General features: G+C 70.6%; 49 protein-coding genes (1 of these 49 cut by a window edge). 21 read left to right on the forward strand and 28 right to left on the reverse strand.

What is annotated here, in order from left to right; all coding sequences use genetic code 11:
* The first annotated feature begins 298 nt into the window (after positions 1–298).
* Positions 299–1,339: an AI-2E family transporter gene (locus tag AB0J64_RS30225; protein WP_364034070.1), complete on the forward strand. Its 1,041-nt coding sequence runs from the start codon at positions 299–301 to the stop codon at positions 1,337–1,339.
* Here AB0J64_RS30225 and AB0J64_RS30230 read toward each other — a convergent pair.
* Together AB0J64_RS30230 and AB0J64_RS30235 are read right to left on the reverse strand one after the other, a co-directional pair.
* Complete coding sequence (locus tag AB0J64_RS30230; protein WP_364034073.1) at positions 1,325–2,011, reverse strand: helix-turn-helix transcriptional regulator; 687 nt, start codon at positions 2,009–2,011, stop codon at positions 1,325–1,327. The two genes, AB0J64_RS30225 and AB0J64_RS30230, sit on opposite strands and share 15 nt — an antisense overlap.
* A gap of 19 nt (positions 2,012–2,030) precedes the next feature.
* Positions 2,031–2,894, reverse strand: coding sequence for a hypothetical protein (locus tag AB0J64_RS30235; RefSeq protein ID WP_364034076.1), 864 nt, complete (start codon positions 2,892–2,894; stop codon positions 2,031–2,033).
* A 52-nt stretch (positions 2,895–2,946) separates the two neighbouring features.
* Here AB0J64_RS30235 and AB0J64_RS30240 point away from each other — a divergent pair, with 52 nt between their 5' ends.
* On the forward strand, positions 2,947–3,369 hold the full coding sequence (locus AB0J64_RS30240) for a hypothetical protein (RefSeq protein ID WP_364034079.1): 423 nt from the start codon (positions 2,947–2,949) through the stop codon (positions 3,367–3,369).
* Position 3,370: 1 nt separating this feature from the next.
* Here the strand turns inward: AB0J64_RS30240 and AB0J64_RS30245 are convergent, their stop codons facing one another.
* Together AB0J64_RS30245 and AB0J64_RS30250 are read right to left on the reverse strand one after the other, a co-directional pair.
* Positions 3,371–5,146 carry a hypothetical protein gene (locus tag AB0J64_RS30245; RefSeq protein ID WP_364034082.1) on the reverse strand — a complete coding sequence of 592 codons (1,776 nt, stop codon included), beginning with the start codon at positions 5,144–5,146 and terminating at the stop codon, positions 3,371–3,373.
* A complete protein-coding gene (locus AB0J64_RS30250) occupies positions 5,143–6,204 on the reverse strand; it encodes a MoxR family ATPase (protein ID WP_364034085.1) in 1,062 nt (353 codons plus the stop codon). Before AB0J64_RS30250 ends, AB0J64_RS30245 begins: the two co-directional genes overlap by 4 nt.
* Before the next feature lie 253 nt (positions 6,205–6,457).
* Here AB0J64_RS30250 and erm point away from each other — a divergent pair, with 253 nt between their 5' ends.
* Positions 6,458–7,279 carry an ErmE/ErmH/ErmO/ErmR family 23S rRNA (adenine(2058)-N(6))-methyltransferase gene (erm, locus tag AB0J64_RS30255; RefSeq protein ID WP_364034088.1) on the forward strand — a complete coding sequence of 274 codons (822 nt, stop codon included), beginning with the start codon at positions 6,458–6,460 and terminating at the stop codon, positions 7,277–7,279.
* Here the strand turns inward: erm and AB0J64_RS30260 are convergent.
* Positions 7,268–8,662, reverse strand: coding sequence for a hypothetical protein (locus AB0J64_RS30260; RefSeq protein ID WP_364034091.1), 1,395 nt, complete (start codon positions 8,660–8,662; stop codon positions 7,268–7,270). The two genes, erm and AB0J64_RS30260, sit on opposite strands and share 12 nt — an antisense overlap.
* 118 nt (positions 8,663–8,780) lie before the next feature.
* On the opposite strand from AB0J64_RS30260, the gene AB0J64_RS30265 reads away from it, so the two are divergent.
* Entirely contained in the window at positions 8,781–10,352 is a 1,572-nt protein-coding gene (locus AB0J64_RS30265; RefSeq protein WP_364034094.1) for a molybdopterin-dependent oxidoreductase, read from the forward strand.
* A gap of 42 nt (positions 10,353–10,394) precedes the next feature.
* Here AB0J64_RS30265 and AB0J64_RS30270 read toward each other — a convergent pair whose 3' ends face one another.
* The 3 genes from AB0J64_RS30270 to AB0J64_RS30280 form a co-directional block, all read right to left on the reverse strand.
* The gene (locus AB0J64_RS30270) at positions 10,395–11,810 is read right to left on the reverse strand and encodes a carbohydrate-binding protein (RefSeq protein ID WP_364034097.1); all 1,416 of its coding nucleotides are present in this window, start codon (positions 11,808–11,810) and stop codon (positions 10,395–10,397) included.
* Positions 11,807–13,369: a cellulose binding domain-containing protein gene (locus AB0J64_RS30275; RefSeq protein ID WP_364034100.1), complete on the reverse strand. Its 1,563-nt coding sequence runs from the start codon at positions 13,367–13,369 to the stop codon at positions 11,807–11,809. Before AB0J64_RS30275 ends, AB0J64_RS30270 begins: the two co-directional genes overlap by 4 nt.
* 149 nt (positions 13,370–13,518) lie before the next feature.
* Positions 13,519–15,348, reverse strand: coding sequence for a M14 family zinc carboxypeptidase (locus AB0J64_RS30280; RefSeq protein ID WP_364034103.1), 1,830 nt, complete (start codon positions 15,346–15,348; stop codon positions 13,519–13,521).
* A 161-nt stretch (positions 15,349–15,509) separates the two neighbouring features.
* Between AB0J64_RS30280 and AB0J64_RS30285 the strand changes: the two genes are divergently transcribed.
* Genes AB0J64_RS30285 through AB0J64_RS30295 form a run of 3 tightly spaced genes read left to right on the forward strand, consistent with a single transcriptional unit; the run spans position 15,510 to position 18,762 of the window.
* Complete coding sequence (locus AB0J64_RS30285) at positions 15,510–16,421, forward strand: ATP-binding cassette domain-containing protein (protein ID WP_364034106.1); 912 nt, start codon at positions 15,510–15,512, stop codon at positions 16,419–16,421.
* Complete coding sequence (locus tag AB0J64_RS30290; protein ID WP_364034109.1) at positions 16,418–17,179, forward strand: ABC transporter permease; 762 nt, start codon at positions 16,418–16,420, stop codon at positions 17,177–17,179. Before AB0J64_RS30285 ends, AB0J64_RS30290 begins: the two co-directional genes overlap by 4 nt.
* Complete coding sequence (locus AB0J64_RS30295; protein ID WP_364034112.1) at positions 17,176–18,762, forward strand: CocE/NonD family hydrolase; 1,587 nt, start codon at positions 17,176–17,178, stop codon at positions 18,760–18,762. The genes AB0J64_RS30290 and AB0J64_RS30295 overlap by 4 nt, the downstream gene beginning before the upstream one ends.
* On the opposite strand, the gene AB0J64_RS30300 is transcribed toward AB0J64_RS30295, so the two are convergent.
* On the reverse strand, positions 18,735–21,803 hold the full coding sequence (locus AB0J64_RS30300) for a BTAD domain-containing putative transcriptional regulator (RefSeq protein WP_364034115.1): 3,069 nt from the start codon (positions 21,801–21,803) through the stop codon (positions 18,735–18,737). The genes AB0J64_RS30295 and AB0J64_RS30300 overlap by 28 nt on opposite strands.
* A 239-nt stretch (positions 21,804–22,042) precedes the next feature.
* On the opposite strand from AB0J64_RS30300, the gene leuE reads away from it, so the two are divergent.
* Together leuE and AB0J64_RS30310 are read left to right on the forward strand one after the other, a co-directional pair.
* Positions 22,043–22,687, forward strand: a complete 645-nt coding sequence (leuE, locus tag AB0J64_RS30305) for a leucine efflux protein LeuE (protein ID WP_364034118.1) — start codon at positions 22,043–22,045, stop codon at positions 22,685–22,687.
* 215 nt (positions 22,688–22,902) lie between these two features.
* On the forward strand, positions 22,903–23,544 hold the full coding sequence (locus AB0J64_RS30310) for a VC0807 family protein (RefSeq protein ID WP_364034121.1): 642 nt from the start codon (positions 22,903–22,905) through the stop codon (positions 23,542–23,544).
* Here AB0J64_RS30310 and AB0J64_RS30315 read toward each other — a convergent pair.
* Positions 23,452–24,390: a hypothetical protein gene (locus AB0J64_RS30315; RefSeq protein WP_364034123.1), complete on the reverse strand. Its 939-nt coding sequence runs from the start codon at positions 24,388–24,390 to the stop codon at positions 23,452–23,454. The genes AB0J64_RS30310 and AB0J64_RS30315 overlap by 93 nt on opposite strands.
* Positions 24,387–25,583: a histidine kinase gene (locus AB0J64_RS30320; protein WP_364034126.1), complete on the reverse strand. Its 1,197-nt coding sequence runs from the start codon at positions 25,581–25,583 to the stop codon at positions 24,387–24,389. Before AB0J64_RS30320 ends, AB0J64_RS30315 begins: the two co-directional genes overlap by 4 nt.
* Positions 25,584–25,975: 392 nt before the next feature.
* On the opposite strand from AB0J64_RS30320, the gene AB0J64_RS30325 reads away from it, so the two are divergent.
* Genes AB0J64_RS30325 through AB0J64_RS30360 form a run of 8 tightly spaced genes read left to right on the forward strand, consistent with a single transcriptional unit; the run spans position 25,976 to position 35,278 of the window.
* A complete protein-coding gene (locus AB0J64_RS30325) occupies positions 25,976–26,593 on the forward strand; it encodes a DedA family protein (RefSeq protein ID WP_364034129.1) in 618 nt (205 codons plus the stop codon).
* A 36-nt stretch (positions 26,594–26,629) separates the two neighbouring features.
* The gene (locus AB0J64_RS30330; protein WP_364034132.1) at positions 26,630–27,451 is read left to right on the forward strand and encodes a DMT family transporter; all 822 of its coding nucleotides are present in this window, start codon (positions 26,630–26,632) and stop codon (positions 27,449–27,451) included.
* 17 nt (positions 27,452–27,468) lie between these two features.
* Positions 27,469–28,689, forward strand: coding sequence for a glycosyltransferase (locus AB0J64_RS30335; RefSeq protein ID WP_364034135.1), 1,221 nt, complete (start codon positions 27,469–27,471; stop codon positions 28,687–28,689).
* Positions 28,686–29,351 (forward strand): DUF998 domain-containing protein, encoded by a 666-nt coding sequence (locus AB0J64_RS30340; RefSeq protein ID WP_364034138.1) that lies wholly within the window; start codon positions 28,686–28,688, stop codon positions 29,349–29,351. Before AB0J64_RS30335 ends, AB0J64_RS30340 begins: the two co-directional genes overlap by 4 nt.
* 51 nt (positions 29,352–29,402) lie before the next feature.
* Complete coding sequence (locus AB0J64_RS30345) at positions 29,403–30,116, forward strand: hypothetical protein (RefSeq protein ID WP_364034141.1); 714 nt, start codon at positions 29,403–29,405, stop codon at positions 30,114–30,116.
* A 6-nt stretch (positions 30,117–30,122) separates the two neighbouring features.
* Entirely contained in the window at positions 30,123–30,896 is a 774-nt protein-coding gene (locus AB0J64_RS30350; RefSeq protein WP_364034144.1) for an isocitrate lyase/phosphoenolpyruvate mutase family protein, read from the forward strand.
* Between the two features lie 7 nt (positions 30,897–30,903).
* The gene (locus AB0J64_RS30355) at positions 30,904–33,735 is read left to right on the forward strand and encodes a BTAD domain-containing putative transcriptional regulator (protein WP_364034147.1); all 2,832 of its coding nucleotides are present in this window, start codon (positions 30,904–30,906) and stop codon (positions 33,733–33,735) included.
* A 34-nt stretch (positions 33,736–33,769) separates the two neighbouring features.
* Positions 33,770–35,278: a DHA2 family efflux MFS transporter permease subunit gene (locus AB0J64_RS30360; protein ID WP_364034150.1), complete on the forward strand. Its 1,509-nt coding sequence runs from the start codon at positions 33,770–33,772 to the stop codon at positions 35,276–35,278.
* Between the two features lie 315 nt (positions 35,279–35,593).
* Here the strand turns inward: AB0J64_RS30360 and AB0J64_RS30365 are convergent, their stop codons facing one another.
* On the reverse strand, positions 35,594–36,031 hold the full coding sequence (locus tag AB0J64_RS30365; RefSeq protein ID WP_364034153.1) for a nuclear transport factor 2 family protein: 438 nt from the start codon (positions 36,029–36,031) through the stop codon (positions 35,594–35,596).
* 47 nt (positions 36,032–36,078) lie between these two features.
* On the reverse strand, positions 36,079–36,999 hold the full coding sequence (locus tag AB0J64_RS30370; RefSeq protein WP_364034156.1) for a zinc-binding dehydrogenase: 921 nt from the start codon (positions 36,997–36,999) through the stop codon (positions 36,079–36,081).
* A gap of 113 nt (positions 37,000–37,112) precedes the next feature.
* On the opposite strand from AB0J64_RS30370, the gene AB0J64_RS30375 reads away from it, so the two are divergent.
* Entirely contained in the window at positions 37,113–38,072 is a 960-nt protein-coding gene (locus AB0J64_RS30375; RefSeq protein ID WP_364034158.1) for a LysR family transcriptional regulator, read from the forward strand.
* 260 nt (positions 38,073–38,332) lie between these two features.
* Positions 38,333–39,559, forward strand: a complete 1,227-nt coding sequence (locus tag AB0J64_RS30380; protein WP_364034161.1) for an MFS transporter — start codon at positions 38,333–38,335, stop codon at positions 39,557–39,559.
* Between the two features lie 9 nt (positions 39,560–39,568).
* On the opposite strand, the gene AB0J64_RS30385 is transcribed toward AB0J64_RS30380, so the two are convergent.
* The 9 genes from AB0J64_RS30385 to AB0J64_RS30425 all read right to left on the reverse strand — a co-directional run bounded on the left by AB0J64_RS30385 (position 39,569) and on the right by AB0J64_RS30425 (position 49,106).
* Positions 39,569–40,303 (reverse strand): polysaccharide deacetylase family protein, encoded by a 735-nt coding sequence (locus AB0J64_RS30385; protein ID WP_364034164.1) that lies wholly within the window; start codon positions 40,301–40,303, stop codon positions 39,569–39,571.
* Positions 40,304–40,342: 39 nt separating this feature from the next.
* Positions 40,343–41,284: a serine hydrolase gene (locus AB0J64_RS30390; RefSeq protein WP_364034167.1), complete on the reverse strand. Its 942-nt coding sequence runs from the start codon at positions 41,282–41,284 to the stop codon at positions 40,343–40,345.
* 131 nt (positions 41,285–41,415) lie between these two features.
* On the reverse strand, positions 41,416–42,291 hold the full coding sequence (locus AB0J64_RS30395) for an alpha/beta hydrolase (RefSeq protein WP_364034170.1): 876 nt from the start codon (positions 42,289–42,291) through the stop codon (positions 41,416–41,418).
* Complete coding sequence (locus AB0J64_RS30400; RefSeq protein WP_364034173.1) at positions 42,288–43,682, reverse strand: FAD-dependent oxidoreductase; 1,395 nt, start codon at positions 43,680–43,682, stop codon at positions 42,288–42,290. The genes AB0J64_RS30395 and AB0J64_RS30400 overlap by 4 nt, the downstream gene beginning before the upstream one ends.
* A gap of 38 nt (positions 43,683–43,720) precedes the next feature.
* Entirely contained in the window at positions 43,721–44,506 is a 786-nt protein-coding gene (locus AB0J64_RS30405; protein ID WP_364034176.1) for an ABC transporter permease, read from the reverse strand.
* Entirely contained in the window at positions 44,503–45,354 is an 852-nt protein-coding gene (locus AB0J64_RS30410; protein WP_364034179.1) for an ABC transporter permease, read from the reverse strand. Before AB0J64_RS30410 ends, AB0J64_RS30405 begins: the two co-directional genes overlap by 4 nt.
* Positions 45,355–45,357: 3 nt before the next feature.
* Positions 45,358–46,548, reverse strand: coding sequence for a spermidine/putrescine ABC transporter substrate-binding protein (locus AB0J64_RS30415; protein WP_364034182.1), 1,191 nt, complete (start codon positions 46,546–46,548; stop codon positions 45,358–45,360).
* 42 nt (positions 46,549–46,590) lie between these two features.
* A complete protein-coding gene (locus tag AB0J64_RS30420; RefSeq protein WP_364034185.1) occupies positions 46,591–47,658 on the reverse strand; it encodes an ABC transporter ATP-binding protein in 1,068 nt (355 codons plus the stop codon).
* 14 nt (positions 47,659–47,672) lie between these two features.
* Positions 47,673–49,106, reverse strand: coding sequence for a gamma-aminobutyraldehyde dehydrogenase (locus tag AB0J64_RS30425; protein ID WP_364034187.1), 1,434 nt, complete (start codon positions 49,104–49,106; stop codon positions 47,673–47,675).
* Positions 49,107–49,300: 194 nt separating this feature from the next.
* Here AB0J64_RS30425 and AB0J64_RS30430 point away from each other — a divergent pair, with 194 nt between their 5' ends.
* A complete protein-coding gene (locus tag AB0J64_RS30430) occupies positions 49,301–49,792 on the forward strand; it encodes an Lrp/AsnC family transcriptional regulator (protein ID WP_344986783.1) in 492 nt (163 codons plus the stop codon).
* Here AB0J64_RS30430 and AB0J64_RS30435 read toward each other — a convergent pair.
* The 3 genes from AB0J64_RS30435 to speB are packed head-to-tail and all read right to left on the reverse strand — an operon-like array spanning position 49,789 to position 52,870.
* The gene (locus AB0J64_RS30435) at positions 49,789–50,427 is read right to left on the reverse strand and encodes a cyclase family protein (protein WP_364034191.1); all 639 of its coding nucleotides are present in this window, start codon (positions 50,425–50,427) and stop codon (positions 49,789–49,791) included. The genes AB0J64_RS30430 and AB0J64_RS30435 overlap by 4 nt on opposite strands.
* Complete coding sequence (locus tag AB0J64_RS30440; protein WP_364034194.1) at positions 50,427–51,938, reverse strand: cytosine permease; 1,512 nt, start codon at positions 51,936–51,938, stop codon at positions 50,427–50,429. The genes AB0J64_RS30435 and AB0J64_RS30440 overlap by 1 nt, the downstream gene beginning before the upstream one ends.
* Complete coding sequence (gene speB, locus AB0J64_RS30445; RefSeq protein ID WP_364034197.1) at positions 51,935–52,870, reverse strand: agmatinase; 936 nt, start codon at positions 52,868–52,870, stop codon at positions 51,935–51,937. The genes AB0J64_RS30440 and speB overlap by 4 nt, the downstream gene beginning before the upstream one ends.
* Positions 52,871–52,940: 70 nt before the next feature.
* Between speB and AB0J64_RS30450 the strand changes: the two genes are divergently transcribed.
* Positions 52,941–54,410 (forward strand): PucR family transcriptional regulator ligand-binding domain-containing protein, encoded by a 1,470-nt coding sequence (locus tag AB0J64_RS30450; RefSeq protein ID WP_364034200.1) that lies wholly within the window; start codon positions 52,941–52,943, stop codon positions 54,408–54,410.
* Here AB0J64_RS30450 and AB0J64_RS30455 read toward each other — a convergent pair.
* The 3 genes in view from AB0J64_RS30455 to AB0J64_RS30465 are tightly spaced (at most 34 nt apart) and all read right to left on the reverse strand, a layout consistent with a single transcriptional unit that may run on beyond the window.
* Positions 54,330–54,686, reverse strand: coding sequence for a hypothetical protein (locus AB0J64_RS30455; protein WP_364034202.1), 357 nt, complete (start codon positions 54,684–54,686; stop codon positions 54,330–54,332). The genes AB0J64_RS30450 and AB0J64_RS30455 overlap by 81 nt on opposite strands.
* Positions 54,679–55,545: a hypothetical protein gene (locus tag AB0J64_RS30460; protein ID WP_364034205.1), complete on the reverse strand. Its 867-nt coding sequence runs from the start codon at positions 55,543–55,545 to the stop codon at positions 54,679–54,681. Before AB0J64_RS30460 ends, AB0J64_RS30455 begins: the two co-directional genes overlap by 8 nt.
* Before the next feature lie 34 nt (positions 55,546–55,579).
* Positions 55,580–57,310: the 3' portion of a glycoside hydrolase family 38 C-terminal domain-containing protein gene (locus AB0J64_RS30465; RefSeq protein ID WP_364034208.1), read on the reverse strand. 1,002 nt of this gene lie beyond the right edge of the window; the window shows 1,731 of its 2,733 coding nt (coding positions 1,003–2,733); its start codon lies off the right edge, out of view — the gene reads right to left on this strand; the stop codon is at positions 55,580–55,582.

The following is a 57,310-nucleotide window of genomic DNA, read 5'->3' on the forward strand; positions in this document are numbered from 1 at the left end:
CTCGGAGGCGTTCATTTCGTTGTGTCTTAATTCTTTCAGCCGTTCAAGTCCCTGTCAAATTGACCCGACTTGCTCGACTTGCTGGAATTAATCCGCGCCCCGCTTCCGGGACAACCCCTCTAACTTACCAGCCCATCCGGAGTGATACGAACATCCACCGGAGTCGGAAGTGTCGGGAGGTTGTCCGCGAGTGAGATCGGCGATCATCGCCGTCCTCGCGGGACTGGTGAACTCTATGTACGCCTCCGGGAACCGTCAAATCGATGGTTCGCCCGCGAAGCGGGGGTACGTACCGGAGGTGCGAGATCAACCCGCGCCCAGGGCGCTCATCATCCTGGTGGGCATCGCCGCCGCGATGGTCGTCCTCTATGGAATCCGTGAGGTGGCGTCGATCGCCGGCCCCGTCGTGCTGGCTCTGGTGCTGGTCATCGCCGTCTCCCCGGTACGCGGGTGGCTCGCCGCGAGGCGCGCGCCCATCTGGCTGCAGGTCGCCGTGCCGTTCCTCATCGTCGTGCTCGTGCTCCTCGGCATGGTCGGCATCGTGACCATCTCGGCCACCCAGCTCGCCTTGCTGCTGCCCACGTACGCCACCCAGTTCGACCGCCTCGTCACCGACGCGCAGCACTGGGCCACCACGCACGGCCTCAGCAACGACATGATCTACAGGGGGCTGCGGGCGTTCGACCCGGGAAAGATCGTGGAATTGGCGCAGAGTCTGCTCGGCAGTTTGATCGGCATTCTCTCCGCGATGTTCCTCATTGTCGTGCTGTTGCTGGCGATGTGTCTCGACGCGCCGGTGACCGCGAAAATCCTCACCTCCGGCGTGGGCAGAAGGCCGCGACTGGTGACGGCCCTGGGCATCTTCACGCACAAAACGCGGCGCTATCTGATTGTCTCGACCGTGTTCGGGCTGATTTACGCGGTGCTCGACGTGATCGCCCTGTCGCTGCTGGACGTGCCGCTCCCGCTGCTGTGGGGCGTGCTCGCGCTGATCGCCAACTACATCCCCAACATCGGCTTCCTCGTCGGCCTGCTGCCGCCCGCCATGCTCGCCCTGCTGGACGGCGGCGTGCAGAAAATGCTGCTCGTCATCGCCGCGTACACGATCACGAATGTCGTCACCCAGTCGTTCATTCTTCCGAAATTCCTGGGGGACGCCGTGGGGCTCTCCACGACCATGACGTTCATCTCGCTGATCGTGTGGACTTTCGTCCTGGGGCCGCTGGGCGCGGTTCTCGCCATTCCGCTCAGCCTGCTGGCGCGGGCGCTGTTCATCGACAGCGATCCGAGCGCCGGGTGGGCGCAGGCGCTGGTGTCGGGGAAGCTACCCGGAGGGTGAGACGAGGTGGCGCATGGACACCCCGCTCAGCCTCTTGACGTCGTGCGACAGGTGCGCCTGGTCGGCGTAGCCGGCCGCGATCGCCACCTCCGCCAGCGGGACGCCCGCGCGGGCCAGGGCCAGTGCGCGCTGGAAGCGGACGATGCGCTGGAGGGTCTTGGGCGCGTAGCCGAACGAGGTCAGGCTGCGGCGATGCAGCTGGCGCTCGCTGAAGCCCAGGTCCCACGCCACCTCCGCGACCGTGCGGCCGTTCCGGAGCGCGCCGGCGATGGCGGAGCTCGCGGGGTCGACAGCTGTCCCCTGGGCCAGGCGAGCTCTGACCGCGACCCGCAGCGCGTCGAGCCGCCGCGAAGGACCGGCGTCCGGGACGTGCGGAGACGGGAGGTCGGACAGCCGGACGCGCTGGTCGCGGAGCTCCTGGAGCGGGAGGCCGAAGAAGTCGCCCGCCGCACCCGGCTTGAACCGGATGCCCACGAACGTGTCCCCGCGAACCATGCGTGCCGGCATGGGGCCCGTGTCAGGACCGGCCACGAACAGGCCCTCCGGCGCCCAGATCAGGTCGACGCACGCGTCGGGCACCACGAGCTTCGTGGTGTCCGCCTCGCTGACCAGGCTCCACTCGCAGGCGACACGATCGGCGACGTCGGCGCCGGGGGGCCGTTCGACGTACATGCCCCCAACGTACGCGACCTCACCGACAGAAGCCGGGCAGCCTCCCGTACGCGCGCAGCGTCTTGAGCCTCTGCACGGTGACGTACCCGCCCCATTCGTGCTCCACCAGCGGCGTCCACATCAGCCAGTTCCCGCTCCATCCTCCGTCGTCGGACTGCGCGGCGATCAGCGCGTCGAGGTGGGTGTCCAGGACGTCCTGGGTGAACAGCGGCAGCCGCAGCGGCTCGGACGCGAAATCCGTCGGGAAGTGGGCGTGCCCGGGCGCGCCGGGGTCGAGGGCGACGGTCGCGAGGACGGCCTCGCGCAGTCGCGCGAACTCCGCCTCCGCACGGGCGCGGTCCGGCACCAGGTCCAGGAACGTCACCACGGCCCTGGCCTCGTACTCGCTGGTCTCATTGATCGAGGCGATCCGCGACCAGCAGAAGTCGGTGGCGGCGGCCAGCCAGGGATGCGTGCTGCCGTGCTTGTGCAGCAGCCCCGCGATCGACGCGGTGGGGACGAGGCTCCCGGGCGGCGAGTCGGGGGTCTCCCACCAGGGCGCGTGCGGAGTGTCGCGGACGGACGGCAGGACGAACGGCACGCCACCGTCGGCCGCGCTGACCTCGGCCAGGTAGTCGCAGGCGGCGGAGACCATCGGCGAGTCGAACGCGTCGAGTTCGTCCAGGATCCAGAACGCCACCTCGACGGGCTCCGGCTGGCTGCCCGCCCCGCGCAGGTCGGGCTCGAGCGCGTTGCCGAAGCCGCCGTCGGCGTTCTGGTAGCAGCGCAGCACGTCGAGCACCCGCTCGCGCGGCCCGTCCTTGAAGAGCGCCTCGAAACGCAACCTGTCGAGCAGGCGCCCATGGAGCTGCAGATAGTTCTCCGCGCGGTCGATCACGTCCATGCGGGCGAACCTATCCCTTGCCCCTGGCCGTTCTCTTGTCAGAATCGGACGTGTGGAGCGACAGCGGCGGTGGGACGGGGACGAGCGGTTCGTCGGCGTGAGCGACGCGGCGGCGATGCTGCCGGCCGTACGGCGGCTCGACGAGATGATGCGCACCGAGGGATGGGTCACCGAGGAGCCGGAGGCACATCTCCTTCCCCACCTGCGGCGCGTGCCCGGCTGGGAGGTGCTGGGCGAGCGGCTGCTCGACGACGGCTTCTACGAGGTGCGGGCCCGCCCGGAGGAGCGGCTGGAGGGCATCGACGTGCAGCGGGCCGTGATCAGGCTGCTGTCGATGATCGCCGAGCCCTCCTTCCTGGTACATCAGACGGGCGGCAACGTGTACGAGTGCGTGACCGGCGTGCTGCCCGGCGACCCTCCGGAGATCTTCAAATCGCACGGGCACCTCGTCCGGGTCATCGTGACTGAGGAGTAGCTCACTTCACGAAGAACACCGGCCCGCGCGGCCGGAACGGCAGGGAGGCGCCCTGCGGCACCAGGAACGCGTGCTCCCTGCGGATGTGCAGCACGTCGCACGCGCCGTCGGTGATCACCAGGATGGGGCCGTCGGGCGGGAAGTCGTCGGCCTGCTCGAGCAGCCTGACGCCCGGCTGGAGCACCGTGCCGCCGCGGCCGCGCACCCTGACCTTGCCCGCGATCTCCTCGACCGGCAGGTATCCGGCGTCGTAGGCGGCGGCGTCGCAGAAGACCACGCGGGCGCGCGGGACGTCGCGGGCCGCGGCGTAGGAGGCGATCGCGCCGAGCGCCTTGCCGAGCAGCGTCACGTCCATGGACCCCGAGGTGTCCAGCACGACACCGAACGTGGCCTTGCGCACGACCTCCTCGGGCCGCACCCAGCCGGGCCGCGGGATGCCTGGGCTCGACGCCTGCCTGCGCGAGGCGCGGGCGTAGGAGCGCCGCTTCTCCTCGGGCTGGAAGTGCTCGTCGAACCAGCGGGCGAGCCGGGCGTCCCAGGGCAGCGGCGGCTGGTCGAGCGCGCGGATCTCCTGCTCGAGCCCGGCGGGCAGCAGGCCGCGGCCGCTGCTCTGGTGGTAGGCCAGGCCGGTGCAGAGCGCGTTGCGGTAGTAGTCGTCGAGGTCGACGTATCCGCCGATGCGGCGGGGCGGCTGGTCGAGCACGTCGCCGAGCCCGCGCCCGCGCAGGGTGGCGAGCTTGCGGAGGCGGCGCAGGTCGGTGGCGATGCGGTCGTAGACCGCCTCCGCGGACATGCCGCCGAGCGACTGGTCGAACAGCAGCCCTTCCGGCATCTCGCCGACGCCCATCTCGATCAGCCAGCCGTTGATCACGTAGTCACAGGCGACGTTCCACAGGTACGGCTCCCTCATGCCGCACCGTTCGCCGTGGCGCAACGCGGCGTGCAGCATCTCGTGGGCCAGCACGAAGCGCCATTCGGGTTCGGAGAGCCGGGCGAGCGGATTGATGTAGATCTCCCCCGCCTCGGCGCTGACCGCGGCGATCGAGATGGCCCAGCCCCTGGCCAGCTCGGCGTCGGAGACGATCTTCATGCCCGCGGCCAGCGCGCCGAGCAGCGGGTACGACGACGTGAACCAGCGCAGCGCCAGGTCCCAGGGGCCCTTGACGTGCCCTTCGACAGGGGTGCGGGGCTCGCCGGCCCGGTCGAGCGCGCTGGTGGCCGCCTCGGCGATGCCGATCGCGAACGTGCGCTGGAAGTCGAGGTCCTCCGCCAGCTTCGCCGAGCCGATGCGGAAGTCGGGCTCGCCCGATGGCTTGACCGGGGGCGGCACGCCGAGCCTGCGCCAGCGTTCTGACAGCGCGACCTCGTCCTGTTCGGGCAGCTCGTCGGGGAGCGGCCAGGGGCAGCGCCCGATCTTGAGTGTGCGCAGGAACCGCTCCACGGCCAGGCAGCAGGCAGCGTGGTAGGCGGGGTCCGGGCGGTCGCCGTCGATGTCCTTCGGCGCGCAGGCGCGCGGGTCGGCATGGCCGAAGCCGAGGTGGAGCAGCAGGTGGGCGAAGACCCACGTCCATTCCTCGGCGGGGGCGCGGCGCTTGGGGTGGAAGCGCACGTCGCCGTCGTCGGTGACGACGGCCCAGGTGTCGTTCCCCAGCTCGTCCTGCTCGGCCTCCAGCAGGTAGCTGTGGAAGACGCGGAAGAGCGGCTGCCGGAGGACGGCGTTCCAGCCGTTGTGGATCTCCGCCCGCCACGGATCGACCTTGGCCTTGGCGCGTCTCATGACCGGGCCGCCATCAGCCTCGGCACGTCCCTCCCGACCTCCACCAGGAACCAGGTGGGCAGAGCGGGCGCTCCGTCGGCGTTGTTGGCGATGACCAGCTGGGCGCATTCGAGGGAGATCTCGGCCAGCTCCACCAGCAGCGTCTTCGCCCGGAAGCCCAGGTCGCGACCGCGGGCGGAGGATCCGCGCTTGTCCGTGGGCAGCTCCTTGATCAGGCGGGCGCGGAACGCCTCGGCCAGGAAGTAGAGCAGGTCGCGTTCCTCGGGCCTGCGGGGCCAGGGGGCCTCGCCCTTCAGCACGGCCTCCAGGTCGTACGCGTGCCGCACGGTCTTGACGTAGGCGCGGAAGGCGGAGGCGTGCGTGGCGGTCAGCGTGCCGAACGCCAGCATGGCGATCGTCTCGTCGGGCACGTCGTCGCCGTACGACAGCAGCACGTCGGACAGCATGTGCCAGGCCCGTGGCGAGGAGAACGGCTCCTCGGTCTTCGGTGGCGGGCTCCACAGGTGGTCGGGCCGCTGGACCAGGTAGTCGACGATCCACGGGTGGATGCCGTTGGCGGCGGCCCACTTCAGCCAGTCGTCCGCCGAGGCCCGAAGGTGCACGTGGACCAGCCGGTTGATCAGGGCGGACGCCATCGGGCGGGCGAGGGCGTTGTCGGTGGCGCGGTTGCCCGCGCCGATCACCACCGAGCCGGCGGGCAGCTCGTACGTGCCGATCCTGCGGTCGAGGATCAGCGAGTAGAACGCCTTCTGCACCTCGGGCGCGGAGGCGTTGAGCTCGTCGAGGAACAGGCAGTACGGCTCCGCGCGCGCGATCGACTCGGGCGGCGCGAACCGGCTGCGCCCGTCGACCAGTTCCGGCACGCCGATCAGGTCTTCGGGGGCGAGCTGGGTGCCGAGCAGCGTCACGCACTCCAGTCCGAGTGAGTCGGCGAACTCGCGTACGAGCGAGCTCTTGCCGATGCCGGGGGCGCCCCAGAGGAACACGGGCCGGACCACGGCGACGTGCAGCAGCAGCTCGGGGAGCTGCGCCGGGGTGACCGTGACCGTCGCCTGCACGCCTTCCAGGGTGGCGAACCAGGCCCCGCCCGCGCATCACATTTAATTGCGTTGCCCGGATGAACGGCCGCTGCCTACTGTGACCGGCATGACATGCATGTTCACCTGCCAGGTTTTCATCCGCATCCGCCACGGCCGGGCTCTGGCCCGCTAGCGGACGCGACCATCTGATCCAAGCCTGATCGCGCGTCCGCACGCGTGCCCAGGGCCCTTCGAGACCTGTCAATCTCGAGGACCCGAAAGGGCAAGTGCTGTGGCGCAGAATTTCGCGCACGGAAACTATTCACATACTCAGCGCAATGCCAGGAACAGCGGCGGCCGCACGCCCAGAGACCGGGCGCGGCGCACACTCTCGCAGAATTTCCTGGCCGACCGGCATGCCGTCGATCTGATGGTGAAAGCCGCCGCTCCCGAAGGGCTCGTGCTGGAGCCGGGCGCGGGCGAGGGTGTGCTCACCTTCGCGCTGGCCGAGGCGGGTGCGAAGGTCGTCGCCTACGAGATCGACCCGAGGCTCGCCGTACGGCTGGCCGCCCGCACGAACGGCGATCCCAGGATCGACGTGGTCAGGGGCGACTTCACGACCGCGCGGGCGCCGCGGGAGCCGTTCGCGGTCGTGGGCAACATCCCGTACTCGGTCACGTCGAAGATCGTGGACTGGTGCCTGCGGGCGCCTGCGCTGACCTCGGCGACGCTGCTCACCCAGCGGGAGTACGCCCGCAAGCGCACCGGCGACTACGGCCGCTGGAGCCTGGTCACGGTCGAGTCGTGGCCGTGGTTCAGCTGGCGGCTCGGCGACACGATCGGCAGGGAGGGCTTCCGGCCCGTCCCGTCCGTCGACTCGGCGATCCTGCGCATCCAGCGCAGGCAGGAGCCGCTCGTCCATGCGCGGCGCTCCTACCTGGAGCTGGTCGAGCTGGGCTTCGGCGGCGTCGGGGGCTCGGTGCGCGCCTCGCTGAAGAGGCGCTACCAGGGGGTGGACGCCGCGCTGGAGGCGGCGGGCGTCGCCCGTGACACCGTCGTGGGCCACGTCCACCCCGACCAGTGGATCACCTTGTGGGGGCGCCTATGCCGGTGACTTGATCCGGGCCGGCTCCGAACGGCCGGCGAGGGGAGCCAGTCCTGGGGCCCCGGTCGCGATGCGGCGGCCCCAGGGCATGGCCAGCAAGAGGACGGGCAGCAGCACGATCGACGCCCGCGACCAGTCCTGGTGCAGGTACCACCAGGTGTTGACGTCGAACTGGGTCATGTAGAGATAGCCGTATCCGGCCCAGATCGACACGCCCACGATGGCCGGCCAGGCGAACCTGGTGGGCCTGGCGATCAGGAACGGCATGAACCACAGCAGGTACTGGGCGCCCAGCCGCGGCGTCACCACCATGAAGATCAGCAGGATGGCGGTGGTCATGTCGATCGGGTCGGCTCGCCGCCAGACGAGGATCACCGCGATGACGCAGGCGTAGATGAGGTTCGTGCCGAGGGAGGCCAGCGCCGGTATCAGCGCCCAGTCGCCGCCGGTGAACCACGGCGTCCAGCCCCACTCGCCGATGATCGGCCGGATGTCCCGGATCGTGTTGATGACCGCGGGGATCTGGTCCAGGGACGTGCCCGCGAAGATCGGCAGCGTGACCAGGAAGAACACCGGCAGGAGCCCGGTGGTGAACAGCGCGGCGACCCGGGAGCGCAGGTTGGGCAGGAGCAGCAGCATGCCGGGGATCAGCCAGATCGGCCAGCTCTTCGCGCACAGCGCGAGGCCCATGAGGACCCCGGCAAGGGCGCCCCGCTTGAGGTCGGCCCGGTCGTCAGGCCCCGGCAGCAGGGCGCGGTGCAGCATGCCGCCCCGGCCGATCACGCGCGGGATCGAGGAGCGCACTCCGTGCGCGGCCACGCCCGCCCGCACCTTGGCGACCACGTCCGTCACGATGCCGGGACGCTCCAGCGGGCCGGAGCCGCGGGCGACCACGAACGCGGCCACGCCGAACACGAGCGCGACCGGCTCCACCTGGCCATGGATGCAGGCGATCATCAGGGCGAGCGGGTTGAGCGCGTACTGCAGGGCCCGCAGCGACGCCTTGGGACCGCCGGCCAGCTTGGCCACCAGCGGGATGAGCACGATGTCGGCGACCACGGTGACCAGGCGCCCGGCGAACTCCCACGGGATGCCGAGCCAGAGGAGGATGCCGTACACGTACGGGATGGTCGGCAGGAAGTGCCAGCCGCCCTCGCTGGCCAGCACGGGGTCCTGGCCGCGCAGCACGGCCTCGCCCGCGGGCTTGAAGCTCTCCATGAAGTCGACCGGCTGCCACGAGTCGATCGCCGACGTGTACATGATCAGCAGGCGGACGGCCACGCCCACGAGGACGGCGACAATGAGCGGTGGTCGCCAATCGCGCCATTGCGCGACGAGAGCGAGCACGACACCGGCGACGAGGACTATCCCCGTGAGAACTGCGTAATCCATGGCGGCCTCTAGCCTGCCGTAACAGTGGCAGTGCTTGCCACCAGGGCTTCCAATTCTTATCCCCGACATGCCGATACGTATGGCGATAGAGGCTCACTGTCTGTGTTGAACTTTTTCCATGGGGGGATCGCAGGTCAACCAGGCACTGGTCAGGCTCTATTTCGAGGTGAGGGATGCGACGAGGGACCCGGTCGCCACCTGGGCGAAACTCACAGCGAATTCACAGCAATATCGCGCGGCGCGGGGCGAGCGGCGGGTGCCGCTCGACGACGCCACGGTGGCCGAACTGGTGGCCGCGGCGATGATGCACACCGCCGCCCATCACGGGGCGGACCGGGTGGCGGCGCTGGCCACCTCGCCGCTGGCGCGGCTGGTCGGCGGGCTCGGCGGCGCGGTGCTGACCGAGCATCCGTGCGCGCCCGAGCAGGTGCTGGGGCCGCGGTTCGCCGGCCCGGGCGCCGACGACTGGGCGCGGGCAGCTTATGTGCTGCAGTGGGGAGAGAACAACCGGCTGGTACGCACGCCGGACACGCCCTGGGTGATCGCCGGACGGTACAAGGGGCAGAAGGTGGTCGCGGTGGGCACGCATCCCACGCGGCTGTCCGACGAGACGCTGGTCGTGCGCCCCGGCACGGACGGGGCGCTGGCGATGGCCATGGGGCACGTGCTGCTCAAGGAGTTCTACCTGGACAGGACGCCGTTCGCCGAGCACGCCATGGAGCGCACCGACCTGCCGTTCCTGGTGCGGCTGCGGGAGCGCGAGGAGGCGTACGTGCCGGACGGGCTGCTGGGGCGCGGCTGTGACCGGCTGAGCGTGTACGGCGGCGAGGCGGTGGAGGTGCTGCTGCCGCGCTTCGACGACGGGCCCGGCGTGCTGCGCCGCGGCGTGCCGGTGCTGCGGGAGGGCGAGGAGCTGGTGACGACCGTGTTCGACCTGCTGCTGGCCGTCTACGGAGTGTCGCGCCCCGGGCTGCCCGGCGTGTGGCCGTCCGGGTACGCCGACCGGGCCGAGCCGTACACGCCGGCCTGGCAGGAGGCGTGCACCGGGGTGGCCGCGTCGCGGACGCTGAAGATCGCGCGCGAGCTGGGCGTGACGGCGGAGAAGACGGGAGGGCGCTGCCTGATCGTGCCGGGGCGGCTGGAGACGCCGCACGCCGACACCGCCTACCGGGCGATGGTGGCGCTGCTAGTGCTCACCGGGTGCGGCGGCGGGTGGGCGCAGAAGAGCGGGGCGGGGATCCCGCTGGTGCCGTACCTGTGTCTGCACGCGTGCGGCGAGGACCTGTCGGACGTGGGCGCGCTGAGCTGGGCGCTGGCCGAGGGGCTGTTCGCGCGCCGGACGTCGCGCTCGGTGCTGCTGGAGGCGGTGCGCGACGGCTGGCCGATGGCGCCGCCGCCGCGCGTGCTGGCCCTGCCGCGGCCGATCTACCCGCTGCCGCCCGACGTGGACCTGCTCATCGGGCCCGACGACCACTGCGACCTGTCGGCGCCGGAGGCGGAGATGGTGGCGGACGCGGTCGAGAAGCTCTCCGGGCGCAGGCCTGCCGCCGAGACCGTCAGCGGTCCCGGCGGGGGGCGGATGCGGCTGCTGGTGGACCACGCCTGGATGCACGAGTACGGCGAGGCGCTGCCGACCTACCGGCCGCCGGGCCTCGGCGTCCCGCTCAAGCCCACGCAGCTCGTCAGGTGACCTGCGGCCCGCCCCCGGTGCGGAGACGGGCCGCCGAGCGGGTCAGAATCCGGCGGTGATCCTGGTGAACTCCCAGTCGGCCTGGGAGATGCCGCTGCAGTTGGAGACCACGCCGCCGCCGGGGCAGGGGCGGTCACGGTTGACGGCCCAGTAGGCGAGCCTGGTCAGGCCGTGCGACTTGGCCCAGTCGCGGATCTGCGTCCAGGTGGACGGGGAGGTCAGCTCCTGCTGGTCGGACAGGCCGTTCATGCCCGAGATGCCCATGTGCGCGTACGCCTGGGCGTCGCTCCACCCGAAGGCGCTCTTCAGCGCGTTCTTCAGGCCCTCGGAGGCGTTGACCGTGTCCTGGTACATGTTCGAGCCGCCGAAGTCGAACGGCATGATCGTGTAGTTGTCGATCGGCACGCCGAGCGCCTTGGACTGGTTGATGAGCCGCACGCCGGGCGCGGTGGGGCCGGTCTTGGAGGTGCCGAAGGTGACGACGGCCTTGACGTTCGGGTTGTTCTGCTTGATGATCTTGATTCCGTTCAGGATGCGGTCCTGGACGGTGTAGTTCTCGAACTCGTCGGTGTTCTCGATGTCGAAGTCCACGACGGCCGGGCCCACGGCGTTGATGACCTGCTGCACCGCGCCCGCGAACGCCTGCGGCGTCGAGCAGTTGGGGCCGAGCTTGTTACCCGACCAGCCGCCGAAGGAGATCTGGACGCTGCCGCCCTTCGACTTGATCGTGTTGATCGCCTGCTGGTCGGCGCCGCCGGTCAGCGGGCGGCTGCCGTCCCAGGCCGGGCTGCAGCCGCCGCCGGACAGGATGAACGCCATCGTGAACGACTTGACGCCGGTCGCGTCCATGACGGTGCCCGGGTTGGGCGGGTTGCCCCAGCCCATGTAGAGGTACGGGGCGCCGGCCATCTTGCCCCCTCCGCCGCTGGAGCAGCCGCTGGTGGTCGCGGTGGCGTCGCGGCCGGTCGACTCACCCGCCGAGTTGTACGCCTTCACCGTGTACGTGTGCGTCGTGCACGTGCCCAGCCCCGAGATGGTCGCGCTGGTGCCGGTGACCTGGGCCCGCTGCGTCGAGCCCTCGTACACGCGGTAGCCGGTCACGGTGCCGGACGAGGCGCCCCAGCTCAGCGAGATGCTCGAGTTGGTCACGGACGTGCTGACCGTGCCGGGCTGTCCGGGCGCGCCGGGGTTGCCGCCGCCGCCCGAGCCGGGCTTCCAGAGGGCCGGCACGTTGGGCGGCTCCCAGCCGGGCTGCGAGGTGTGGGCCTGGATGCACACGTAGCTGACGCCGTTGTAGGTGACGACGTCGCCGATGGCGTACGCGGTCCACGGGGCCCAGGCGGCGGCCAGCTGCTGCACGGCTCCGTACGCGGCGGGCGCGGCGGCCGTGAATCCGGCGCCGGTCAGCGCGAGGGCCAGCCCGGCGAGTAATGCGAGGAATTTGCTGCGAAATTTCATGGCATTCCCTGGAGGTGGGGCTTGACGGTCTTGGAGAAGGACCAGTTGTTGCTCGCGTCCCAGTTGATGGACCAGGTCATCGCGCCCCTGATGTCCGGGTAGGCGCGCGGTGGCACGAAGGTCCCGCAGCCGGTGCGCTTGGCCAGGCAGTCGAGCGCCTGGTTGACGAGGGAGGGCGAGACGACGCCGCCGCCCGCGGCGCCCGGCCCGGCCGGCAGGCCCAGCGCCACCTGGTCGGGGCGCAGGCCGTTCTCGAGCTGGATGCAGGCGAGGGCGGTCATGAAGTTCACCGAGCCCTGGGTGTACGCCTGTGCCTGGTCGCAGCCGAGCATGGAGCCGGAGTTGTAGTACTGCGTGTGGACGACCGTGAGGATGTCCTTGATGCTCAGGGCGAGCTTGAAGTACTCCATCCCGGTCGACTGCATGTCGATGGTCTGGGGCGCCATCGTGATGATCAGCCCGGAGCCGGCCTTGGCGCGCAGCGACCTGAGCGCCTGGGCCATGTAGGTGGCGTTGAGGCCGTTCTCCAGGTCGATGTCCACGCCGTCGAAGCCGTAGGCCCGCATCAGCGCGTACACCGAGTCGGCGAACCTCGTCGCGCCGGCCGCGTCGGCGACCTGCACCCGGCCGGCCTCGCCGCCGACGGACAGGATGACCTTCTTGCCCCGCTGGTGCAGGGCCTGCACGTCGGCCTTGAACTGGGCGTCGGTGTACCCGCCGACCGCCGCGGCCAGCCCGGGGTCGAGCGCGAAGGCGACCTCGCCCGGGGTGGCGGTGGCCTCGCCGAACGCGATCGCGACCAGGTCGTACTCGTCGGGCACGGCCGACAGCTTGAGCTCGGCGGCGGCGTTGGCGAAGTTGTGCCAGTAGCCGGTGAGGACGTGCTTCGGCAGGCTTCCGCCGCCGCCGGTGCAGCCGGTGGTGGTCGCGGTGGCGTCGCGCCCTGCCGACTCGCCCGCCGGGTTGTACGCCTTGACGGTGTAGGTGTGGCTCTCGCAGGAGCCGAGCCCGCCGATCGTGGCCGTGGTGCCCGTGACCGTGGCCTTGACAACGGTCCCCTCATAGACGCGGTAACCGGTCACCGTGCCGGAGGACGCTCCCCACGTGAGGGTGACGGCGCTCGCGGTCGCGGTGGCCGAGACGGCGCCCGGCGCGCCCGGCGCCCCGGTCGAGGAGCCGCCGCACGGGGCGCCGTTCAGCGTGCAGCCGGTGATGCCGGGGAAGTTGCCGGGGCTGCCGTTGAAGCCGAAGCTCGCGCTGGCCCCGGCCGCGAGCGGGGGCGCCCAGCTCGGATTGGTGAAGGTGTAGTGCTGCCCGCTCCGCGACATGACGGCGTCCCACGCGGAGGGGATCGAGTAGCCGGCGGGGACGTCGAACTGGACGTTCCAGCCGGTCATGGCCGTGGTGGTGCCGTTGGTGACGGTGACCTTGCCCTCGAAGCCGGAGCCCCAGTCGGAGACCTTGACGAACGTCGCGGTGGCCGAGGCGGCCTGGGCGGGGAGGGCGATGAGGGTCAGTGCGAGGGTTGTTGACGCCAGGAGGATCGCGCGGTGTTTCACGGGGGTCTTCCTTTGGGGGGCGGCGTGCCGTACGACTCGCGCCGGGGGGTGAGAGCGCGAGCCGTACGGCTCACTTTTAGGAAAGTTTCCTAAGAGTTGTCGCGATCGTAGCCTTGACATCCCATGCTTACAAGACCCAAAGAGCGCGTTTACGGTTGCTGGGTGATCCTGACGTCGTCCACGCCCGCCTCCACCAGGGAGGCCCCTGAGGCGTCGGCGGCGTCGACGAGGATGCGGACCGTCTGGCCCGCGAACGCGTTCAGGCTCGCGGTCGCCGTGGCCCAGGCGCCGTTGCGGTTCGAGGCCGCCCCGGCCTGGTTCAGGACCGTGGTGGTGGTGTTGCCGACCACGCGGACCCGGAAGTAGTCGGCACTGGAGGCGTTCGAGCCGTGCGCCAGGTACCACGAGAACGACAGGTTCAGGTTGCCCGTGGACGGGAGCGTGATCGGGGGCGACTGGATCGAGGTGAGGCCGCCGTCGACGTCGAAGTCACCGGCGGATGAGCCCGCCGAACGGCCCGTGACCAGGTCGTTCGTGCCGCTGACCGTGCTGCCGAGCTGCTTGGCGCCGCTCGAGTCGGTGTCCTCGGGGTCGCCGCGCTCCCACTGGCCGATCGTGGCGGTGTCGGTGCCCGACGGGTTGACCGTCCAGCCCGTGGCGCTCTCGAACGTGTCGGAGTAGACGGTCACCGGCGGGGTGCCCGTGCCGCAGTACTGGGCCTCCTTGCCGATGATCCGGTAGACGCAGTCCGAGTATTCGAGGAAGCGGAGCACGGCCTCCCGGTTGCGGGTGGTCTGGGGGACGATCTGCTCGTCAGGCGGGTAGAAGCCGGGATTCGAGCCGGTCGGGTACATCTCGAACGTGAAGCTGAAGATCTTGTAGACGCCCCACATCCAGTCGTCGATGGTCCCGTCGGTGATGTAGAGGTCGCTGGCCTGCTCGGGCGTGTAGCTGTTGGTCGAGGCCATGTTCTGGCCGAGTGTCGCGTGCGCGTCCCGGTCGTCCTGGGTCAGGCCTGGGGCGGTGTCGTTGAAGGTGTAGCCGTAGGGCCACAGGACCAGCTCGCTGTAGGTGTGCCAGTCGAGGTTGGTCTTGATCTGCTGCACGCCGCCGACCACCCGGCTGCGCACCCAGTTGGCCGCCGCCTTGACCTCGGGCGCCGACTCGGCGCTCGCGCCCCGGTACGTCTCGCTGGACGTGGAGCCCGACGAGCCGCCGCAGCAGCCCCAGTTGTAGGCCCAGTTGCGGTTCAGGTCGGTGCCGACGGCCGACGAGCCGGAGTTCGGCTGCCGGTTCTTGCGCCAGGAGCGGTAGGAGCCGGTGGCGATGTCGTACTCGCCGCCGTCCGGGTTCAGGTCCGGCATGATCCAGATCTCCCTGGTGTTCACCAGGTTGGTGATCCTGGAGTCCGTGCCGTAGTTGTCGGCCAGCAGATGCATGATGTACAGCGCCATCTCGACCGTCAGGTGCTCGCGGGCGTGCTGGTGGGCGGTGAAGAGCACCTCGGGCTCGTTCTCGTCCGTGCCCACGTTGTCGCTGATCTTGACCAGGCGCAGCGCCCGGCCCTCGTACGAGGTGCCGAACGTGCTCTGGCTGACGATGGTGGGATGGGCCGCGACCAGGGCGTTGATGTCCGCGTTCATCTCCGCGAAGTTGTGGTAGCCGGAGTCCGCCGGCGGGAAGTCAAGCGTCCCTACGCCGGACGGGGATGTCGGGCGCGGCGCCTCCGCCACCCGGTAGCCGAGCCGCCTGATGGCGGAGATCTCGGCCTCCGTCGCCGTGACCAGGACCGAGTCCTTGGCCACCTCCTCGATGGCCGCGCCGGTGGCCGCGACGGCGCTGCGCTGCTGCGCGTTCGCGGGGCCCTGGACGCGGTACTGCTTGTTGGCCGGGGGCTCCGCGGTGGCGCCCGCCCCGGTCATGCCGGTCAGGCTGATCAGGCTGAGGGCAGCAAGCAGGATGACTAATCGGTGTCTCACCTGTCCTCCTCGGGCGCTCGGGATCGGGTCGTGTCCGGCGCCTGACCCCGAGACTGAAGACCCGGCCTCACCTAGGAAAGGCCCAAAGTTACGGACATGCACCATCCCCCTGACAGGTCCCTGCCAGGTGGATGCCAGCGGGCCCGGACACCGTTGGGGACATGAAGTACGCGATCGAAGCCGAAGGGCTCGTCAAGAGATACGGCGACAAGGCCGCGCTCGACGGCGTCGACCTGAGGGCCAGGACGGGCGCCGTGCTCGGCGTCCTGGGCCCGAACGGCGCGGGCAAGACCACGGCGGTCCGCATCCTCGCCACCCTGGCCGTCCCCGACGCGGGCCGCGCCCTGGTCGGCGGGTACGACGTGACCCGCCAGGCCGGCAAGGTACGTGAGCTGATCGGCCTGACCGGCCAGTACGCCTCGGTCGACGAGAAGCTGACCGGCACCCAGAACCTGCTGCTGATGGGCCGCCTGCTCGGCCTGTCCAGGCCGGAGGCCCGGGCCAGGGCGGCGGAGCTGCTGGCCCGCTTCGGTCTGGAGGAGGCGGCCGGTCGCGCGGCGAGCGGCTACTCGGGCGGCATGCGCCGCCGCCTCGACCTGGCGGTCAGCCTGGTGAGCCGCCCGCGCATCCTGTTCCTCGACGAGCCGACCACGGGGCTCGACCCCCACGCCCGCGGCGAGCTGTGGGACGTGGTCAGGGAGCTGACCGCCGACGGCGTGACCGTGCTGCTGACCACCCAGTACCTGGAGGAGGCCGACCAGCTCGCCGACGACCTGCTGGTCATCGACCGGGGCCGGGTCGCCGCCGCCGGGACGCCCGACGAGCTCAAGGCGCTGGCGGGCGGCCACCGGCTCGATGTCAAGCCGCTGCGCGCCGCCGACCTGGAGAAGGCCGAGACGATCCTCGGCGCGAAGGCCGTGGACGGCGTGGTGAGCATCCCGGTGCACGACCTGGCCGAGCCGCCCGCCACGCTCCGGGCGCTCGACGACGCGGGCATCGTGCTCGCCGAGCACGCCCTGCGCCTGCCCTCACTGGACGACGTCTTCCTCACCCTGACCGGAGACCACCGATGACCACCGCGCTTTCCCAAGGGCTGACGCTGGCCTGGCGCAGCCTGATCCCGCTCAGGAACAGTCCAGGCCAGCTGCTGAGCATGCTGTTGCAGCCCGTCTTCATGATCGTCATCTTCGTGTACCTGTTCGGCGGCGCCGCCGGGGGTGACCGCGCGGGCGCGGTGGCGTACATGCTGCCCGGCGTGCTCGTCCAGGTGGCACTGATGTCGACGATCACCACCGGCATGAACCTGGCCACCGACATCGGCAACGGCGTGTTCGACAGGTTCAGGACCATGCCGATCGCCAGGTCCGCGCCCCTCGCGGGACGCATCATGGCGGACCTGCTCACGCTGCTGATCACGATCGCGATGTCCATGATCGTGGGGTACGTCGTCGGCTTCCGCGTCACGACGGACCCGATCGGCGCGCTGGCGGGGCTCGGCCTGGTCCTGCTGCTGGCCATGGCGTTGAGCTGGGGCTCGGCCTGGATCGGGCTGGTGGCCAAGTCCGTCACGTCGATGCAGGGCATCTCGACGGCCGTCCTGCTGCCTCTGACGTTCGGCAGCAGCGCCTTCGTGCCCGCCACCGACATGCCCGGCTGGCTGACCTGGTGGATGTCCGTCAATCCCGTCTCCCACCTGGCCGGCGCCCTGCGCGGGTTCCTGACCGGCGGCCTGCACGGGTCGGACCTGTGGATCACGCTCGGCTGGACCGCCGCGCTGCTCGCCCTCTTCGTCCCCCTTGCCCTTCGCGCTTACAACAGGAGAGTCCGATGATCGAGACCACCGAGACCATGACCACCCGCGACGGCGTCGAGCTCGTGTCGACGCTGTGGCGGCCCGCAGCCGACGGGCGTTTCCCGGTGCTGCTCTCGCGCACCCCGTACGGGCGGGCCGTCGAGGGCCCCGGGTTCCACCTGGACGTGCCCCGCCTCGTGGCCGCCGGGTACGCGGTCGTCCTCCAGGACGTGCGTGGCACGGGTGCCTCGCAGGGCGAGTTCCGGTTCGTCGGCGGCGAGGCGGCCGACGGCTACGACGCGGTCCGGTGGGCGGCGACCGCGCCGTGGTCGGACGGAAATGTCGGGATGTATGGGGATTCGTACCTGGGTATCACCCAGCTGCTCGCGGCCCAGGAGCGGCCGGAGGGCCTGCGGGCCATCGCACCGCACGTCGCCCCCGCCGGGCTGTACGAATGCGTCTACCAGCCGGGCGGCGTCCCCAACCTCAACATCATCCTCACCGTCAGCGCGATGGTGCTCGCCGTGGACGAGCTGGACCGCCGGATCTCCCTGGGCACGGCCACGCAGGAGGACAAGGACAGGTACGTGGCGGCCATCGGCCTGCCCGACCGGATCGACGAGCGCCTGCTGGAGCTCTCCGAGCGGCTGCCGCTCAGCGACCAGCCGCTGCTGGCGGACCTGGTGCCCTTCTACGCCCAGTGGATGGACCACCCTGACCCGCTCGACCCGCTCTGGCGGGGCGGGGTCGTCGACCACTCCAGGATCGAGGTGCCCGCGCTGGTCAGCACCGGCTGGTACGACTACTTCCGCGACGGCTCCATCGGGCACTACGAGCGGCTGCGCGGCGAGTCCCGGCTGATCGTGGGCCCGTGGACGCACTTCACGCACGAGCGGGACATCTGCGGGCGCGACTACGGCGACCAGGCCGGTCACGATGCCGTGGACTGGACCGGGGTGCACCTCGACTGGTTCGACCACTGGCTGCGCGGGGCGCCGGCACACGACCAGGCTCGCGTGAAGATCTTCGTGATGGGCGACGACGCCTGGCGCGACGAGGACGACTGGCCCATCTCGCGGGCCCGGCACATCCCGTACCACCTGGGCTTCGACGGGACGCTGAGCACGAGGCCGGTGGCGGGCGGCTCCGCCGAGTTCGTCAGCGACCCCGGCGACCCGGTGCCGACGCTCGGCGGGGCGGTCATGACGTTCGCCGCGTTCGGCCCGCTCGACCAGCGGCCCCTCGACGAGCGCGGCGACGTGCTGCGTCATCAGAGCGAGCCGCTCGGCGCGCGGGTGGAGGTGAGCGGCGAGATCGAGCTGGTCGCGCGCGTCTCCTCCACCGCCACGAGCGCGGACGTCACGGCCAAGCTGATCGACGTCCACCCCGACGGGCGGGCCGAGCTGCTGACCGACGGCGTCGCGAGGGTGGACGGCCTCGTGCCCGGCGAGGTCCGCGAGGTCACGGTCCGGCTCGGCGCCATCTCGAACGCGTTCCGGCCGGGCCATCGGATCAGGATCGACGTGGCGGGCTCGAACTTCCCCAGATTCGGCCGGAACCCGGAGAAGGGCACCACCACACTGCACGGCCCGTCCTACGTCGTGCTGCCGACCATCCCGTAGACCTCTTCCCTCGACATGGCCGCGCCCTTGGCGAAGCACTCCTCGAAGTGCTCGTCACCGAGCGCGGCCCTGGCCGTTTCCAGGCCCTTCGACGTGTCGAGCGAGGTGTCGCGCGGCTCGATCGCCGACGACGCGCCGAACAGCACGGCCGCCCGCTCCTGGTCGCCCGCGACCTGCGCGGCCAGCGCGAACCCGGCCAGCACCAGCGACAGGATCGGCCGGTCGGGGTTGCCCTGGCCGAGCACACCGAGGGCCAGCCGGTGCTGCTCGATCGCGGCGTCCAGCTCGCCGGTCCGTGCCAGCGCCCGGCCGTACGCGGTCCTGAGCGAGGCGATGAGCTGCACCACGGGCGGAGCCTGCGCGAGCACGTCGAACAGGCCGCGGTAGATCTCCAGCCCGCGCTCCAGCTCCCCGCGCAGGCAGGCGTACCCGGCCTCGCCCATCCCGAGCACGACCAGCGAGTACGGCGCGGTCTCCTCGTTCACGCCGGCCCTGGCCCTGGCCAGGTCCTCGCCCGCGCCGTCCAGGTCGCCGCCGCGCATGCGCAGCTCCGCCAGCCTGATCAGGGTCGAGATCGCCTCGTCGGCGCCGACCCAGCGGCTGGTCATGCCCCAGACCTCGGCGATGATGTCGTCGGTCGGCGCGCCCCTGGCGGCCCGCAGCTCGGCCAGCCCCAGGAGGGCCTCGGTCAGCCCCCACCGGTCGCCGAGCTTCCTGAACCCGGCCACCGCCTGCTCGAGGTTCTCCTCGGTGCGGGCGCCCGGGCCGCCGATCATGAGGGCGGAGCTGGACAGCCAGGGATCGTCGCTCTGGACGTACCCTTCGAGCAGTTCCGCGGCCACCTCGTCGCGGCCCGCGACGGCGGCCATGACGACCCTGCTGAGCTTGATCATCGGATGCAGCGGTCCCTCCTGCTCCGCCCGCTCGACCAGGAGGTCCATCCGGTGCGACAGCGCCAGCATGGCGGGCCGGTCGTTGGCGATCGTGCCGATCATGGAGACGCCGTACGCGAACGTGCAGGACGTGTAGGCCGCGGCCAGCCCCGGCGGCGGCTCGTCGCCCACCAGGTCGAGCACCTGCACAGCCCAGGTCGTGCTCTCCCGCCGGTAGCCGCACATCCACCAGTACCAGTTGAGCGCCCCGCACAGCCGCAGCGCGGTCTCGGCGTCCCGCTCGTCGATCGCCCAGCGCAGCGCGGCGGCGAAGTCGTCGCGCTCGGGCGCCATCCGCTCGAGCCAGGCGGTCTGCGCGGCCGTGCGCAGCTCGGGCACCGCCCGTTCGGCCAGGTCCAGCAGGTACGCCGCGTGCCGCCGCCGGTACTCGCCCGCCTCCCCCGCCTCGGCCAGCCGTTCGAGCGCGTAGGCACGGATGGTCTCCAGCATGGAGTAGCGGCCCTCGGGCGAGACCTGGACCAGCGACTTGTCGGCGAGCGCGCCCAGCACGTCCGCCGTCCCCCCGCAGACCGCCTCGACCGCCTCGAGCGTCGCGCCGCCCGCGAACACGCCGAGCCGCCTGGCCAGCACCCGCTCCTCCGCGCTCAGCAGGTCCCAGCTCCACTCCACCACCGCTCTGAGCGTCTGCTGGCGCGGCAGCGCGGTCCTGCTGCCGCCGGTGAGCAGCTTGAACCGGTCGTCGATGCGGTCGGCGAGCTGCTGCGGCGTCATGGTGCGCAGGCGGGCCGCGGCCAGCTCGATGGCCAGCGGCATGCCGTCCAGCCGGCGGCAGAGCGCCACCAGGGCGGCCACGTTCCCCTCGTCGATCGCGAACCCGGGCCGGGCGGCGGTGGCCCGGTCCAGCAGCAACCGGACCGACGGGTACGCCTCCGCCTGTACGGGGTCCGCACCGATGGGCGGCGGCGCGAGCGGCGGGATGGGCGCCAGGTGCTCGCCCGCCAGGTTGAGCGGCTCCCTGCTCGTGGCCAGCACCCGCAGGTCGGGGCAGTCGGTGAGCAGCCGCTCGGCCAGCTCGGCGGCCGCGTCGACGAGATGCTCGCAGTTGTCCAGCACCAGCAGCGCGGACCGGCCCGCGACGGCCTCGGCCACCTGCGCCACCGGGTCACCCCCGTCAGCGGGCATGCGGTACGGCGGACGGTCGTCGCGCAGGCCCAGCGCGTCGAGCACGGTGCCGATGACCTCTTTCGGGTCGCTGACCGGGGCCAGCTCGACCATCCAGGCTGCTTCGGCGGATCGCAGCGCCACCTCGGTGGCCAGCCTGGTCTTGCCCGCGCCGCCGGGACCGACCAGCGTGACGACCCTGGCCTGGCAGAGCAGGGCCGCGAGCTGGTCCAGCTCGGCCTCACGACCGATGAAGCTGGTCCTCGGGGCCCGTATGTTGCCCCGCTGCCGGACCTGGACCGGTGGGGCCTGCGCGCGTACCTCTCCTGAGACGACAGCCAGGTGGGCGGCACGCAGCTCGGGCCCGGGATCGACGCCGAGCTCGTCGGCGAGCGTGCGGCGGGTCCGCTCGAACAGCTCCAGCGCCTCGGCCTGCCGGCCCTCGGCGGCCAGCGCCCGCATGGCCAGCGCGGCCAGCCGCTCGCGCAGCGGGTGCGCGGCGACCTCCGCGGTCAGCTCGACCGGCGCCCCCGCCGCCAGCCGCGCCTCGGCGCGGCTCTCGACGGCGGCGAGGCGCTCCTGCTCCAGGGCGGCGGCCGCGTTCGCCAGAAGCGGCACCGAGGTGAGGTCCGCCAGCGCCGGTCCCCGCCAGAGCTCCAGTCCCTCCCCGTTCCTGGCCGTCCTCCTGAACCGGAGCGCGTCCACGTCGTCCGGCTCCACGGCCAGCGCGTAACCGCCCGGCCTGCTCTCCACCACCTCGTACGGGCGCAGCGCCCCCCTCAGCCGCTTGACCAGCGTCTGGAGGGCGTTGGCCGCGTTGGCGGGAGGCTCGTCCGGCCACAGGGCGTCGATCAGCCGCTCTGCGGTGACGGTACGGCCGGCCTCCAGGGCGAGGACGGCCAGCAGCGCCCGCAACCTGAACCCACCGACCGCGACCGGTCCCTCGTCGCCCTCGACCTCCAACGGCCCAAGGATGGATATCCGCACATGTCACATCCTGCCCTGCCGAGCAGTCAAAGGGCGCGGTCCACGCGGCCACCCCTAGCCACGCGGACCGCGCCCGTCTCGAACCGCGAACCCACCGGACAGCAGCGCCGCCAGCCACAGCGCGATCAGTGGACCCGCTGCATTCCATAGTAAACAAATAGGTATTGCGGGTAAAGCTCGAATTCGTATCCGCGCGAGATATGGTGATGTGCGGTGAATCTTCCCCTGGAGCAAGCGGCATGTTCTTCGGTATCACGAACTTCTGGGCCTACGTCCTCGGCGCCTTCCTGATCATCCTTCTCCCCGGCCCGAACTCCCTGTACGTGCTCAGCTTCGCCGCCCGAAACGGCGTCCGCCAGGGCTACCGGGCCGCGGCGGGCGTCTTCCTCGGCGACACCGTGCTGATGTTCCTGGCCGCCGCCGGCGCCGCCTCCCTGCTCCGCTCCAACCCGCTGCTCTTCACGATCGTCAAGTACGCGGGCGCCGGCTACCTGGCGTGGATCGGCTTCCAGATGATCAGGGGCGCCTGGAGATCGAGGACGGCGACCGAGGAGAAGCCGCAGGTCAAGATGGAGCGCCAGGAGCGTCCGTTCCGCAAGGCCCTGATGATCAGCCTGCTGAACCCGAAGGCCATCCTGTTCTTCATCTCGTTCTTCATCCAGTTCGTGGACCCGTCGTACGCCACCCCCGCGCTGTCGTTCCTCATCCTGGGCGCGGTCATCCAGGTGTTCAGCTTCCTCTACCTGACGGCGCTGATCTTCGGCGGCACCTTCCTGGCCACCCAGTTCCGCCGCCACAGGAAGCTCAGCGCCGGTCTGACCTCGGGCGTCGGCGCCCTGTTCCTCGGGTTCGGCGCGAAGCTCGCCACCACGTCACTCAGCTGAAAGCCGGCCGAAAGGGTCTGCTGTTTTCGTGGGAACCAGATGGAACGAGTCAAAAGAGGCAGTCGCACCACCCCGCCTCGGGTACGGTAGGCCACCGGCGTGCTTCCCGGGGACGCGGGTGATGCCGTTCTGGTTACGGCGAGCGCTCCATCTGGAAAGCCTTGTCCCCCGAAGCCCGGGTAGACGCTGATCGTCGGCCTATCTGCGGAGCAGCCTTGAACCATCCCCCAGTCACCCTCCCACGCCTCACCGCACTCGCCCGGCAGGCGGCTCCGAAGCTGCTCGAAGGCGTCGTGGCACCGCTGGCGGTGTTCTACCTGGCCATGATGGTCCTCGGATTCAAGTGGGCGCTCATCGCCACCGTCGCCTGGGTCTACCTGGGAGTGGCCTGGCGGCTGATCAGGGGCGTCAGGGTGCCCGCGACCATGTTCCTGGCCGCGGTCGCGGTCACGGTCCGCGCCCTCGTGGCGTTCTGGACCGGCACGTGGATGTGGTACTTCATCCAGCCGGAGATGGGCACGATCTGCCTCAGCATGGCCTTCCTCGCCTCCGTCCGGCTCAACAAGCCGCTCGTGCAGAAGCTCACGCTCGACTACATCCACCTGCCGTCGGCGGTGCTCAAGCACGAGCGGGTACGCAGGTTCTTCGCCAGGATCACGCTGCTGTGGGCCTTCGTGCTGCTGATGAACTCGACGTTGAGCATCGTCCTCGCGGTCCACGAGTACCTGGCGGGCTCGCTCGGCACGTTCATGGTGCTGAGGACGTCAGCGGTGGCCGTGATCAGCGGCCTGGCGATCGCGTTCTCGATCTTCGCCTTCAAGCGCGTCCTGCACCGGCTGCACATCGCTCACAACTGACCGCTCGATGAGCAGGAACGCCCCGCACATCCCCATGACCAGCCCGGTCAGCATCCCGAACAGCTCCACCAGGCCTCCCAGCGAGCCGAGCGGCGCCCGCACGGAACTGACGATCATCTCGTAGAGCCCACCGCTGAACAGAGAGCCGGCACCGAGCCAGGCCACGACCAGCGGCAGCCAGAACGGGCCGCGCCCCCGGCGCCCGACCATCAGCACGAGCGCGACGGCCCCCGCCACGGCGAACCCGCCCTCCACAGCGTCCTGAAGTCCCCCGAAGAGCTTGATCACTCCGATCGGCGCGGCCACCAGCAGTGCGCCCCAGGCCACCACCGTCTGGAACGACCTGGTGGCGCCGGCGAAGGGCTGATCGACCCGGGTGGTGAAGACGTGTGGCCACCGGTCGCGCGAGTAGAGCGCGAAGGCCGTCATGAGCCCGGCGCCCTGCACGATGAACCCGCCGTAGACCATCATGTAGATCCACGGCTCGATGGGCCCGCCGGTCTCGAACACCGACAGCCCACCGGCCAGCACCATGATGGGCACCGTGACGATCACCGTCGAGAGCAGGCCGGTGCCCACCCACAGCGGGAGCAGCACGAGCCAGGCGGGCAGCCGCAGCCCCCACCTCGTGGCGAACGCCGCCGCCAGCAGCAGCCCGACGGCTTCCATGCCGAACGTCATCGCGTTGAGCCCGACCATCGCCGGGTCGTTCAGGAGGCCGGGATCGGTGGTGCCGATCGAGCTGCCCGTCAGCCAGAGCACCTTCAACGTGAGGTACGGCAGCATCGCGGCGACCGCGACGATCGCGGCGGTGACGCGCCCGATGCCCGCTCTCTGTTCAGTCATGCCCCCGAGCGTCGCGCGCCGGGCCGCCGGTTCCCTCCCGAGCCGTGGGGATCCTCCTCGCCCTTGAGAGGGATGGTCACGTCCAGCTCGAAGCCGTCGCCGACCGGTCCTGCGGTCAGCGTGCCACCGTCGAGCCGTACGCGCTCGCGTAGGCCCGCCAGCCCCAGCCCGCCCGGCAGCACGGTCGGCCGGGCCCGCGGCAGGCCGTTGCGCACGGTGACGCGGCCGGGCGCGATCCGCACCGTGACGGCGGCGCCCGGCGCGTGCTTGGCCGCGTTCGTGAGCGCCTCCTGCACCACCGCGTGCGCCAGGCCGGGCACCGGCCCGGTCGCCAGGTCCAGGGTGATCGGCATGCCGGAGTCCCTGGCCCGACGCACCAGCTCGGCCACGTCCTCGTCCACGGGTGACAGCGGCGCCACGTCGGAGTCCTCGCGCAGCAGCCCGATGATCTGGCGCAGCCGCTCCGTGGCGTCCGCCGCCGCCAGCCGCAACTCCCCCGCCGCCCTGACGTGCGCCTGGTCCAGCCCGGTCGCCAGCTCGAGCCCCGCGGCCCTGACCGCGATCAGGGCCAGGTCGTGGCCGAGCGAGTCGTGCATGTCCCGCGCGATCCTGGCCCTCTCGCGCAGCCTCGCCTGCGCCTCGGCCGACAGCCTGGCCTGCGTGCGCTGCTGCAGCAGCCTCCTCCTGAGCAGCCCCAGCAGGTACGGCACCACGTACGTGCCGAGCAGCCCCGTCACCATGGACACCCACAGGGCGAGATCGGCGCCCTGGACCAGCACCACGCTCACGCCGACAGCCGAGATCAGGCAGAAGGCCACCAGCGCCGGCCGGATCGCGGCCAGGCGCCGCCCGGTGAGGTAGGCGTACCACATGATGAACGGCGAGGTGGCCAGCAGCGGGAGGATCTTCACGCCGCGCCGGGGCAGCAGCCAGCTCAGGTCCACGGTCGCGAACCCCTCGCTGAACCGCCACGGCCCGAGCGGCAGCAGCAGCATCAGCGCGGCCAGTGGCCAGCGGCGGCCGACCAGCACCGCCACCGCGGCCAGCCCGATCCTGGGCACGGTCACCATGCCGAACGCGGCCGGGTCCTGGAACGGGTCAGGGCCCATGGCCGCGACGAAGATGCCGAGCACGGCCCAGAGCAGCAGGTCGTAGACCACCTGGCGGCGGCTCTCACGGCGAAGACGTCTCACGGCACTGACGTTATCCGTCTCACGGGGCGCGGGGCCCTGCCCGAAAGTCGTCCGGCGACCCTGACGAAAGTCAGGGTGGGGTCTCGTCCCCCCGTCGCGGTAGAGCTAGCACCACCTCGAAAGCGCCTACCTCCACTCCTGTTTCGGCCTGCGGTAACCGGTTTGATCGATGGTGTCAGCCGGAGGTCGGAACCGGGCCCCTGACGAAAGTAGGGGGTGGCGCGTGCCGATCGTCCGATGTGCCGTGACCTGCGGAGTTTCTAGCTTCATGGGGGACCGGCCCTGACCCGCTTAAGGGATGGGTCCGCGTTCGACCCGGGGCATCCCCGATGTCCCCGGCCCGCCCACGCCGACACGCTGTGTGGGTGCCCTAAAGATCGGAGTACACGCTCATGTCACACGCCATCCTCGACTTAGTCCAGCAGGCGATGTCATCCCCCTGGCTGTACGCCGCGCTGTTCGCCCTGGCACTGCTCGATGGCTTCTTCCCCATCGTGCCGGCCGAAACCTCAGTGATCACCGCCGCGGTCTTCGCCGCGTCGGGCGAGACGAACCTGGCCCTGGTCATCCTGGTCGCGGCACTGGGCGCGTTCGCGGGTGATCACATCTCCTACCTGATCGGCAACAGGTCGGCGGGCAGGCTGCAGCAGAAGAAGGCGTTCGTCTGGGCACGCGGCGCGCTGGCCGAGCGGGGCGGTGTCGTCCTGGTCGCGGCCAGGTACATCCCCGGCGGGCGCACCGCGACCACGCTGACCATGGGCGCCGTGCGGCATCCGCTGCGCTCGTTCACGTTCTTCGACGCGATCGCGGCGAGCTCGTGGGCGGTGTACTCCGGGCTGATCGGCTTCTTCGGCGGGATGGCGTTCGAGAACGACCCGTTCAAGGGCCTGCTCCTCGGCCTGGGCATCGCGGTGTCCATCACCGCGGTCGTCGAGGTCGTGAGATGGCTCAGGAAGCGACGCGCCATCCAGCCTTCCCCGGAACGTCGTCCTGCGGACACGTCCGTTTGACCCTGCCTGGCAACCATCCGTCTGAAAGGAGTGCGCATGACTGTGCTGGCCGCGGCGATCGCCTTGGTCGGTTCGCTGTTCTTCGCGCTCGGAGCCGCGCTTCAGCAGTTCGAGGCAGTCGAGTCGGCCAAGCCGGGGCTGCTGACGCTGCTGCGCAGGCCGCGCTGGCTGTTCGGCGGCGCCTCCATTCTGGCGGGTGGCGGCCTGCACATCGTCGCGCTCGGCCTCGGTCCGCTGACCATCGTCCAGCCGATGGGCGTGGCCAGCCTGCTGTTCGCCCTGCCCATCGCCGCCACGCTGCACGGCCGCAGGCCCTCGCGCAGGGAGCTGACGGCCGCGGGCGTGGTGGCGGCCGGGCTGATCGGGCTCGTGCTGCTCGTCCCCACCTCTGACGGTCCCACCTACCTCAGCCCGAGCGGCGTCTTCACGCTGCTCGGCGTGGCCGGCGTCGCGGCGGTCCTGCTGTGGGCCGGCTCGAAGGCGGTCTCGCCCGCGGGCCGGGCCGCGCTCCTGGCCACCAGCTCCGGCGTGCTGTACGGCGCCACCGCCACCCTCATGCGCGTGCTGGTGGACGGCGCCTGGAACTGGTGGTACCTGCTCGCGCTGCCGGTGCCCGCGCTGCTGGCGCTCATGATGCTCCAGCGGGCCTACGCCGTCGGGCACTTCGGCGTCTCGTTCGCCTCACTCCAGATCGCCGACCCCCTGACGGCGGTCGCGTTCGGCGCGCTCCTGCTCGGCGAGCCCCTGCCGACCGGGATCGCGCCGCTCCTGGCCGCGGCCCTCACCGCGGCCGGCACCATCGCGCTCGCCCGGACCAGCCCGCTGGAAGCCCAGCGCAATTCCCCCACCCCTGTGTGAAACGGAGTCTCACTCACATGGCCATGCCCCTGCCTTCGCTCCCCGAGACCGTCATCGCTACCGGGACCGCCATCGCCCCCGAGCGTCCCCGCCGCGTCCTGATCTCGACCGACACCTACCCGCCTGACGTCAACGGCGCCGCCTACTTCACGCACCGCCTGGCCACCGGCCTGGCCGAGCGCGGCAACGAGGTGCACGTGGTCTGCCAGTCGGAGGCGGGCCCGCCCGCCGCCGACGTGGTGGACGGCGTGATCGTGCACCGGCTGCGCTCCGCCCCGATCCCGGTCCACCCCACCATGCGTTTCACCGTGCCGACCAGGCTCGACCGGCTGGTCGCGGACATCAAGCCCGACGTCCTGCACACGCAGGGCCACTTCGTGGTCGGCCGGGCGGCCATCGCCGCCGCCCGCCGCGCGGGCGTGCCCGTCGTGGCCACCAACCACTTCATGCCCGACAACCTCTTCCAGTTCTGCCACATCCCCGACCGGCTGCGGGCCAGGGCCGGCCGGCTGGCCTGGCGCGACTTCAACCGGATCTTCAACCGGGCCGACCACGTCACCACCCCGACGCCGCTGGCCGCCGAGCTTCTGGCCGGCCAGGGCTTCGCCCGCGACGTCGAGGCGGTCTCCTGCGGGATCGACCTGGCCAGGTTCCGCCCGCACTCCGAGCCCAAGGCGTGGGCGCGCAAGCTGTTCGACCTGCCCGACCGGCCCACGGTCCTGTTCGTCGGCCGCCTGGACGAGGAGAAGTGCCTGGACGAGCTCGTACGCGCGCTGCCGCTCGTGCTGAACGAGACCGACGCGCAGGTGGCACTCGTCGGCAAGGGGACCCAGCGGGCGGAGCTGGAGAAGCTGGCCAAGCGCATCGGTGTGGGCGAGCGGGTGTTCTTCCTGGGCTTCGTGCCCGACGAGAACATGCCCCAGGCGTTCGCGGCCGCCGACGTGTTCGCCATGCCGGGCATCGCCGAGCTGCAGAGCATCGCCACGCTGGAGGCCATGGCCTCGGGGCTGCCGGTGGTGGCCGCCGACGCGATGGCGCTGCCGCACCTGGTGGACGACAACGGCTACCTGTTCCAGCCGGGCGACGTGGTCGCGCTGGCCAGGCACCTGACGTCCATCCTCACGGACGACGGCCTGCGGACCAGGTTCGGCAAGGCCAGCAGGGAGCTGGCGCTCACCCACGACCACCAGTCGTCGCTCGCCCGGTTCGAGCAGATCTACGATGAGGTGACCCGTTGATCACACGCCAGAGCGCCTTGGGCGCCATCGCCGGCACGGTCGTCTCCGCGGCCGCGCTGACGTACGCGCAGGTCGCCCTGCCCGCGCAGACGCTGCTCAGCGACTACGCGCTGGTCTCAGGCGGGCTCGTGCCCGTGCTGATCGGGATGCTGGCGCTGGCGGGGACGTGCCTGTCTCTCGCGTACGGCCTCGCGGCCGGCGACCCGGCGCGCACCGCGGCCACCAGGGTGCTGCTGCTGGCCGGGGCGGCGGGGCTGATGCTGAGCGCGGTCTTCCCCACGGACCCGTCGCCGATCGGCTCGATGACCGGCGAGATCCACCGGTGGGCGGCGGCCGTCGTGTTCACCTCGCTGCCGGTCGCCGGCTGGGCCCTGACCAGGGGCCGGGCCGCGGCGCCCCGATGGAACGCCGTCCGGGCCCTGAGCGTGACCTCCGCGGCCACCCTGGTCGTCTACCTGGCGGCGCATCCCGCCTCCATCACCTCGACGCTGATCGGCGGCTCGGCCTACTACGGGCTGCTGGAGCGCGGCCTGGTGCTGGCCGAGATGGCGCTGCTGACCGCCATGGCCCTGGCCTCCCTCGGCAGGCGGCCCGCCGTCCAGACCTCGGCGGCCCCCGCCGAGCCCCAGCCCTCGGAACGGCCGCAACGGCTGGCGGCCTGATGCTCTCATCCTTCGACCGGCGACGAAATTATCCCGTTCTAGCGTGGAGCCATGCTCATCACACGCCACGCGGACGCCGAAGCGGTGCTCTCCGATCCGAGGTACGTGCCCCCTCCCGTACGCCAGGACGCCGAGGAGGGGACGCTGGCCTGGCTGCGCGCCCAGGTGTCGCGGTTCAGCACCGGCGAGACGCACGCCGGGCGGCGCCGACTGCTGGTCGAACGGCTGGCCGCGCTTGACCCCGCCGAGCTGAGACCGGCGGCCAGGGCCATGACCTCGGAACGGGACGGGGACTGGCGGGGCGTGCCCACGGCCGTGCTCGGCGCCGCACTGGGCGTCAAGGACACGAGCGCCGTGCCGGCCGCCGCGGCCGGCTACCTGTCCGGCGAGGAGAGCCCGGAGGCCGACGCCGCCGTCGCCGAGTTGCTCAAGCTGGCCGGCATCCCCGAGATCACGCTGCTGCTGCAGGGACACGCCGCCACGGAGGCGCTCATCGAGAACGCGCTCAGGCATGTCCACCCCGGAGACGACATCGAGACGCTGCTGAACGAGACGCTCAAGCAGGACCCGCCGCTCAAGGCCACCCGCAGGCTCGACACGCAGACCGGCGAAGACGTGACGATCGACCTCGTGGCGGCCAACCGCGACCCCTCAGGCGGCCGCTCTCCCCATCTGACCTTCGGGTACGGCGTACGCCCCTGCCCGGCACCCGCCCACGCGCTCGCGCTCGCCGCGGGCGTGCTCGAAGCGCTGCTCCACGGGTAGGCGCCGATGAACACCCAGCTCGACAGGGAGGCGCCGATGAACTTCCGCGACCTGCACCGCCCAGGAGATCCGCTGCTGCTGCCGAACGCGTGGGACTACGGCTCCGCCGCCCTCCTCGCCGCGCACGGATTCCCTGCCATCGGCACGACCAGCCTCGGCGTGGCCGCCGCGTACGGGAAGCCCGACGGGGCCGGAGCGACCAGGGCGGAGACGATCGAGCTGCTCGAAGCCATCAAGGACCTGGGCGTCATGGTCACCGTGGACATCGAGGGCGGGTTCAGCGACGACCCCGCCGAGGTGTCCGACCTGGTCGCGAGCCTGGCCGCCCTCGGAGCCGTCGGCGTCAACCTGGAGGACGGCCGCCCGGACGGCACGCTGCGCCCGATCGAGCTGCACCAGCGGATCATCGATGCGGCCAAGGGACATGGCCTGTTCGTCAACGCCCGTACGGACACGTACTGGCTGAAGACCGGCGACGACACGATGGAGAGGGTGGCCGCCTACGGGCACGCCGACGGGATCTTCGTGCCCGGGATGACCGACCTGGAGGAGATCGCCGAGGTGGCGGCCGGCACGCCGCTCCCGCTCAACGTCCTCCACCAGCCGAACGGCCCCACGCTGAGCCAGCTCGCGGAGGCCGGTGTGGCCAGGGTGAGCACCGGGTCGCTGCTGTACCGCGCCGCGCTCGGGGAGGCGGTGGCGACGGCGCTCGCCGCCCAGGGCAAGCAGGCACCTCCGATGCCGACGTACGCGGAGATCTCGGCCCTGCTGCCACGATAATCGAGGCATGCGCTTCCAGATCCTCGGGCCCACGGCCGTGCTGGGTGAGGACGGCGAGCCGGTCGCGCTCGGCGGTCCGCGGGTGCGGGCGCTGCTGACCCTGCTCGCCCTGCACGCCGGCCGCATCGTCGGCGCCGAGCAGCTCGTGACCGGCATGTACGGCCCCAGGCCCCCGGAGGGCGTGGCCAACGCGCTGCAGTCGCAGGTGTCCAGGCTGCGCCGGGCGCTCGGCCGGGATCTGGTGGAGTTCCACCCGGCGGGCTACCGGCTGGTGGCCGACCCGCAGGAGGTCGACGCGCGCAGGTTCGAGCTGCTCGCGCAGGCGGGCAGGCAGGCCCTCGCCGCCGGCGACCCGGGCCGGGCCGCCACGCTGCTGCGGGAGGCGCTCGACCTGTGGCGGGGCGCGCCGCTCGCCGACGCCCCGCACGCCGAGGCCGCCGCGGCGGCGCTGGAGGAGCTGCGGCTGGCCGCCACGGAGGACCGCGTGCAGGCGGACCTCGACCTGGGCAGGCACCGCGAGCTCGTCGCCGAGCTGCGCCAGCTCACGGCCGCCCACCCGCTGCGCGAGCGCTTGAGTGCCCAGCTCATGCGGGCGCTCTACGGCAGCGGACGCCAGGCGGAGGCGCTGACCGTCTATGACGAGGCCAGGAAGATCCTGGACGAGGAGCTGGGCGTCGAGCCCGGAGCCGAGCTGGCCGCCGCCCACCTGGCCGTGCTGAGGGCAGATCCGGCGCTCGGCGCTCCCGCGGCCTCCGCGCCCAGGCAGCGGCGGGGGCTGCGGGCCCAGCTCACCAGCTTCGTGGGCAGGGACGAGGAGATCGAGCAGGTGGGCGCCAGGCTGCGGGCGAACCGGCTGGTGACGCTGCTCGGCCCGGGCGGCGCGGGCAAGACCCGGCTCGCGATCGAGGCGGCGGAGCGGGCCGCCGGCGACGTGTGCTTCGTACCGCTCGCGCCGGTCTCCGACGGCGGCGACGTGCCGAGGGCTGTGCTGGCCGCGCTCGACATCCGCGACACCCTGATGTACGGCCCCGACCGGCCCGCCGTGGACCCGGTCACGAGGCTGGTCAGCGCGCTGGCCGACCGGCAGATCCTGATGGTCCTGGACAACTGCGAGCACCTCGTCGCGGCCACGGCCGAGCTGGCCGACGCGCTGCTGGCCGCCTGCCCCGGGCTGCGCGTGCTGGCGACCGGGCGCGAGGCGCTCGGCATCACCGGAGAGTCGATCCTGCCCGTGGCGCCGCTGCGGCTGCCCCCGGCGGAGGCGGGCGACTCCTCGGGCAACCCCTCGGACTATCCGGCGGTCCGGCTGTTCGCCGACCGCGCCGCCGCCGTCCGGCCGGGCTTCGCCGTGGACGCGGGCAACGCCGACCAGGTCGTGCGCATCTGCCGGGCGCTCGACGGGCTGCCGCTGGCCATCGAGCTGGCCGCGGCGCGGCTGCGTACGCTCTCGGTGTCCGACGTGGCGGCGCGGCTCGACGACCGGTTCAGGCTGCTGATCAGAGGCAGCCGTACGGCGCTGCCCCGGCACCAGACGCTGCACGCGGTCGTCGCGTGGAGCTGGGACCTGCTCGACGAGGACGAGCAGCGGCTGGCCAGAAGGCTCTCCGTCTTCCTGGGCGGCGCGCGGCCCGAGGCGGCCGAGCGCGTGTGCGGGCTGCCGGAGGAGGTGCTGTTCTCGCTGGCGGAGAAGTCGCTGGTCGAGTTCGTGGACGGACGTTTCCGGATGCTGGAGACGATCAGGGCGTTCTGCGCGGAGCGGCTGGCCGAGTCCGGCGAGGTCGACGCCATCTGCGAGGCGCACGCCGGCTACTACCTCGACCTGGTCACGACGGCCGACCCGTTGCTGCGCACCGGCGAGCAACTGGAGTGGCTGGCCCGGCTCGACGAGGAGAGCGACGACCTCAACGCCGCGGTGCGCTGGGCGACCGAGTCGGGCCGGCTGGAGATGGGGCTGCGGCTGCTGGCCGGCGGCGCCTGCTACTGGTGGATGCGCGGCCACCGCACCTCCAGCGCCGCACTCGCCTCCGGGCTGCTGGCCGCGCTCGGCTCCGTCCGGCCCGCGGGCATGGAGGAGGAGTACGTCATGTGCGTGCTCATCACCGCCTGGGCCGGGGAGATCGACAACGGGCTGCGCGCACGGCTGGAGGAGGTCCGGCAGCTGCTGCCGATAAGCTACCTGCCGCACCGGGTCGAGCTCCTGATGATGCTGCTGTCGTCGTTCAACGGGCCGCCGGGCGATCACGCCGAAGCCTACGAGCTGGTCATCCGGCACTCCGTCGGTCTCCCGCCCTGGCAGCAGGCGCTCTCCTTCGCCGGGGCGGGGTTCGTGCTGGACCTGCTCGACCGGACGGAGGAGGCGCTGGCCTATTTCGAGCGGGGCCTGGCCGCGTTCAAGGCGATCGGCGAACGCTGGGGCATCATACTGGCGCTGTCCGGGCTCGGTCAGCTCCACCAGCGGCAGCGCGACTACCCGGTCGCGTACGCGCTGGCCGACGAGGCTCTGGCGGTCGCGCACGAGCTGGGCGCCAAGACGGAGATCGCCGAGTCCCTGTGCCTGCGCGGCGACGCCCTGCACGGCCTGGGCGAAGTGGAGGGCGCGCGGGCCGACTACGCGCTGGCCGCCGAGCTGTCGCGCCGGAACAGCTCCATGGACATCCTGGCCCGGGCGCACCTCGGCCTGGGCGAGGTGGCGCTGTCGCTCGGCGACCTGGACGCCGCCCGGGCCCTCCTGGCTCAGGCGCACCACGAATGCCCCCGCGACTGGTACAGCACCGAGGACACCCGCGAGCGCATCGACGCCGGACTGGCCGAGGTCGGCCGGATGGTCAGCGAGCGGTAGGCCCGCGGTCAGGCGTCCCCCAGACAGTGGCGCTATGAAGAACAAATGGTCCTGCCTGGCCGTCGCCTGCCTGGCCACCCTCCTGCTCTCACTCGATTTCACGGTCCTGCACCTGGCCCTGCCCACGCTGGTGACCGACCTCGGTGCGAACTCCACGCAGCTGCTCTGGATCGGCGACATCTACGGCTTCGCGCTGGCCGGCCTCCTCGTCACCATGGGCAACCTCGGAGACCGCATCGGCCGCAAGCGCCTCCTGCTGATCGGCGCGGCCACGTTCGGCGCCGCCTCGGTGGTGACCGCGTACGCGCCCAACACCGAGCTGCTGATCGCGGCCAGGGCGCTGCTCGGCGTGGCCGGAGCGACGATCATGCCGTCCACCCTGTCGATCGTCCGGAACGTGTTCACCGAGCCGGGCGAGCGGACCGCGGCCATCGGCATCTGGAGCGGGATGAGCGCCGCCGGCTTCGCCGTGGGCCCGGTCGTCGGCGGGCTGCTGCTCGGCCACTTCTGGTGGGGCTCGGTCTTCCTGATCAACGTCCCGATCATGCTGCTGGTGCTGGCCGCCGGGATCATGGTGCTGCCCGAGTCGCGCAACCCTCATGCGGGCAGGATCGACCTGGTCAGCGCCGTGCTGTCGTTCGCCGGCGTGGTGACGGCCGTCTACGCGGTCAAGGAGGGCGCGCACAAAGGTGTGCAGCACGCCGACGTGCTCGTGGCGGGCGCGGCCGGGGTGCTGCTGCTGGGCCTGTTCGTGTGGCGGCAGACCCGGCTGGCCGAACCGATGATCGACGTACGGCTCTTCACGCGGAGGGCGTTCAGCGCGTCCATCCTCACGAACCTGCTGGCGATCTTCACGATGTCGGCCATGATGCTGATGTTCGGCTGGTACCTGCAGCTCGTCCTGGGCTGGACGCCGCTCCAGGCGGGGCTCGCCCAGCTGCCCGGCGGCCTGAGCGGCGCGGTCGGCGGCATCCTGGCCGCCCGGCTGGTGCACCGCATCGGCAGGAACGGCGCGGTCGCGCTGGGCCTGGCCATGAACGCGGGCGCGTTCCTGTACTACTCCACGCTCGGCCTGTCGCTGAACTACCTCACGCTGGCGACCTTCATGACCATCGGTGGTCTCGGGATCGGGTTCACGTTCACCGTCAACAACGACAACGTGCTGGCCACCGCGCCCAGGGAACGGGCCGGGGCGGCGGCCGCGGTGTCGGAGACGGCGTTCGAGCTGGGCGGGGCGCTCGGCATCGCGATCCTCGGCACGGTGCTGAACACCGCGTACCAGGCCGGCCTGGACGCCACCGCGACCTCCGCGGCGACGGGAGAGGCACGGGAGTCCATCGCCGGGGCGATGCGCGCGGCGCAGGCGCTGCCCCCCGAGCAGGCGGGCACGCTCGTACGGGCGGCGCAGGCGGCCTTCATCGACGGGCTGCAGCTGACCTCGCTGGTCACCTCGGGACTGCTGGTCCTGGTGGCCCTGATGGCACTGGTCGGGCTGCGCGGCGTGCCGAAGGTCATCCCGGAGGAGGCGCCGGCCAGGGCATGACCCATGACCACGAAAGCCCAGGGAAACGCACGGTCCTCACACGTGGGGGCGCTGCGCGCCATGCGACAGCTCGGGCAGCGCCCCGTGGGGGCAAGCCCCCACACCCCCAGGCGTGGACCTGCCGGTCCCCGCACCCCCGGACGCGCTCCCGGTTACCACACCCCCGCCGAGCGGATCACACCATCTCCGGTGACCTGGTGACCGGCCTGGATCAGTTGTGGAACGAGGTAGCGGCCGATGGCGCCTGCAACAAAGACATGCATGGGTCCTGACCTGCCGGTGGTGTCGTGGATTCGAGGTGGTTGCGCGTCGGTCTCAGACAGTGTCGCTCGACTCGGGAACGCGGTGGTCGGGGAAGAGAGTCGCCGCCACATGCCGGGTGTCGGCGTACTCGACGACGGAGCTGATCTTGCCGTCACTGACCGTGTAGATCCCGATGCAGCGGTTGTCGTAGGTGCCGCCGTACACGGTCTGGGCCTTCGAGGTCCACTCGGCGACCACGCGGTCGCCCTCGGCGATCGTTCCGACCAGCTCGATCTTCATGGTGCCGGGGACGAGGACGGGACCCATGCCGCCCAGGAACTCGTTGATGATCGCCTCGCGGCCCTGCCAGACCTTCGAGATCGGCAGGTCGCCGGGGTAGTGCCAGGTAGCGTCCTCGGCGAAGCTGTCGTAGATGACGTCGGCGTCGCCATCGCGGACAGCCTCGACGTAGCGGATGACGACGTCCCTGGGCTCGGTGGTCGCGGTCATGGTCGAACTCCTTCTACTGGTTTCTCGTGGTTCGGGGATTCGGTTGCTCAGGAGAGGGTGAGCACGGCCTTGCCGCGGATGCGGCGGTCGCGCAGGTCGGTGAGGGCGGTCGCGGTATCGGCCCAGTCCGCGACGCGGCCGATCTCAGGGTGCAGGCGGCCTTCGGCGGTCAGGCGGACGAGCGCCGCGAGGTCATCGCCGAGGCCGGTGTCGGCGTCGAGGTAGTGGAAGTGGCGGATGACGGCCGACTCGGGTCCGGCGAAGAAGTCGAAGAAGTCGAGCGTCGCCGGGGTTCGGCTGGCCTGTCCGAACCAGATGAGCGTGCCACGCTTGGCGAGCCGCGCGAGCGCGATGGGAAGGGCCTCGCCGCCCGTCGACTCCAGCACGATGTCGTATGGTCCGCGTGCGTCGGCCGGGTGGTGGACGATCTCGGCCGCACCGAGTTCGGTGAGCCGGGCCCCGCGCTCGGCGTCCCGGGTCACGGCCGTGACTTCCGCCCCAGCGGCGGCCGCGAGCTCGGTCACATAGTGCCCCACACCTCCCGACGCGCCGGTCAGCAGCACCCGTCGGCCCAGTACCGGCCCGGCCGTGCGCAACAGCCGCAGCGCGGTGAGCCCCGCGAGCGGCAGCGCCGCGCCCTGGACCGCGGAGACGTTGTCCGGCAGAACCGCGAGGGCGTCGGTCGGCACGGCCACGTACTCAGCCCAGCCGCCGGCCATGGGGTGGCCTACGACGCGCGCGATACCGGTCGGCCCGCTGCCGTCGGCGGCCGGCTGCACTACCAGCCCCGCGATGTCCTTGCCGGGCCGCTCGCCCGGCACGGGCGCTTCCAGCTTGAACGTCTCGCCGCGGTTGACCGAGAACGCCTCGACCCTCACCAGCGCCTCGTTCGCGCGCGGCGTGGCCTCAGGAACGTCGGCCAGCACGACCGGTTCAGCGGGGTCCCCGGTTGGGATGAGCGCCTTCATCGTTGTTGCCTCCTTGGTGGCGTCTGCGACTACTTCACCGGGTGAGGCGGTGGCCGGGCCAACAACGCGACCGCTTGGACGACAACGCACGGTTGTCACCTATGGTCATAGGCGTGGATCTCGACCTCGCCCTCGTCCGCGCGTTCGCCGCGACCGCCGAGACGCTGCACTTCGGGCGCGCCGCTGACCAGCTGGGCACCAGCCAGCAGGCACTGTCGAAACGCATCGCGCGCCTGGAGACACTGCTCGGTGTCCGCCTGTTCGAACGGGAGGGCGGCACGCGGTTGACCGAGGCCGGTGAGCGATTCCAGCCGGCCGCGCGCGAGGCCCTCGCGGCGGGTGACCGCGCGATCGCGGCGGCGCTGGGCGCCGGCCAGGTCGTACGTCTCGACGTGTGGGGACATCTCTACGCGCCGATGCGCACCGTCGCGCAGGCGGTCGAGGCGCTCAGCACGATACGCCTGGAGCCCGGCCCGGCACGTGACTGGCCATCGGCCGCCGAAGCGCTGCTGCGCGGTGACACCGACCTGGGCTTCGGCCGGGTACACCCGCTGCCCGGCGGCCGCGACGCAGGCATCGCTCAGCGACTCGTTCGCTTGGAGCCCGTCGACGCAGTCGTCAGCGCTTCCCACCCGCGGGCCTACTCGGACGAACTGCACCCGGCCGACCTGCGCGAGAGCACCCTGTGGTGCCCGGCGGAGCTGGCCCGCCTCGACTTCCTGCGGCGCTTCGCGGACGAGTTCGAGATCACGCGTCGCCAGGACGGCCCCAACCTGGGCCCAGACCATCTCGTCCAGCACATCCGCGCTGATCCGACATGTTTCACGCTCCTTCCCAGCGACGCGCCACTGCCCGACTACGCGGATCTGCGCTCGATCCCGCTCACCGCGCCGACCCCGCTGTACGCCTGGTCGCTCGCGTGGCGTGAGTCCCACCGCCACCCGAGCCTCGACACCCTGCTGAGCGGCTTCGCCGAAGCCGGCCGTACCCGGCGCTGGCTGGACTACACACCGGAGCGGGACTGGCTCCCGGACACCGACCACGCGGAACTCGCGCACCTGATGGGCGGCTAGCGGGCAAACCGAGCAAACAAGGGCAAGAAGGGCGAGACCACCCAGCTGTACGCGCTGCTCGACGACAAGGTCGCCGACGGGGAGACCCGCGCCGCCCGGCGACGCCGAGATCGGACAGCCCGCCATACCTGACGTCTACCGCCCGGCGGTCCTGGATCGGTGAGCTGCAAGATCAACGCTGCTCCTTGAGCAGGTGCACCCGAGCGTAGACGCGAAAACGCGTTGCCGTGGCCGCTCCCAAAACGTATGGTTTTGCGCTCGTGACTACAGTGGTGGAGCGAGTCTTACCTGCCCGGCTGGGGACAGGATTCCGGTGGTTGCTGGCCTCGAGCTGGCTGACGAATCTCGGTGACGGGGTCGCGGCCGCGGCGGGCCCGCTGCTGATCGCGACGTTGACTCGCGACCCGCTGATGATTTCGCTGTCGGCCCTGGTGGGCTGGGCGCCGCCGCTGCTGTTCAGCCTGTATGCGGGCGTGCTGTCGGATCGGTACAACCGGCGCGGGATCGTGCTCATCGCGAACGCGGTGCGGGCCGTGGTGCTGGCGGCGCTCGTCGCGCTCATGGTGACCGGCACCGTGACCGTGGCGACGGCGCTGGCGGCGCTCACGCTGCGGTCCATCGCCGAGGTGTTCGCCGACAACACGACGGCCACGCTGACTCCCATGATGGTCAGCAAGGACGATCTCGTCATCGCCAACGCCCGCCTGGGCACTGGGTTCATCACGCTCAATCAGCTCGCCGGGCCGCCGATCGGCGCGGCGCTGTTCGGCCTGGGCTTGACCTGGCCCTTTGCGAGCCAGCTGCTCCTGGTGGTGGCGGGCATCGTCCTGGTCTCCCGGATCACGTTGCCGCCGCACGGCCGACAGGCCGACGATCCCACGCCCAACACCGTACGGGAACTGATCGCCGGGTTCAGCTGGACCATCCGGCACGCGGCGGTCCGCACGCTGGCGCTCACCATCCTGATCTTCAACTTCACGTTCGGCGCGGCCTGGTCGGTTCTCGTCCTCTACACCCAGGAGCAGCTCGGCCTCGGCACCCTGGGCTTCGGTCTGATGACCACCATCGGCGGGATCGGCGGCTTGATCGGCACCGGCCTGTACGGTGCCCTCACCCGCAGGGTGAGCCTCGGCGCCCTGATGCGGATCGGACTCATCATCGAAACGTTCACCCACCTGGGCCTGGCACTGACCCATTCGCCGTGGGTCGCCGGGGGCATCTTCCTGGTCTTCGGGGCGCACGCGTTCATCTGGGGCACGACCTCCTCCACCGTCCGCCAGCGCGCGGTCCCGGACGAACTGCAGGGCCGAGTGGGCAGCGTCAACACCGTCTGCGTCTTCGGCGGTCTGGTGGTCGGCTCGTTGATCGGCGGTGTCCTGGCCACCCGCCTCGGTGTCGCAGCGCCCTTCTGGTTCGCCTTCGCCGGCTCCGCGGTGTTCGTGGTGCTGCTGTGGCGGCAGCTCATGCACATCGCCCACGACGACTGAGAACGTGGCCTAACGACGCCGCAGAGCGAGCATCTCTGAGACCGTGACGAATCGATATCCTTGCTCACGAAGGCCGGTGACCAGGCCTTTGATGGCCTCGCGAGTGTTCCGCCCGCCGGCGTACCACGGGTGGAGCAAGATGATCGATCCCGGCCTGGTCTCCTTGCGCACAGCCGCGACGATCTCGGCGGCGGTGGGGGTCTTGCCGGAGTCCGGCTCCACGTCCCACATGACCGTGCGCCTCTGATGGTCGGCCAGATACAGCGGCAGCATCAGCAGTTTCTTGCCCGTCGGCGGGCGGAAGAGGATCTCGCCGCGCTGCCCCGCCGTCCGGATGGCCGCATCGGTGCGCTCGACCTCACTCGCCACGGTGGCGGGGGAGACGAAGACCATCCGGTGATGGGTGTACGTGTGGTTGGCCAGCTGATGGCCGTGGGCGACCAGCGCCTGCGCGGCCTGTGGCCGGGCTTCGACCTGGGATCCGATGACGAAGAACGTCGCGCGGACGCGCAGCTCGGCGAGGATGTCGATGATCTCGGCGGCGTGCTCGTCAGGGCCGTCATCGAAGGTCAGGGCAACGACCTTCTCGTCGGTCGCCACGCGGTCGATCAGCTCTCCCGCCAGTTGGAAGGTCCGCGCGTTCATCAGCCGATACAGGCCCAACGCGCCTAAGAGGAGGATGGCGAGAAGGGCCGCGAGAAGCTTGAGCCACTTCCTCCGCGCGCCCGTTGCTGCTGCGTTCATGGGAGATCATGGAATCACAGAACCATGAGGGGCGAGCGGCTAAATCGTGGGTCTGGTCGGGCAAGGGCGGGTGATGGTCGGCGAGAGGGTGTCGAGGCGGGTGCCGATGAGACGGGCCACGCCCTCGATGGTCTCGATGCCCGCCTCCTCCCCCGGCTGCTCATCCGTCTGCACCGACAGCAGCAGGTCGCGGCCCGGCCCCACGATGCGGCCGTAGCTCGTGATGGCCCAGGTGTTGGAGGCGAACGGGCGCGGCGTCCAGCCGTTCTTCAGCGCCACCCGGTCCCCCCGGCGGGCCGCGGCGCTGACGCCCCACGACTGGTCCTTCTGGACTCGGGACATGAGGTCCAGCACCAGTCTCCGATCGGGCGCGGTCATGCCCTTGCCGCCCTTGACCAGGAGCTTCATCAGGCGGATGCGGTCGGCGGGACTGGTGGTGGTGCCGCCCCAGTAGATGCCGGGACCCGGTGTGGTCTCCCGGAGACCCATCCGGTCGTAGAACTCGCTCATCGAGGAACCGACGCGTGACCACAGGGTGTCCGCCGCGCTGTTGTCGCTCTCGGTGATCATGCGGATCGCCAGGTCGCGTTCGCCGTCGTCGAGCTCGCCAGTGCCGCGGAGCAGGAGGGCGGCGAGGATGTCCACCTTGGCGCCGCTGGCGGTGATGATGTCGTGCTCGTGCTCGCCCCGGCCGAGCGAAACCCCGGTGACGAGGTCCAGCGCGGCGTAGACGATCCGGCCGGGGCGCTTGCCTACATATCCGGAAATGTCGCGTTCGAGGCGGACGCGGGCCGCCGCGGCGGCGCGCGGGGCGGGGAATCTCATGACGCAGCGGGCCACCTTGATGGGGGCTTTCACCGCCACGGGACCGATCACTTCCCGCTCGGTCCCACACCCCGCCGCCAGCACCAGCGCCAGCACCGGCAGCAACACCGGCACCGGCGCCGGCACAGACCAGGCCGCCATCCACTTCGCACGCACGCGCTCACTCCCGTGATCTCATCCGGGGGTCACGAGGAGCATGCTCCGCGAGGGCGGCCTGGCCCGCCACGCCACGCGCTTTCCTGGCCAGGCCTTCAGCACGACCTTGCAGAGCCGCTACCACCCGTCGGTCAGAGGTGCTCGGCGAGGAAGTCGGCCGTCGCGTCCACGGCCTGGGTGACGTACGGCTCGCGGTCATAGAGGTCGATGTGCTGCTTGGCGTCCACCCAGACCAGCTTCTTCGGCTGGTCCAGCCGCCGGTACGCCTCCTCGGCCCCCTCAGGCGAGCAGAACCGGTCGACGACCCCGTGCACGATCAGCGCCGGCTTCGGCGACAGGAAGTCCGCTCCCATCATGTTGTCCAGCGTGACAAGCTCCCGCACGCTGGCCCTGGTCACCGAATTGGACCAGTGCGGCGAGGCGCCCCGCGAGGTGCCGTAGTACGCGTACGGCTCGTCGCCCGGCATGGCGGCCTCGCCCTCGTCGGCGACCGCGGGCATGTACTCGACGTCGCCGCCCTGGTCCTGCCGCTCCAGAACCTCCGTGAGCCCCGCCAGCACCGACGGGTAGTCCATCCCGGCCCGCATGGTGTAGGGGTTGTTGTACGCCCCCGCAATACCGGCAAATGTCCGGACACGAGGGTCGAAAGCGGCAAATTTCAGGGCGTATCCCGCGCCCAGGCACACCCCCACCACCCCGATCCGCTCCCGGTCCACCTCGTCCCGCGACCGCAGGAACGACACGGCGGCCCGCAGGTCGCGCAGCTTGCCCTGAGGGTCCTCCTCCCGGCGCGGCACCCCCTCGGACTCGCCCCAGTTCCGATGGTCGAAGGCCAGCGTCACGTACCCCCGCTCGGCCAGCCGCTCCGCGTAGAGCCCGGTCATTTGGGACCGCACGCCCGTGAACGGCCCGGTGAGGACCAGCGCGGGGTGCGGCCCCACGCCGCCGGGGACCCGCAGGTCCCCGGCGAGCGTGAGGCCGTCCACCATGAACTCGACCCGGGTCATGAATCGAACCCCAGTCCCATGCGGTCGAGCGTGCGCAGCCACAGGTTGCGCTTGCCCTGGTGCTGGTCGGCCTGCGCGATCGACCACCGGGTGACCTGGATCACCCCGGACCGCACCGGCTCCGGCGGGAACGGCACCGGCTTCTCCTTGACCATCCGCAGCTCCGTCCGCTCGGTCCGCTCGCCCGACAGCAGGTCGAGCATGACGTTCGCCCCGAACCGGGTGGCACCCACGCCCATCCCGGTGTAGCCGGTCGCGTAGGCCAGCCGCCCGCCGTGCGCCTGCCCGTAGAAGGCGCTGAACCGGCTGCAGGTGTCGATCACCCCGCCCCACCTGTGCGTGAACCGCACGTCCGTGAGCTGCGGGAACGTGTCGTAGAAGTGCTCGGCGAGCTTGGCGAACGTCTCGTCGCGCTGCTCGTACTCGGGCCTGACCAGGCCCCCGTTGTAGTAGACGGCGTCGTAGCCGCCCCACAGGATCCGGTTGTCGTCGGTCAGCCGGTAGTAGTGGAACTGGTTCCCGGAGTCGCCCACGCCCTGGCGGTTGCGCCAGCCCACCTCGGCGAGCTGCGCACCGGACAGCGGCTCGGTCATCAGCGCGTAGTCGTACACGGGGACCACGAAGTGCTTGAGCCGCCGCAGCAGCGGCGGGAACACCCCGGTGCCCAGCGCCACCTGGCGAGCGCCGACCTCGCCCTGCGGGGTGCGCAGCGTGATGGTCGTGCCGTCGTCGCGCAGCGAGCGGACGGGGCTGCGCTCGTAGACCCGCACGCCGAGGCTCAGGCACGCCTCCCGCAGCCCCCAGGCCAGCCGTGCCGGGTCGAGCATGGCGCAGCCGCTGCGGTCCCAGAGCCCGCCCAGGAAGGTGGGCGAGTTCACCTCGGCCCGCACCTGATCCTGGTCGAGCGGCAGGTAGTCGAGGCCGTGCTCCGAGATCAGGTCCAGGTGCTCGCGGAGGCCCTCGAGCTGCCACGGCTCGGTGGCCACGTGCAGCTCCCCGGTGCGCTCGAACGAGCAGTCGACGCCGTAGCGCTCCAGCGTCCGCTCGATCTCGTCGAGGTTGGCCACCCCCATGCGCTCGAGGCGGTCGATCTCGTCCGGCCACCGCTCCAGGCCGTTGGCCAGGCCGTGGGTGAGGGTCGCCATGCAGAACCCACCGTTGCGGCCGGTGGCCGCCCAGCCGATCCTGCGCCCTTCCAGCAGGACGACGTCAAGAGAGGGGTCTCGTTCCTTGGCCATCAGGGCGGTCCACAGCCCTGAGAAGCCTCCGCCGACGACGACCAGGTCGGCGCTCGTGTTCTCGTCGAGCCGCGGTCGCGGCTCGGGTCTGGCCGGGCTGTCCAGCCAGTACGGCTTGCGCTCCGCATCAGCAAGCGCCTTCAGCGGATCCACAAATCCCACTTCCCTACGAAGTACGTGGAGTTTTCTATTTAGGTACGGCGCCGCGCCGCCACCGCGTTACCGATCGCGATCAGCACCCCGATGCCGAAGATCAGCGTACCCATGACGTTGACCTGCGGTGGGATACCTGTCTTAACCGCACCCACGATCCACAGCGGGAAGGTGACGGTCGAGCCGTTGACGAAGCTGGTGACCACGTAGTCGTCGATGGACAGCGCGAACGACAGCATCGCCCCGGCCATCACGCCCGGCAGGATCGACGGCAGCGTCACCTGCCTGAACGTCCCCCACGCCGTCGCCCCCAGGTCCCTGGCCGCCTCCTCCAGCGACGGGTCGAGCGTGACGATCCGCGCCCGTACCGTCACCACCACGAAGGACACCGAGAACAGCACATGGGCGACGATGATCGTGTTGGCGTCGCGGGGCACGTTCCCCGAGACGAACAGCGACAGCAGTGACGCGCCCATGACCAGCTCAGGCGTGGAGATGGCGGCGAAGACGAGGAAGTTCGTCAGCCCCTTGCCGCGGAAGCGGTGCCGCCCGAGCGCCAGCCCCAGCATGGTGCCGATGATGACCGTGATGACGGTGCTGACCGCGGCGATCACCAGCGAGTTGCGCAGCGCCACGGTCAGGTCGGAGATGTCGAACAGCTCGGCGTACCAGCGGAGCGTGAAGCCCTGCCAGGAGGTGTTCGACTTGCTCTTCTTGTCGTTGAAACCGAAGAGGATCATCACGGCGATCGGCGACGACAGCCAGACGATGATGATCCAGGTGTAGATGTGGAGGAGCCGGTCCCCGAGCCGCGTGCCCCTCATCGGGCCGCCGCCTCGAGGACGTTCTCGGTCCCGAGCGCCCTGGCGTAGATGAAGATGCCCACCAGCAGCACCGCCATCAGCGTGAACGACAGCGCCGAGGCGGTCGGGTAGTTCAGGTTGGTCAGGTACTCGGTCTGGATGATGTTGCCGATCATCGTGTTGGCCGTGCCGCCGAGGATCTGCGCGTTGATCGGGTCGGCCGTGGCGGGCACGAACGTCATCAGCACCCCGGCGAACACCCCCGGCAGCGACAGCGGCAGCACCACCCGGCGGAAGGCCGCCGCCCGCGTCGCGTACAGGTCCTGGGCCGCCTCGATCACCCGTGGGTCCACCCGCTCCAGCGCCACGTAGATCGGCAGGATCATGAACGGCAGGAAGTTGTACGTCAGACCGCCCACCACGGCGAACGTCGTGGCCAGCACGTGGAAGTCCTCAGGCAGCAGCCCCCAGCCCTTCAGGGTGCCGAACAGGATGCCGTTGTCCGACAGCAGGAAGTTCCACGAGATCGTCCGGAGCACGAACGACACGAAGAACGGCAGCAGCAGCAGGAACAGGTACACGGACTTGCGCGTGCCGCCCTTGAACGCGATCCAGTACGCCACCGGATAGCCGATCACCAGCATGGCCACCGTGGCGAGCCCGCCGTAGAGCAGCGAGCGCAGCAGCTGGGTGCTGTACCTGCCGAGCGCGTCGCTGTAGTTGGAGAAGCTGAACGTCATCGCGAAGCCGTCGATGGCGTTGCCGGTCTGCAGGGAGACCGACGCCATCGCGGCCATGGGAACGACCAGGAAGATCCCCAGCCACATCCAGCTCGGCAGCGCCAGCAGGTAGGGGGTGAGCCGCCTCATCTGCTATGCCTGGGTGACGGACTGGAAGATCGGGTTGAAGACCTGCTCCTGCTGGGTGGTCAGCGGGGTGTAGCTGCGCAGCTTGGCGTAGTCGGCCTCGCTCGGGAACATGAGCGGGCTGTCGACCATGTCCTCGAGGGCCTTCTTGTCCTTGCCCTCGGCCGTCTTGGCCTTCTCCCTCATCAGGTCCTGCACGGCCGGGACCGGCGTGACGTACTGGATGAACTCGTCGAGCTCGGCGGCCACGACCGGCTGGTAGAGGTAGTCCATGAGCATGAGCGCGTCCACCGGGTTGGCCGCGCCCTTGGGGATGAGCATGTTGTCGGTCCAGATCGTGCCGCCCTCCTCGGGCACCACGAACTTGACGGGCTCGCCGGCGAGCTGACGCTGGAAGACGTCGCCCGACCAGGCCATACTCACCCAGACGTCGCCCTTGGCCACGGCATCAATGTAGCTCTGGTCGTAATATTTCCGGACAATTCCGGCGTCGCGCTGCGCCTTGAGCTTCTCCCCGGCCTTCTTCCAGTCGGCCTCGCTCGACTTCTCGGGGTCGATGCCCAGCGCGAACATCGCGAAGTTGCCGATCTCCTGCGCGTCGGACATCATGCCGACCCGCCCCTTGTACTTGGGATCGAACAGCGCCTCGATGCTGGTGATGTCATCGTCGACGTACTTGGTGTTGTACGCGATCCCGGTCACGCCGGACGTGTACGGCACCGTGTACTTGTTGCCCGGGTCGTAGGCCCGCTCCTTGAACTTCTGACCGGCGTTGGCCTCGAAGTTCGGCAGCTGGGCGTGGTCGAGCGGCGTCGCGTAGCCCAGGTCGATCATGTGCTGGAGCTGGACGCCGTTGGTCATGACGACGATGTCGTAGCCCAGGGGCTGCCCGGCGCGGAGCACGGGGTCGGCCTTGCCGAAGAACTCGGCGTTCTCCTGGATGACCTCTTTGTACTCGTACGAGATGCCGGTGGCCTGCTGGAACTTCTTCAGCGGGGCCTGGTCCTCCGGCATGTACTCCGGCCAGTTGGCGAAGACGACCTTGCCGTGCTTGGTCTGCTTCGCCCAGAAGTCCTTGACCGCGTCGGCCTTCGGGGGTGCGGCCTTCTGTCCTTGCACGCCGCAGGCGGCCAGCGCGAGCCCTGCGGCGGAGAACCCGGCGACCCGGAGTGCTTGCCTGCGCGTTACACACGACATGTCGCGACGGGAACGGGGCATGGGGTGGTTCATGAGGTGCTATCAACTTCCAATCACATACGAGTGCTGCGCCTGCCACGACAGCCACACGGAGTCGCCCCGCTCCGCGGTGGCCGTGGCGTCAAGCGCGTTCTGCTGAAACACCGTGATCTCGGCCCCGTCAGCGAGACTCACGGCGTAGCTGTTGTACGTCCCCAGGTAGACCACCTCGGCGACGGTCCCCTTCACGGCGCTGAGCCTTTGAGCGGGCTCCTCCGTGCCGATGGTGATCTTCTCCGGCCGCACGGTCACCGTCACGTCGCCGTCGTGCCCCGGGACCAGCACCCGGCCGCCGCCGATCTTCAGCACCCCGCCGTTCGCGGCGCCCGTGAGCAGGTTGGAGGTGCCGATGAAGCCGGCCACGAACGCGGTCGCGGGCCGCTCGTAGATCTCGCGCGGCCCGGCCAGCTGCTCGACCAGGCCGTCGTTCATGACCGCGATCCGGTCGCTCATGGTCAGCGCCTCGTTCTGGTCGTGCGTCACGTACACGAACGTGATGCCGACCTCGCGCTGGATGCGCTTGAGCTCGATCTGCATGGCCTGGCGGAGCTTGAGGTCGAGCGCGCCGAGCGGCTCGTCGAGCAGCAGCGCCCGCGGCCGGTTGACCAGCGCGCGGGCCAGCGCCACGCGCTGCTGCTGGCCGCCCGACATCTCGCGCGGCCTGCGCTTCTCCCTGCCGGTGAGATCGACGATCTCCAGCATCTCGCCGACCCGCCGCCTGATCTCCTCCTGCGGCGTCTTGCGCTGCTTCAGCCCGAACGCCACGTTGTCCCAGACGCTCATGTGCGGGAACAGCGCGTAGGACTGGAAGACCATGTTGACGTCGCGCTTGTTGGGCGGGACGTTCGTGACGTCCTTGCCGTGCAGCCGCACCAGACCCTTCGAGGGCGGCTCGAACCCGGCGATCATCCTCATCGTCGTGGTCTTGCCGCACCCGGACGGGCCGAGGAGGGAGAAGAACTCCCCCTCGGCGATGTCCAGCGTGACGCCCTTGACCGCCTGGACGACCTCGCCATGCGAGAGGTATTCCTTGACGACGTCCTCAAGCTCTATCGCATTAAGCTCAGCCATCCCAGGTACTGTCCCTACTCGCCGATGTAGTGCATGACGTGCTTGACCCGGGTGTAGTCGTGCAGGCCGAACACCGACAGGTCCTTGCCGTACCCGGAGTGCTTGAAGCCGCCGTGCGGCATCTCCGAGACGAACGGGATGTGCGTGTTGACCCAGACCACACCGAAGTCGAGGCGGTTGGACATGCGCATGGCGCGGCCGTGGTCGGAGGTCCAGACAGAGCCGCTCAGGCCGTACTTGACGTCATTGGCCTTGGCCAGCGCGTCGGCCTCGTCGGTGAACGTCTGGACGGTGATCACGGGGCCGAAGACCTCGTTCTGCACCATCTCGTCGTCCTGCTTGAGACCGTCGACGATCGTCGGCGCGAAGAAGTAGCCCTTCTCGCCGACGCGGTGACCGCCGGTGAGAACCTTGGCGTGCGCCGGGACCCGGTCGATGAAGCCCTGGACCCTGGTGAGCTGGTTCTCGTTGTTGAGCGGCCCGTAGAGCGCGTCCTCGTTGTCCAGGTCGCCCGTCACGGTGCCGGCGGCGGCCTCGGTCAGCGCGGCCACGAACTCGTCGTGCACGCTCTCCTGCACCAGCACCCGGCAGGCGGCGGTGCAGTCCTGGCCGGCGTTGTAGAGGCCCGCGACGGCGATGTCCGCGGCGGCCTTGCCCAGGTCCTTGACGTCCTCGAACACCACGACCGGGGCCTTGCCGCCGAGCTCGAGGTGTACGCGCTTGAGGTCGTCGGCGGCGCTCTTGGCGACCGACATGCCCGCGCCGACCGAGCCGGTGATCGCGACCATGGAGGCCGTCGGGTGGCCGACGACGAGCGCGCCGGTCTCGCGGTCGCCGGTGACGACGTTGAAGACACCGGCGGGCAGCACCTCGCCGAGGATCTCGGCCAGCTTGAGCGTGGAGGCCGGGGTCGTGTCGGACGGCTTGAGCACGATCGTGTTGCCGGCCGCGAGCGCGGGGGCGATCTTCCAGACCGCCATCATCATCGGGTAGTTCCACGGCGTGACCTGGCCGATCACGCCGACCGGCTCGTGCCTGATGACGCTGGTGTGGTCGGCGAGGAACTCGCCGGCCGTGGGGCCCTCCAGCGTGCGCGCCGCGCCCGCGAAGAACCTGAAGTGGTCGCCGGCGACCGGAGTCTCGTCCTCGGCCATGCGGGCGCGCGGCTTGCCGGTGTTGAGGCACTCCGCCTCGTTGATCTCGTCGGCCCGCGCGTCGATCGCGTCGGCGACCTTGAGCAGCAGGTTGGCCCGCTCACCCGGGGTGGTCCTGCCCCACGACTCGAAGGCGGCGGCCGCGGCGGCGTAGGCGGCGTCGACGTCCTCGGCCCCGGAGACGGGGGCCTGCAGGTAGGCCTCGCCCGTGCACGGATCGATGACGTCGGAGAATCGGCCGCTCTTCGCGTCCACGAACTTCCCGTTGATGAAGTTCTGGAGACGGGTGGTCAAGGTGCCTCCTCGTGGCTGAGATGCCGCGACTCTTACAGAGCACGTTGCATCTGAACAAGGGATTTCGTGGTGAAGATACCAAATTGCTACGAATTCGCTTGACAGCCCGCCAAGAACTGACAACATGTCGCACCGGGACGGCAACCAGGCGGGAACGTGCCCGTAACGCCGTACCGCTAGGAGGAGTGCTGTCGATGACGACGCCGCCGCGCGTACGCCGCACCAACCCCAATGCCGGGCCGGTGGTGCTTGACGACCTGTCCAAGCAGATCATCGAACAGCTCCAGCGCGACGGCCGCATGCCGTACGCGGCGATCGGGAAGGCCGTAGGCCTGTCCGAGGCCGCCGTGCGCCAGCGCGTCCAGCGGCTGCATGACGCCGGCGTGATGCAGATCGTCGCGGTCACCGACCCGCTGACGCTGGGGTTCCCACGGCAGGCGATGATCGGCATCAACATCGAGGGCGACCTGGAGGCGGTGGCCGACGAGCTGGCCGCCATCGAGGAGATCGACTACGTGGTCCTCACGGCGGGCTCCTTCGACGTGATCGTCGAGGTCGTCTGCGAGGGTGACGGGCACCTGCTGGAAATTCTTAGCAAAATTCGTGCCATCCCCGCCGTGCGAGCCACCGAGTCGTTCGTCTACCTGAAGCTTCGCAAGCAGACCTACTCCTGGGGCACCCGCTAGCCGACCCTCGCGACCGCGCGCACAGGCGCGCCGTCCGCTCCCGGGAGCCGGATCGGGAACAGGGACACCTCGATCGGCCTGCCCCGCGCCTGGGCGTCCAGGAGCCGGTCGAGGCCGGTCAGGTTCTCGGCGATGACGGCGTGCGCGCCGCACAGCACCCGGTGTGCCGGGAAGTCCTCGGCCGGCGTGGGGTCCACGCTCAGCGCGTCGATCCCCACCGTCCGCACTCCGCGCTCGACGAGCAGCGCCGCGGCCTCCTCCGTCAGGTACGGGTGCGTCCCGTAGACCTCCGTTCCCCAGGAGGCCGACCATCCGGTGGCGACGAGCACGATCGGAGCGGTGACGTCCTGGAAGAGCGCCGCCCCGATCGGCGAGCGCGGCGCCAGACCCCGGACATCCACCACGACGGCGGGCCCGCAGAAGCGGGACAGCGGCAGCTCGTCCAGCGTGGGCAGCGAGTCGTCGATGTGGAACGGCGCGTCCACGTGGGTGCCCGACTGGGAGCCGAGATGCAGTCCCAGCACGTTGACGCCGTCCCGCGCCACGGTGAGCGCCGGGCCGACCGAGACCTCGGGATCGCCCGGATACACCGGCATCCCGGTCTCGATCGGCACCGACAGGTCGATGAGCTCCATCACGTGACCGGCTCGGCCGCCGCGTCCACGATGGGCAGCACCGGGATGTCGGCGGCGCGGGCCAGCCGCGGCCCCTCGGGTCCGTAGACCTCGCGCGGCTCCGGGAAGGCGGCCAGCAGCGCCAGGTAGAGCAGCCCGGCCACGGCCAGCCCGACAGGCAGCGAGATGTCCACGCCGCCGGCGAGGTCCCCGAGCGGCCCGACGAACTGCCCCGGCAGGTTGACGAACATCAGCGCCAGTCCCCCCGACACCAGCCAGGCACTCAGCCCACGCCAGTTCCAGCCGTGCGTGAACCAGTAGCGCCCGCCGCGCTGGCGCCGGTTGAAGACCTGGAGGGCCTCCGGGTCGTACCAGCCGCGCCGGGTCACATAACCGAGCATCATGATCACCATCCACGGCGCCGTGCACGTGATGATCAGCGTGGCGAACGTGGAGATGCTCTGCGTGAGGTTCGCGGCGAAACGGCCGATGAAGATGAACACGATCGACAGAGTGCCGATGAAGACCGTGGCCTGCACGCGGGAGAAACGGGTGAAGACGCTGGAGAAGTCGAGCCCGGTGCCGTAGAGCGAGGTCGTGCCTGTGGACATGCCGCCGATGAGCGCGATCAGGCAGACGGGTACGAAGTACCAGCCCGGCGAGATCGCCAGCAGTCCGCCGACGTAGTTGGGCGCGGCCGGGTCGACGTATTCGGCCGCCTTGGCCGCGATGATCGACGCGGTCGCGAGGCCGAAGAAGAACGGCAGGATGGTGGCGATCTGCGACAGGAACGCGGCGGCCATCACCCGCGAGCGCGGCGTACTCGCCGGGATGTAGCGGGACCAGTCCCCCAGGAACGCTCCGAACGACACCGGGTTCGACAGCACGATCAGTGCCGCGCCGATGAACGACGGCCAGAACAGCGGGTCGCCCGCCCCCAGCGTGCCCGGGTAGGAGGGGTCGAAGTCGCCGGCGAAGGCGAACGCCCCCAGCACGAACAGCAGCGACGCCGCCGCCACCGCTATCTTGTTGACGAACAGCATGAACCGGAAGCCGTAGACGCACACGATCAGCACGAGCACCGCGAAGATCCCGTACGCGACACCGTAGGACAGGTCGGTGTCCGGCAGCCCTACCAACCGGTGCGCGCCGCCGACCAACGCGTCCCCCGACGACCACACCGAGATCGAGAAGAACGCGATCGCGGTGAGCAGCGACAGGAACGACCCCACGACGCGGCCGTGCACGCCCAGGTGGGCCGATGACGAAACGGCGTTGTTGGTGCCGTTGAGCGGCCCGAACAACGACAGCGGCGCCAGGATCAGCGCCCCGACCACCAACCCGAGCACGGTGGCGGCCAGCCCTTGCCAGAACGACAGGCCGAACAGGATGGGAAAGGCGCCGAGCACACAGGTGGCGAAGGTGTTCGCACCTCCGAACGCCACCCTGAACAGGTCGGCCGGGCGCGCGGTGCGGTCGGCGTCGGGGATGCGCTCGACTCCGTAGGTCTCGATCTCGGTGATGCCGCTCATGTCTGCTTCTCCTGCATCGCCAGCAAGCTGACCAGGTCGTATGCCACGTGGGAGGCGGCGATCGAGGTGATCTCCGCATGGTCGTAGGCCGGGGCCACCTCGACCACGTCGGCCCCGATCAGGTTGCGACCGGCCAGGCCGCGCAGGATCTCCAGCAGCTCCCGGCTGGTGAGCCCGCCCGCCTCCGGCGTTCCGGTGCCTGGCGCGTGCGCGGGGTCGAGCACGTCGATGTCGACGGACACGTACAGAGGCCGCTCCCCGATGCGCTGACGCAGCACGTCGATCACCTCGTCGAGACCGCGCCGCAGGACGTCGGCCGCCGTCACGATGCCGAAGCCGAGCCGCCGGTCGTCCTCGAGGTCCTTCTTGCCGTACAGCGGGCCCCGGATCCCGACGTGGCTGAGGGCCTCGGTGTCGAGCAGGCCCTCCTCGACCGCCCGCCGGAACGGCGTGCCGTGCGTGTACTCGGCCCCGAAGTAGGTGTCCCACGTGTCGAGGTGGGCGTCGAAGTGCAGCAGCGCCACCGGGCCGTGCTTCCTGGCCACGGAGCGCAGCAGCGGCAGGGCGATGGTGTGGTCGCCGCCGATCGCGACGAGCCTGGCGTCGATGGAGTCCGCCGCGCCCTCGATGCTCTCGATGGCCGCGCCGATGTCGAACGGGTTCGCCGCGATGTCGCCGGCGTCCACCACCTGCGCCCGCTCGAACGGGGAGACGTCCAGCCCCGGATGGTACGGCCGCAGCAGCCGGGACGCCTCCCTGACCGCGGCCGGACCGAACCTGGCGCCGGGCCGGTAGGAGACGCCGGTGTCGAACGGCACGCCCACGACGGCGACGTCGGCCCGCTCGACCTGGTCGAGGCGGGGCAAACGGGCGAAGGTGGCGAGCCCGGCGAAGCGCGGGACCTGGCTGGAGTCGACGGGGCCTTGATTCATGCGGCCCAGTGTTCGTCATGCGTCTGACCTGCGACAATTGGAGGGTTCACGAAGTATTACGGTGTGTGTTGTGGCCGAACACAAGCTGACCGTCGAAGACCTCCTCCGTTCCCCCGCACTCCAGCTCCGCCTGCTGGCCGGTGAGGACGGGCTGTCGCGTTCGGTGTCGTGGGCGCATGTGAGCGAGCTCGACGACCCGACGCCGTGGCTGCTCGGGGCCGAGGTCATCATGACGACGGGCCTCGGCGTCCCGCGTACGGCCGCCCGGCAACGCGCCTACCTCGAGCGCCTGGACGACGCCGGCGTCTCCGCCCTCGCGCTCTCGGCCCAGCTCCACGTGCCGCCGCTGCACCCGGCGTTCTTCGAGGCCGCGGAGTCGCGTGGCATGCCGGTGCTGGAGGTGCCCCTGGCGGTGCCGTTCATCGCGATCGCGCAGGAGGTGGCGGCGGCGCTCCAGGAGGACGCGAGCCACCGTCTCGGCGCCCAGCTCCAGGTGTTCGGCGCGCTGCGCTGGCTGGCCTCGGAGGACCTGGACAACGCGACCCTGTTCAAGCGCCTGGAGCGCCTGTCCGGATATGACGTCTACATGTGCACACCCCAGGGCCGCGCGCTGCTGCCGGGCGTGCCCGTGCCTCCCGCGCTCGACGTCCTGCCCACGGAGCCCGACGCGCCGCCGACGATCCCCGGCGGCTTCGTCCTGCCGGTGTCCGCGCCCGGCGGGCCCGCGGGCTTCCTGGCCGCCTTCGAACGCGAGGGCGCCCGCCCGGCGGGCCTGGCGGTGGTCCAGCACATCGCGACGGTGGCCGCGCTCCAGGTGGCGATGTCCAGGCACGAGCACGAGACCCTGCGCAGGGAGGGCGCCGAGACGCTGGCCGAGCTCCTCCAGGACGTGCTCGACCCACCGGCCGCCCGCCGCCGGCTCGCCAGGCTGGGCCTCCCGCTGGAGGACGAATCGGTCCTGCTCGTGGTCCGCGGCGCTCCCGACGAGGCCCTGCGCCGGGCCCTGGGCGACCTCCCCCACCTCATGCTGCGCAGAGGCGACGACCACTACCTCCTGGGTCCGCCCGAACTCGGCTCCGCCGTCAGTGCCCTACCGGGCGTGCACGCGGGCATGAGCCGCCCGTTCCCGCCCGGCGAGTCGATGCGGCTGGTGCAGCGGGAGGCGCTGTGGGCGGTCGCGCACGCGGCGGAGTCGGGCAGGGCGCTGGCGCACTACGGCGACGACACGACGGGCCGCTGGCTGCCCGACGACCCTGCGACGCTGGCGGCCCTGGTGGATCATGTGCTGGGCGAGGTGCTGGCCTACGACAAGGCCCACGACTCGCGGCTGCTGGCGTCCGTACGCGTGTGGATGGAGCGCAACCGCCACACCGACGACGCGGCGACGGCGCTCCACATCCACCCCAACACCCTGGCCTACCGGCTACGGCGCTTCGCCGCCCTTACGGGGCGGGATCTGTCATCCAGCTCGGCGTTCGCGGAGGTCTGGCTCGCCATCCGCGCCGCCCGCCAACTCGGCCTTCTGGGGTTTGGGCCGTGACGGACAGTCTTTCAGTCGGCAGCTCATGATGGGCCGGAAGATCTGCTCCTCGCACTCAGCCCAGGCAGCCCGCTCGAACCAGATGTCCAGGACATCGAGATGCCCCATGTTCCTGATGGCATGGTCCTTCTCGTCCGAAAGCTGAATGCCCCGAACGTCGATGAGCATCAGGAGCGCTCTGATCGTGCCCTCTTTTCGGCCGAAGACTTGAAGAAAGTTCTCCTTGTCATAATCACCGAATTCCGCTGCGGTGGGGATGCCGTCCCAGTCAGGCAAAGAGTTCCTCCGCCGACTCGACGGCGAGCGCCCGGAGCAGCCAGGCGTCGAGGGTCGCCACGTCCTGGCAGGCCATGATCCGCTCCTGAACCTGGTCGGACACCGCGATCCCGCGCCCCTTCAGGACCTTGAGCACGGACTTGGCCTCGCCTCGCGCTTCGCCTTCCGCCCTGCCCTCAGCCAGCAGGCTCTCGGCGTACTCGCCCTGGTAGGGATAGGTCTGCATAGCCATGAGTCTCCCCCATTCTTCCTGTGCCACGCCAGTCAGCGACGCGTTTATGTAGTACCCGTACCATCCGGCGAGCTTGGGATCGATCCTGTTCAGAGCCTGATCCACGGTGCCGAGGATGTCCTTGAACAGCGGGTCGCCGCTCCTCGTGATGGCTGAGACGACGGCCAGCCCGATGTTGCCCGCCGCCTCCTCCACGTCGGTGATGACCGGGGTGTTGTCGGGGCCGATGACCAACGGCGTCAGGGTCAACCCAGGATGGCCGGTTTCTATGGGCTTGGCCGCCCAGCGGGCGATCTTTCGGTCAGGGCAGATGACCACCAAGCAGACCGGACATCTCTCACGGGCCCGGAAGTTGGCGATGTACTCCAGCCACGAATAGAGCTTGTCCTTGTCCTCTCCCCGTTGGGTCTCCGTGATGACCCCGAGCTTCTCCTTTCCCTTGCCGTAGAGCAGCGCGCCGTCGGCTCGGCATACAGCCGGCTTAGCGTCCGACAAATCGGGCGAGGCGAGCCGAGCCTCGCCCGATTCCGGTATCGGCAGGTCGAACAGCGCCCGCAGCATCTGCGCGGTATGTCCGAAATCGAGGGCGGTGACTTTGGTGATCCCCTCGTGTTGCGACGTGACCATGCCGCAACATTACAACTGGCGTTCGATCCATTACTCAGAGTTGACGAATTTGGATGGTCGCGATTTCCCACGGCCCCATCGGCAGCCGCAGCACACCGTCGCTGACCTGCAAAGACTCGCCGGAACGACCGCGCAGATCCGCGCGCCGGGCTTGCCCGAAGGCGCCGGAAATGACGGCTTCCGTGGCGTCAGGGGTGAGCGCCACCACCCGCAGCTCCTGCCAGTCGTCGCGCATCCTGAGCGAGGTCATCACCACCCCGTCGCCCGTCACCGACAGCCCGGACGCGGGAGAAGGCAGCGCGAGCGCCCGGTCGCCCTGGCCCGGGACCACCAGGAGGTCGTGGCGGAAGGTCTCCGCCTGAGGGACCACCTCCTGCCAGGACTCCTGGTACGGCATCAGCGCCAGGCTCACCGAGCGGAGCCCGCGTGACTGGGCGGCCGGGGTCGGGAGCTGGGGGCCGGCCGGTTCGGGGCGGAGGGCGTTGCGGTTGCGGGAGAGGTAGCCGACCGAGCGCAGCAGGGTGAGGGCCAGCTCGCCGTCCACCAGCTCGTACTCGGTCACGTGCTCGAGCAGCGCCGCCACACCCCCGGCCGCCACCCACGACGAGGCGGGGAAGGTGGGCAGCGGGGTCTCGCCGCAGCCGCCCTCCGCGGTCGTCCCGCGGGTGACGACCGCGAACTGGCCCTCGGCGTGCGACTGCGACGCCGGAGCCGGCAGCGGCACGTGCAGGCGCACCCGATGGTCCGCGCACCGGTTGTCGAACTCGACGTGGAGACGCACGTACGGCTCCCCGGCCCGCAGCTCGACGCGGGTGGTGACGACGATCTCCTCGGTACGGGGGCTCCGCGAGGGCGCCGGCAGCTCGGGGGCGCCGTCGACGCCGTCGCCGGAGGCGGGCCACCGGTACGTGCGCCGTACGTCCACCCGGGCCACCACGGGACCGGAGCAGATCAGCTCCGTCTCCACGGACGACGGCTCGGAGACGACCTGGTCCGTGAGCGGGGGCGCGTAGTTGTAGGTGTCGCCGACGTCGCCGCCGTCCACGATGCGGCCCGCGCCCGTGATCGTGGTGCCGTCGCGGCCCGCCAGCGTCAAGGTGCCGTCGCCGGCGATCGTGACCCGCAGCAGGCCGTTCTCCAGCACCTGCTCGTCCCCGCGCACCGGCAGGATCGCCGAGTCGGGGCCGAGCCGGCAGGACGGGTCGTGCTCCATGGGCAGGCGGCCGGGGGTGGGTGTCCCGTACACCTGCTCGTGCGGGGCGGGCCGTAGGCTCGTGTGGCCCAGCGGCGGGACCTCGACGAGGGCCGCGACCTTGCGCCTGGGCTCGGCGAGAATGCGCACGCGGGTCACCTCGTCCAGCGCCCCGCGCAGGTCCTCCACGTCGAAGGCCAGCGGCGTCTCCCGCGCCACCGTGAACGTCAGCGTCTCGCCCTCGACCGACCAGCCCGTGATCTGCTGTCCGTAGAGCTCGGTGCCGTGGATGAAGGTCAGCGCGAGCGCCGGGTCCATCTCCTCGTCGAGCAGCAGCGTTCCGGCGTACTCCAGCGTCTGCGACGGCACCGGCGCGCCTGAGGCGTCCACGAGCGGGTCCGTACCGGCCAGGTCCACCACGACCACGCCGCTGCGCGTCTGAGGAGTCGGGTTGACGACGAGCGCCCCGTCGGAGGGCACCGACCCGGCCAGGCGGGCGGTCACCATGTCGCGTACGGCCTGCCCGAGGTGCTCGGCCTCCGCGATGCGCGCGGCCACCTGCTGGGCGGTGTC

The organism is Nonomuraea sp. NPDC049695 (assembly GCF_040674955.1).
Classification (GTDB): domain Bacteria; phylum Actinomycetota; class Actinomycetes; order Streptosporangiales; family Streptosporangiaceae; genus Nonomuraea; species Nonomuraea helvata.

Coding starts and splice junctions, on each gene's coding strand:
- AB0J64_RS30260 (WP_364034091.1), bottom strand. CDS start 8,662: ATGGATTACGCAGTTCTCACGGGGATAGTCCTCGTCGCCGGTGTCGTG.
- AB0J64_RS30360 (WP_364034150.1), top strand. CDS start 33,770: ATGAAGAACAAATGGTCCTGCCTGGCCGTCGCCTGCCTGGCCACCCTC.
- AB0J64_RS30235 (WP_364034076.1), bottom strand. CDS start 2,894: ATGGACGTGATCGACCGCGCGGAGAACTATCTGCAGCTCCATGGGCGC.
- AB0J64_RS30295 (WP_364034112.1), top strand. CDS start 17,176: ATGATCGAGACCACCGAGACCATGACCACCCGCGACGGCGTCGAGCTC.
- speB (WP_364034197.1), bottom strand. CDS start 52,870: ATGAATCAAGGCCCCGTCGACTCCAGCCAGGTCCCGCGCTTCGCCGGG.
- AB0J64_RS30290 (WP_364034109.1), top strand. CDS start 16,418: ATGACCACCGCGCTTTCCCAAGGGCTGACGCTGGCCTGGCGCAGCCTG.
- AB0J64_RS30345 (WP_364034141.1), top strand. CDS start 29,403: ATGCTCATCACACGCCACGCGGACGCCGAAGCGGTGCTCTCCGATCCG.
- AB0J64_RS30330 (WP_364034132.1), top strand. CDS start 26,630: ATGACTGTGCTGGCCGCGGCGATCGCCTTGGTCGGTTCGCTGTTCTTC.
- AB0J64_RS30460 (WP_364034205.1), bottom strand. CDS start 55,545: ATGGTCACGTCGCAACACGAGGGGATCACCAAAGTCACCGCCCTCGAT.
- AB0J64_RS30365 (WP_364034153.1), bottom strand. CDS start 36,031: ATGACCGCGACCACCGAGCCCAGGGACGTCGTCATCCGCTACGTCGAG.
- AB0J64_RS30265 (WP_364034094.1), top strand. CDS start 8,781: ATGGGGGGATCGCAGGTCAACCAGGCACTGGTCAGGCTCTATTTCGAG.
- AB0J64_RS30335 (WP_364034135.1), top strand. CDS start 27,469: ATGGCCATGCCCCTGCCTTCGCTCCCCGAGACCGTCATCGCTACCGGG.
- AB0J64_RS30285 (WP_364034106.1), top strand. CDS start 15,510: ATGAAGTACGCGATCGAAGCCGAAGGGCTCGTCAAGAGATACGGCGAC.
- AB0J64_RS30325 (WP_364034129.1), top strand. CDS start 25,976: ATGTCACACGCCATCCTCGACTTAGTCCAGCAGGCGATGTCATCCCCC.
- AB0J64_RS30435 (WP_364034191.1), bottom strand. CDS start 50,427: ATGGAGCTCATCGACCTGTCGGTGCCGATCGAGACCGGGATGCCGGTG.
- AB0J64_RS30395 (WP_364034170.1), bottom strand. CDS start 42,291: ATGACCCGGGTCGAGTTCATGGTGGACGGCCTCACGCTCGCCGGGGAC.
- AB0J64_RS30315 (WP_364034123.1), bottom strand. CDS start 24,390: ATGACTGAACAGAGAGCGGGCATCGGGCGCGTCACCGCCGCGATCGTC.
- AB0J64_RS30230 (WP_364034073.1), bottom strand. CDS start 2,011: ATGTACGTCGAACGGCCCCCCGGCGCCGACGTCGCCGATCGTGTCGCC.
- AB0J64_RS30440 (WP_364034194.1), bottom strand. CDS start 51,938: ATGAGCGGCATCACCGAGATCGAGACCTACGGAGTCGAGCGCATCCCC.
- AB0J64_RS30420 (WP_364034185.1), bottom strand. CDS start 47,658: ATGGCTGAGCTTAATGCGATAGAGCTTGAGGACGTCGTCAAGGAATAC.
- leuE (WP_364034118.1), top strand. CDS start 22,043: ATGTTCTTCGGTATCACGAACTTCTGGGCCTACGTCCTCGGCGCCTTC.
- AB0J64_RS30430 (WP_344986783.1), top strand. CDS start 49,301: ATGACGACGCCGCCGCGCGTACGCCGCACCAACCCCAATGCCGGGCCG.
- AB0J64_RS30270 (WP_364034097.1), bottom strand. CDS start 11,810: ATGAAATTTCGCAGCAAATTCCTCGCATTACTCGCCGGGCTGGCCCTC.
- AB0J64_RS30405 (WP_364034176.1), bottom strand. CDS start 44,506: ATGAGGGGCACGCGGCTCGGGGACCGGCTCCTCCACATCTACACCTGG.
- AB0J64_RS30415 (WP_364034182.1), bottom strand. CDS start 46,548: ATGTCGTGTGTAACGCGCAGGCAAGCACTCCGGGTCGCCGGGTTCTCC.
- AB0J64_RS30355 (WP_364034147.1), top strand. CDS start 30,904: ATGCGCTTCCAGATCCTCGGGCCCACGGCCGTGCTGGGTGAGGACGGC.
- AB0J64_RS30410 (WP_364034179.1), bottom strand. CDS start 45,354: ATGAGGCGGCTCACCCCCTACCTGCTGGCGCTGCCGAGCTGGATGTGG.
- AB0J64_RS30245 (WP_364034082.1), bottom strand. CDS start 5,146: ATGAGACGCGCCAAGGCCAAGGTCGATCCGTGGCGGGCGGAGATCCAC.
- AB0J64_RS30350 (WP_364034144.1), top strand. CDS start 30,123: ATGAACACCCAGCTCGACAGGGAGGCGCCGATGAACTTCCGCGACCTG.
- AB0J64_RS30385 (WP_364034164.1), bottom strand. CDS start 40,303: ATGAACGCAGCAGCAACGGGCGCGCGGAGGAAGTGGCTCAAGCTTCTC.
- AB0J64_RS30370 (WP_364034156.1), bottom strand. CDS start 36,999: ATGAAGGCGCTCATCCCAACCGGGGACCCCGCTGAACCGGTCGTGCTG.